The sequence below is a fragment of the Pseudoxanthobacter soli DSM 19599 genome (assembly GCF_900148505.1).
Lineage (GTDB): Bacteria > Pseudomonadota > Alphaproteobacteria > Rhizobiales > Segnochrobactraceae > Pseudoxanthobacter > Pseudoxanthobacter soli.
Genome location: NZ_FRXO01000003.1, coordinates 284,249 through 341,040, shown reverse-complemented (window position 1 = coordinate 341,040; position 56,792 = coordinate 284,249). Strand labels below are relative to the sequence as shown.

General features: G+C 69.1%; 49 protein-coding genes and 1 other RNA gene (1 of these 50 cut by a window edge). 27 read left to right on the top strand and 23 right to left on the bottom strand.

The features are described from left to right. The first annotated feature begins 246 nt into the window (after window positions 1-246). The 5 genes from ssrS (at window position 247) to BUF17_RS09130 (ending at window position 5,359) form a co-directional block, all read left to right on the top strand. Window positions 247-405, top strand: a non-coding RNA gene (gene ssrS / locus BUF17_RS09150) — 6S RNA. A 194-nt stretch (window positions 406-599) separates the two neighbouring features. After that, entirely contained in the window at window positions 600-1,280 is a 681-nt protein-coding gene (locus tag BUF17_RS09145; protein WP_084564420.1) for a 5-formyltetrahydrofolate cyclo-ligase, read from the top strand. 228 nt (window positions 1,281-1,508) lie between these two features. Beyond that, on the top strand, window positions 1,509-2,330 hold the full coding sequence (locus BUF17_RS09140) for a TIGR00282 family metallophosphoesterase (protein ID WP_073627812.1): 822 nt from the start codon (window positions 1,509-1,511) through the stop codon (window positions 2,328-2,330). A 141-nt stretch (window positions 2,331-2,471) separates the two neighbouring features. Continuing rightward, complete coding sequence (locus tag BUF17_RS09135; RefSeq protein ID WP_073627810.1) at window positions 2,472-3,221, top strand: YebC/PmpR family DNA-binding transcriptional regulator; 750 nt, start codon at window positions 2,472-2,474, stop codon at window positions 3,219-3,221. Between the two features lie 614 nt (window positions 3,222-3,835). Continuing rightward, a complete protein-coding gene (locus tag BUF17_RS09130; RefSeq protein WP_073627808.1) occupies window positions 3,836-5,359 on the top strand; it encodes a GGDEF domain-containing protein in 1,524 nt (507 codons plus the stop codon). A gap of 46 nt (window positions 5,360-5,405) precedes the next feature. On the opposite strand, the gene BUF17_RS09125 is transcribed toward BUF17_RS09130, so the two are convergent. Further along, window positions 5,406-5,663 (bottom strand): sulfurtransferase TusA family protein, encoded by a 258-nt coding sequence (locus BUF17_RS09125; protein ID WP_073627806.1) that lies wholly within the window; start codon window positions 5,661-5,663, stop codon window positions 5,406-5,408. Window positions 5,664-6,144: 481 nt separating this feature from the next. Between BUF17_RS09125 and apaG the strand changes: the two genes are divergently transcribed. Next, window positions 6,145-6,537, top strand: coding sequence for a Co2+/Mg2+ efflux protein ApaG (gene apaG / locus BUF17_RS09120; RefSeq protein WP_073627804.1), 393 nt, complete (start codon window positions 6,145-6,147; stop codon window positions 6,535-6,537). A gap of 169 nt (window positions 6,538-6,706) precedes the next feature. On the opposite strand, the gene BUF17_RS09115 is transcribed toward apaG, so the two are convergent. Further along, the gene (locus BUF17_RS09115) at window positions 6,707-8,647 is read right to left on the bottom strand and encodes an AMP-binding protein (protein ID WP_073627802.1); all 1,941 of its coding nucleotides are present in this window, start codon (window positions 8,645-8,647) and stop codon (window positions 6,707-6,709) included. Between the two features lie 470 nt (window positions 8,648-9,117). Here BUF17_RS09115 and BUF17_RS09110 point away from each other — a divergent pair, with 470 nt between their 5' ends. After that, on the top strand, window positions 9,118-10,278 hold the full coding sequence (locus BUF17_RS09110) for an OpgC family protein (RefSeq protein ID WP_175563661.1): 1,161 nt from the start codon (window positions 9,118-9,120) through the stop codon (window positions 10,276-10,278). Between the two features lie 145 nt (window positions 10,279-10,423). Here the strand turns inward: BUF17_RS09110 and BUF17_RS09105 are convergent, their stop codons facing one another. Further along, complete coding sequence (locus BUF17_RS09105) at window positions 10,424-10,606, bottom strand: YdcH family protein (protein ID WP_073627798.1); 183 nt, start codon at window positions 10,604-10,606, stop codon at window positions 10,424-10,426. Window positions 10,607-11,032: 426 nt separating this feature from the next. Between BUF17_RS09105 and BUF17_RS09100 the strand changes: the two genes are divergently transcribed. The 3 genes from BUF17_RS09100 to BUF17_RS09090 all read left to right on the top strand — a co-directional run bounded on the left by BUF17_RS09100 (window position 11,033) and on the right by BUF17_RS09090 (window position 13,034). After that, window positions 11,033-11,239: a YdcH family protein gene (locus BUF17_RS09100; protein WP_073627796.1), complete on the top strand. Its 207-nt coding sequence runs from the start codon at window positions 11,033-11,035 to the stop codon at window positions 11,237-11,239. Between the two features lie 117 nt (window positions 11,240-11,356). Then, window positions 11,357-11,857 (top strand): 5-(carboxyamino)imidazole ribonucleotide mutase, encoded by a 501-nt coding sequence (gene purE / locus BUF17_RS09095; RefSeq protein WP_073627794.1) that lies wholly within the window; start codon window positions 11,357-11,359, stop codon window positions 11,855-11,857. A gap of 55 nt (window positions 11,858-11,912) precedes the next feature. Further along, entirely contained in the window at window positions 11,913-13,034 is a 1,122-nt protein-coding gene (locus BUF17_RS09090) for a 5-(carboxyamino)imidazole ribonucleotide synthase (protein ID WP_084564316.1), read from the top strand. A 30-nt stretch (window positions 13,035-13,064) separates the two neighbouring features. On the opposite strand, the gene BUF17_RS09085 is transcribed toward BUF17_RS09090, so the two are convergent. The 7 genes from BUF17_RS09085 to BUF17_RS09055 form a co-directional block, all read right to left on the bottom strand. Then, on the bottom strand, window positions 13,065-13,856 hold the full coding sequence (locus BUF17_RS09085) for a sulfite exporter TauE/SafE family protein (protein WP_073627792.1): 792 nt from the start codon (window positions 13,854-13,856) through the stop codon (window positions 13,065-13,067). Window positions 13,857-14,083: 227 nt separating this feature from the next. Then, window positions 14,084-15,310 carry a glycoside hydrolase 5 family protein gene (locus BUF17_RS09080; protein WP_139282475.1) on the bottom strand — a complete coding sequence of 409 codons (1,227 nt, stop codon included), beginning with the start codon at window positions 15,308-15,310 and terminating at the stop codon, window positions 14,084-14,086. 107 nt (window positions 15,311-15,417) lie between these two features. Then, window positions 15,418-15,777 (bottom strand): tRNA-binding protein, encoded by a 360-nt coding sequence (locus tag BUF17_RS09075; protein WP_073627788.1) that lies wholly within the window; start codon window positions 15,775-15,777, stop codon window positions 15,418-15,420. Between the two features lie 33 nt (window positions 15,778-15,810). Then, window positions 15,811-16,959, bottom strand: coding sequence for an alpha-D-ribose 1-methylphosphonate 5-triphosphate diphosphatase (locus BUF17_RS09070; RefSeq protein ID WP_073627786.1), 1,149 nt, complete (start codon window positions 16,957-16,959; stop codon window positions 15,811-15,813). Then, window positions 16,959-17,711 (bottom strand): DUF1045 domain-containing protein, encoded by a 753-nt coding sequence (locus BUF17_RS09065; RefSeq protein WP_073627784.1) that lies wholly within the window; start codon window positions 17,709-17,711, stop codon window positions 16,959-16,961. The genes BUF17_RS09070 and BUF17_RS09065 overlap by 1 nt, the downstream gene beginning before the upstream one ends. Before the next feature lie 88 nt (window positions 17,712-17,799). After that, complete coding sequence (locus tag BUF17_RS09060; RefSeq protein ID WP_084564416.1) at window positions 17,800-19,230, bottom strand: M48 family metalloprotease; 1,431 nt, start codon at window positions 19,228-19,230, stop codon at window positions 17,800-17,802. Between the two features lie 358 nt (window positions 19,231-19,588). After that, the gene (locus BUF17_RS09055; RefSeq protein ID WP_073627783.1) at window positions 19,589-20,512 is read right to left on the bottom strand and encodes a hypothetical protein; all 924 of its coding nucleotides are present in this window, start codon (window positions 20,510-20,512) and stop codon (window positions 19,589-19,591) included. Window positions 20,513-20,947: 435 nt separating this feature from the next. Here BUF17_RS09055 and BUF17_RS09050 point away from each other — a divergent pair, with 435 nt between their 5' ends. Together BUF17_RS09050 and BUF17_RS09045 are read left to right on the top strand one after the other, a co-directional pair. After that, window positions 20,948-22,411, top strand: a complete 1,464-nt coding sequence (locus BUF17_RS09050; protein ID WP_073627781.1) for an efflux RND transporter periplasmic adaptor subunit — start codon at window positions 20,948-20,950, stop codon at window positions 22,409-22,411. Between the two features lie 3 nt (window positions 22,412-22,414). Next, complete coding sequence (locus BUF17_RS09045) at window positions 22,415-25,609, top strand: efflux RND transporter permease subunit (RefSeq protein WP_073627779.1); 3,195 nt, start codon at window positions 22,415-22,417, stop codon at window positions 25,607-25,609. 170 nt (window positions 25,610-25,779) lie between these two features. On the opposite strand, the gene BUF17_RS09040 is transcribed toward BUF17_RS09045, so the two are convergent. The 6 genes from BUF17_RS09040 to BUF17_RS09015 all read right to left on the bottom strand — a co-directional run bounded on the left by BUF17_RS09040 (window position 25,780) and on the right by BUF17_RS09015 (window position 33,736). Then, window positions 25,780-26,418 carry a hypothetical protein gene (locus tag BUF17_RS09040; protein ID WP_073627777.1) on the bottom strand — a complete coding sequence of 213 codons (639 nt, stop codon included), beginning with the start codon at window positions 26,416-26,418 and terminating at the stop codon, window positions 25,780-25,782. Window positions 26,419-26,902: 484 nt separating this feature from the next. Further along, window positions 26,903-27,226, bottom strand: coding sequence for an RNA-binding S4 domain-containing protein (locus BUF17_RS09035; RefSeq protein ID WP_073627775.1), 324 nt, complete (start codon window positions 27,224-27,226; stop codon window positions 26,903-26,905). Window positions 27,227-27,274: 48 nt separating this feature from the next. Further along, window positions 27,275-30,760, bottom strand: coding sequence for a helicase-related protein (locus BUF17_RS09030; RefSeq protein ID WP_244530823.1), 3,486 nt, complete (start codon window positions 30,758-30,760; stop codon window positions 27,275-27,277). An 888-nt stretch (window positions 30,761-31,648) separates the two neighbouring features. After that, on the bottom strand, window positions 31,649-32,020 hold the full coding sequence (locus tag BUF17_RS09025; protein WP_073627773.1) for a cell division protein ZapA: 372 nt from the start codon (window positions 32,018-32,020) through the stop codon (window positions 31,649-31,651). Between the two features lie 24 nt (window positions 32,021-32,044). Continuing rightward, entirely contained in the window at window positions 32,045-32,326 is a 282-nt protein-coding gene (locus BUF17_RS09020; RefSeq protein WP_073627771.1) for a DUF4164 domain-containing protein, read from the bottom strand. A gap of 192 nt (window positions 32,327-32,518) precedes the next feature. Next, the gene (locus BUF17_RS09015; RefSeq protein ID WP_073627769.1) at window positions 32,519-33,736 is read right to left on the bottom strand and encodes a polyhydroxyalkanoate depolymerase; all 1,218 of its coding nucleotides are present in this window, start codon (window positions 33,734-33,736) and stop codon (window positions 32,519-32,521) included. A 183-nt stretch (window positions 33,737-33,919) separates the two neighbouring features. Here BUF17_RS09015 and BUF17_RS09010 point away from each other — a divergent pair, with 183 nt between their 5' ends. Then, window positions 33,920-34,576, top strand: a complete 657-nt coding sequence (locus BUF17_RS09010; RefSeq protein ID WP_073627767.1) for a glutathione S-transferase — start codon at window positions 33,920-33,922, stop codon at window positions 34,574-34,576. Between the two features lie 168 nt (window positions 34,577-34,744). Here BUF17_RS09010 and BUF17_RS09005 read toward each other — a convergent pair whose 3' ends face one another. Then, on the bottom strand, window positions 34,745-34,939 hold the full coding sequence (locus BUF17_RS09005; protein ID WP_073627765.1) for a hypothetical protein: 195 nt from the start codon (window positions 34,937-34,939) through the stop codon (window positions 34,745-34,747). A 186-nt stretch (window positions 34,940-35,125) separates the two neighbouring features. Here BUF17_RS09005 and pheS point away from each other — a divergent pair, with 186 nt between their 5' ends. The 6 genes from pheS (at window position 35,126) to BUF17_RS08975 (ending at window position 41,898) form a co-directional block, all read left to right on the top strand. Further along, complete coding sequence (gene pheS, locus BUF17_RS09000) at window positions 35,126-36,226, top strand: phenylalanine--tRNA ligase subunit alpha (protein WP_073627763.1); 1,101 nt, start codon at window positions 35,126-35,128, stop codon at window positions 36,224-36,226. 103 nt (window positions 36,227-36,329) lie between these two features. Continuing rightward, on the top strand, window positions 36,330-38,744 hold the full coding sequence (gene pheT / locus BUF17_RS08995; RefSeq protein WP_073627761.1) for a phenylalanine--tRNA ligase subunit beta: 2,415 nt from the start codon (window positions 36,330-36,332) through the stop codon (window positions 38,742-38,744). Window positions 38,745-39,013: 269 nt separating this feature from the next. Continuing rightward, on the top strand, window positions 39,014-39,304 hold the full coding sequence (locus tag BUF17_RS08990; RefSeq protein ID WP_073627759.1) for a YggT family protein: 291 nt from the start codon (window positions 39,014-39,016) through the stop codon (window positions 39,302-39,304). Between the two features lie 11 nt (window positions 39,305-39,315). Next, window positions 39,316-39,648, top strand: coding sequence for a DUF167 family protein (locus BUF17_RS08985; RefSeq protein ID WP_073627757.1), 333 nt, complete (start codon window positions 39,316-39,318; stop codon window positions 39,646-39,648). Between the two features lie 154 nt (window positions 39,649-39,802). Next, window positions 39,803-41,089, top strand: a complete 1,287-nt coding sequence (locus BUF17_RS08980; protein ID WP_073628253.1) for an NAD(P)/FAD-dependent oxidoreductase — start codon at window positions 39,803-39,805, stop codon at window positions 41,087-41,089. A gap of 245 nt (window positions 41,090-41,334) precedes the next feature. Continuing rightward, on the top strand, window positions 41,335-41,898 hold the full coding sequence (locus BUF17_RS08975; RefSeq protein ID WP_073627755.1) for an HPF/RaiA family ribosome-associated protein: 564 nt from the start codon (window positions 41,335-41,337) through the stop codon (window positions 41,896-41,898). Between the two features lie 127 nt (window positions 41,899-42,025). On the opposite strand, the gene BUF17_RS08970 is transcribed toward BUF17_RS08975, so the two are convergent. Beyond that, complete coding sequence (locus BUF17_RS08970; protein WP_073627753.1) at window positions 42,026-43,636, bottom strand: phosphoenolpyruvate carboxykinase; 1,611 nt, start codon at window positions 43,634-43,636, stop codon at window positions 42,026-42,028. An 856-nt stretch (window positions 43,637-44,492) separates the two neighbouring features. Between BUF17_RS08970 and BUF17_RS08965 the strand changes: the two genes are divergently transcribed. From BUF17_RS08965 to BUF17_RS08935, 7 genes are all read left to right on the top strand, one after another. Further along, window positions 44,493-45,194: a response regulator transcription factor gene (locus BUF17_RS08965; RefSeq protein ID WP_073627751.1), complete on the top strand. Its 702-nt coding sequence runs from the start codon at window positions 44,493-44,495 to the stop codon at window positions 45,192-45,194. A gap of 55 nt (window positions 45,195-45,249) precedes the next feature. Then, a complete protein-coding gene (locus BUF17_RS08960; protein ID WP_428977636.1) occupies window positions 45,250-47,118 on the top strand; it encodes a sensor histidine kinase in 1,869 nt (622 codons plus the stop codon). Beyond that, window positions 47,115-47,612 carry an HPr kinase/phosphorylase gene (locus BUF17_RS08955; RefSeq protein WP_073627749.1) on the top strand — a complete coding sequence of 166 codons (498 nt, stop codon included), beginning with the start codon at window positions 47,115-47,117 and terminating at the stop codon, window positions 47,610-47,612. The genes BUF17_RS08960 and BUF17_RS08955 overlap by 4 nt, the downstream gene beginning before the upstream one ends. Before the next feature lie 163 nt (window positions 47,613-47,775). Beyond that, a complete protein-coding gene (locus BUF17_RS08950) occupies window positions 47,776-48,180 on the top strand; it encodes a PTS sugar transporter subunit IIA (protein ID WP_073627747.1) in 405 nt (134 codons plus the stop codon). Window positions 48,181-48,221: 41 nt separating this feature from the next. Beyond that, the gene (locus tag BUF17_RS08945) at window positions 48,222-48,533 is read left to right on the top strand and encodes an HPr family phosphocarrier protein (protein ID WP_244530822.1); all 312 of its coding nucleotides are present in this window, start codon (window positions 48,222-48,224) and stop codon (window positions 48,531-48,533) included. A gap of 261 nt (window positions 48,534-48,794) precedes the next feature. Next, window positions 48,795-49,748, top strand: coding sequence for an NAD(+) diphosphatase (nudC, locus tag BUF17_RS08940; protein ID WP_073627745.1), 954 nt, complete (start codon window positions 48,795-48,797; stop codon window positions 49,746-49,748). Between the two features lie 308 nt (window positions 49,749-50,056). Further along, complete coding sequence (locus BUF17_RS08935) at window positions 50,057-51,634, top strand: inorganic phosphate transporter (protein WP_073628247.1); 1,578 nt, start codon at window positions 50,057-50,059, stop codon at window positions 51,632-51,634. An 84-nt stretch (window positions 51,635-51,718) separates the two neighbouring features. Here the strand turns inward: BUF17_RS08935 and BUF17_RS08930 are convergent, their stop codons facing one another. Continuing rightward, window positions 51,719-52,216 (bottom strand): universal stress protein, encoded by a 498-nt coding sequence (locus tag BUF17_RS08930; RefSeq protein WP_073627743.1) that lies wholly within the window; start codon window positions 52,214-52,216, stop codon window positions 51,719-51,721. A gap of 131 nt (window positions 52,217-52,347) precedes the next feature. Continuing rightward, a complete protein-coding gene (ychF, locus tag BUF17_RS08925) occupies window positions 52,348-53,442 on the bottom strand; it encodes a redox-regulated ATPase YchF (RefSeq protein WP_073627741.1) in 1,095 nt (364 codons plus the stop codon). Between the two features lie 363 nt (window positions 53,443-53,805). On the opposite strand from ychF, the gene BUF17_RS08920 reads away from it, so the two are divergent. After that, a complete protein-coding gene (locus BUF17_RS08920; RefSeq protein WP_073627739.1) occupies window positions 53,806-54,408 on the top strand; it encodes a PRC-barrel domain-containing protein in 603 nt (200 codons plus the stop codon). A gap of 124 nt (window positions 54,409-54,532) precedes the next feature. On the opposite strand, the gene pth is transcribed toward BUF17_RS08920, so the two are convergent. The 3 genes from pth to BUF17_RS08905 all read right to left on the bottom strand — a co-directional run. Further along, window positions 54,533-55,291, bottom strand: coding sequence for an aminoacyl-tRNA hydrolase (gene pth, locus BUF17_RS08915; RefSeq protein WP_073627737.1), 759 nt, complete (start codon window positions 55,289-55,291; stop codon window positions 54,533-54,535). A gap of 124 nt (window positions 55,292-55,415) precedes the next feature. Then, window positions 55,416-56,027 carry a 50S ribosomal protein L25/general stress protein Ctc gene (locus tag BUF17_RS08910; RefSeq protein WP_073627735.1) on the bottom strand — a complete coding sequence of 204 codons (612 nt, stop codon included), beginning with the start codon at window positions 56,025-56,027 and terminating at the stop codon, window positions 55,416-55,418. A 177-nt stretch (window positions 56,028-56,204) separates the two neighbouring features. Beyond that, window positions 56,205-56,792: the 3' portion of a ribose-phosphate pyrophosphokinase gene (locus BUF17_RS08905; protein WP_073627733.1), read on the bottom strand. Its footprint extends 345 nt past the window's final position; only the last 588 of its 933 coding nucleotides appear in the window; its start codon lies beyond the right edge, outside the window; its stop codon occupies window positions 56,205-56,207.

The window sequence follows — 56,792 nt, the reverse complement described above, 5'->3', positions numbered from 1 at the left end:
CGTGCGCGCGCCATTCATGGGGCGGCAACGCAAGATGGCAATGATGGAAAACACAACACGTCGACATTAGATGGAAACCAAAGAAACCGCAATGGTATTTTTGGTTTCCAGAATCGCCCGAGGTGCCACAGGCGCGGCCGGATGGGACCCGTGCCGGCGGCAACGGAAACGCGGCGGCTGCGCCGACGCGATTGATCAGCCGGCTCCTCTGGCGAGAGTGACCGGCGCGCGCTATATTCCGCTCGGGCGACACTGCACGGTGCGACGGAGACTTCTAAATTCCCCGGGGCCTTATCGATCCTCAAGGGAGCTGTACCTGACCAGGCCCGTGGGCCTGGACAAACGGCGCCCACCTACGTTGTAGGTTCCCGGGATCGAAAACTCTGACGGCCGAGGCGGTTCGCCCACCTTGATTTCCGCCCCCTGCCGGCTGTTCCGCAGGGGTCGGCAGACATCCCCCAGGCCGCGACCTCGGGGCGTCTCTCCCGCGGCGATCGCAGTCGCGGATACTGCGGAGGGCATGCCTCTCCCGGTTCGAAGCGCTGCATCATGCGAAGCGCTTTCTTGCGCGCAGCGACGCCTCGATGGACAAGGCCGACATGCCAGACATTTCCCCCAATCCGACGCCGGCGACGGCTGCCTTCCAGACGGCCGCTCCCGCCGCTGCGCATTCCGGCCCCCTCGACCAGACGACCGTGCGCCGCCTCAAGGCGGCGTTGCGCGCCGAGGCGCTGGCCCGTCGTGCGGCGCTGACGCCGGAGGCCCGGCGCGAAGCGGCCGCCGCGCTCGTCGCGGGGATCGATGCGCTCGATCTTCGTCCGGGCGCGCGGATCGCGACCTTCCACCCGATCCGCGACGAGATCGACCCGAGGCCGATGGCGATGGTGCTGCACGATCGCGGCTTCCGCCTCGCGCTGCCGGCGCTCGTCGACAGCGAGACCATGGTGTTCCGCGCCTGGGCCCCGGGCGAGGCGCTGCTTCCCGGCACCTTCGGGCTCAGCGAGCCGTCCTTCGCGGCCGATGCGGTGGCGCCGGACGTGGTGCTGGTGCCGCTCGCCGCGTTCGACGGCCGCGGAAACAGGCTCGGCTACGGCAAGGGTTATTACGATCGCGCGCTGGCCCGTCTCGATCAGGCCGCGCCGCCCGGGCCGCGGGCCATCGGCCTCGCCTTCTCGGTGCAGGAAGCGGTGGAAATTCCCGCCGAAAGCCACGATCGCCCGCTCGACGCCGTCCTCACCGAGGCCGGCCTGCGCCGCCTCGACGGCGCCCTGCCGGCCTGAAGCTCCCCGCCGGGACTGCAGAATGTGACGACGGGATTTCCTTCGCCGGCGCTGGGGCGTAGGAAGGCAAGAAATCCGGTCGATCCCGCTGCCCTGGCGCGGGCGGCCCGGCGGACACGGTCCGGCGGATTCTGCCGGTCGCGGCGGCCCCCAAGGCCGCGCCACCCCGTCCAGCCGGCGACGTCCGTCCGGACGGGTGTGTCCGCGTCAGGAGCGTGAGGAAAGTCGATGCGTCTGTTGTTTCTCGGTGATGTCGTCGGCCGGGCCGGCCGGGCGGCGGTGGTGGGGCAGTTGCCCGGACTCGTATCGCGATGGGCGCTCGATTTCGTCGTCGTCAACGGCGAGAACGCGGCGGGCGGCTTCGGCATCACCGAGGACATCGCCCAGGACCTGCTCGATGCCGGCGCCGACGTCGTCACGACCGGAAACCACGTCTGGGACCAGCGCGAGGCGCTGGTGTTCATCGAGCGCCAGCCGCGTCTGCTCCGCCCGCTGAACTACCCGGCGGGAACGCCGGGCCGGGGCGCCAACCTGTTCGTGGCCCGCAACGGCGCCCGCGTCCTCGTGATCAACGCCATGGGCCGCGTGTTCATGGAGCCGCTGGACGATCCGTTTGCCGCCATCGAGGCGGCGCTTTCGGCCTGTCCGCTCGGCGAACAGGCCGATGCTGTGGTGATCGATTTCCATGCCGAGACCACAAGCGAGAAGCAGGCCGTCGGGTTCTTCGTCGACGGCCGCGCCAGCCTCGTCGTCGGCACCCACACCCATGTGCCGACCGCCGACCACCGCATCCTGCCGGACGGCACGGCCTTCATGACCGATGTCGGCATGTGCGGCGACTACGAGTCCGTGATCGGTATGGATCGCGACGAGCCGCTGAACCGCTTCCTGCGCCGCATTCCCGCCGGCCGTTTCCAGCCGGCGAACGGCGAGGCGACACTTTCGGGCGTCGCCGTCGAGATCGACGAGACGACGGGCCTCGCGCGCGCGGTACACCCGGTGCGCATCGGCGGAAGACTCTCGCAGATCGAGCCCCCCTTCTGGGCCTGAGGCGGGCGGCGGGCGGGCGCCCTGCCGCGCGCGCCGCGCAGTACCTTACCGCCGCTTTCGGGCCGCCCGGGCTTCCTTTTGCGAGCATGACGGCTTATAACCCGCGCAAATTTTCACGATCCCTTAAGACGGTGGCAGAGCATGGCCGGCCATTCCCAATTCAAGAACATCATGCACAAGAAGGGCGCCGCGGACGCCCGGCGCTCAAAGGCGTTCTCCAAGCTGGCGCGCGAGATCACTGTCGCGGCGAAGCTCGGGATCCCCGACCCGAAGATGAATTCGCGCCTCCGGCTCGCGGTGCAGAACGCCCGCGCCGAGAACATGCCCAAGGACAATATCGACCGCGCCATCAAGAAAGCGCAGGCGGCCGACGGCGACAATTTCGAAGAGGTTCGCTACGAGGGCTACGGCCCCGGCGGCGTCGCCGTCATCGTCGAGACCCTCACCGACAACCGCAACCGCACCGCGAGCGCGGTTCGGGCGGCGTTCACCAAGAACGGCGGGGCGCTCGGTGAAACCGGCTCGGTGTCGTTCATGTTCGACCGGGTCGGCGAGATCAGCTTCAAGCGGGAGGTCGGCTCCGACGATGCGGTGATGGACGCAGCCATCGAGGCCGGTGCCGACGACGTCACCTCGTCCGAAGATGGCCACGTGGTGGTTTGCGCGTTCGAATCGATCGGCGAGGTTTCCGAGGCGATCGCCGAGACGCTCGGCGAGCCGGAGAGCGTCAAGGTGGTGTGGAAGCCGCAGAACCTCGTGCCGGTCGACGAGGACAAGGGCGAGACGCTCCTGAAGCTCGTCGCCCAGCTCGAGGACGACGACGACGTGCAGAATGTTTTCGCGAACTTCGAGCTGCCCGACGAGATGCTGGCGAAGCTCGCGGCCGCCTGAGACGCGCGGTCTGGGGCGCCTTCCGATCGGACGAAATCGTCCGATCGGCAAGAGATCGCTCCGGGTAAGTGGCTTGAATGACTTGCTTTTGAACGGCTTGCTTTGAATGGCCTGCGTTCAAAGGCTTGGGACTGTCCCTGTCGTTCTGATCGGTTCGATCCGAACGGGATCGGCTCCAGCGCCCGGGGCATGAGACCGGATTGGGCGGGCTGATTTTGCCCGGCTCGCCGCGCCCGTTTGCCGCGCCGCGGTGTTTCACAATCGCGGGCGTATCGCCTTAAGTTGTGCGTAATTTAACCTTAACGCCTTGTGAGGGGCGTTGTTCGGAGATCCGCTTTCCGTGCGGATTTCCAGGCTAGGCCGTGCATATCCAGCCTGGCCCGTGGAAGTCGAACGGGCCGTCTTCCCAGTCGGGACATTCGTCCCCGACCTCCGAATCACAGCGAGCGAGCGATGCCCGCCTTTCGCCGGAGCGAAATCGTCGGCCTGAATCTCGCCGGTTCCGTCGCAGGCTCGCGGCCGGCCGCTTGTGATTCTCCCCGAGCGAACGTCCGCGGCCGGCCTGCTCGCATGCGATCCGTGGCGGGTCTCTGCCGTTCGGGAGGGGGCGGGGCATGAACTCGGCCGCGTCCTGGCGCCCGTCCGATTTTCAACGCCGGGGTGGCCGCTCGTGGTGGCGCGACACGTTCTGGTTCGCTCGGTCGACCCAGCCAACCCACGATGCCCTGTCCGCGCGCCGGTTCACCCGCGTCACCATGCCGGTGATCGGGCTGCTCGTCGGCCTCGTCTTCCTTGCGATGCTGCTTCTCGTGATCGACGTCGCGATGCGGCAGAACGAGGCGGCGCGCGAGCAGTCCAGCGACTATGTCGCCTCCGTCCTCGCCGATCTTGAGGAGCAATACGGACAAGCCGTTGTCGACGGTGCGCGCCAGCAGGAAATCCGCCCCGCAGCGGATGCCGCCGCCACCGGCTGGAAACTCGACCGTGACCTGGAGGAGACGCTGGCGGCGCAGTCGGGCATCGCCTACGCATTTGTGCTCGGCAGCGACGAGCGCACCATTCACGCCCTCGTCGACGGCAAGCCGACCAACGACGATGCCGTCTCGCTGTTCGGTCCGGGCATCGGTGCCCTGATCAGGCGGGCTCAGGCCGTCGGACCCGGCCATGCGGTCTCCGGGTTCGGCATGGCCGACGACCGGACGGTCTTCCTCACTGCCTCGCTCATCGTCCCGCCCGGTCCGTTCGACGGCCATGCCGTTCCGCCTCCGGCCAGCGGCGCGGTGCTGCTGTTCGGCATCGACATCGGACAGGGCTGGGTGGCGCGGGTTGGCGAGCGCTTCCGGATCGGCGATCTCCATGTGGCGGCGCCCGGCGAGCCCGTGGCGGCGATGACGACCAGCCTTCCCCAGATCGGCGACGAGCCGATCAGGCTGCAATGGACCCCGCCGGAACCGGGGACCATGCTGCTCAAGACCATGCTGCCGGCGCTTTTCGTGGTCGCGGTTCTCGTGGCCGCAACGACTTGGCTGGTGTTGCGCGGCGCTTCGGCCGCCGCCCGCCGGCTCGAACGCACGGCGCGTGCTCTGGAGGTCGCGAACGCCGAACTCTCGGCGGTCGCATCCACCGACGGCCTCACCAATCTCTCGAACCGGCGCTATTTCGACGTCGCCCTGCGGCACGAATGGCTGCGCAGCCTGCGCGACGGCTCGACGATGGCGCTCCTCATGATCGACGTCGATCATTTCAAGGCGTTCAACGACCGTTTCGGCCACGTCGCCGGCGACGAGCGGCTGCGGGCGATCGCCGCGCAGATCGGCGCCAACGTGCGCCGGCCGGCCGACGTGGCCGCGCGCTACGGCGGGGAGGAGTTCGCCGTGCTGCTGCCGGGAACCCGCGGCGAAGGCGCGATGATCGTCGCCGAGAAGATCCGCCTGTCGGTGGCGCGCGCCGCCGAGCACAGCGACATGCCGCCGTGCTCCGTCAGCATCGGCGTCGCCGTGCTGCGCCCGGCCGACGTCGATCCCGGCCCGCTGCTCCAGGCGGCGGATGTCGCGCTCTACGCCGCCAAGCGAGACGGCCGCAACCGCACGCGCCTCTATACCGCCGGCGGGCCGATCTCGCCCAACCGCCGATCCTGACGCACGTCCTTCCCCAGGCGGGGCCGCCATCGGCCAGGTTCTGCCGTCAGTCGGGATCAACCCCCTTCTCTATCGCGAACACGAGAACGCGTCCGTCCTCCCGCATCGACAACAGCCGGTGGCCCGCCTCCGTGCAGAAATGCGGAATGTCGATCGCGGCGAGGGGATCGCTGGCGCGCACGACCAGCCGGGCGCCCCGGGGCAGGTCCGAGAGCGCGCGCCGCGTTCGCATCACCGGCAGCGGGCAGTTGAGGCCGATGACGTCGAGTTCGATGGGGTCGTTCGCGTTTCCTGCCCCGTCCATCTTCACCCTACCGTCTGACGCGCGTCCGCCATCTGAACGGGACATGCTCCCGGTGCCGGATCCGGAATGATGTTTGTCGATCGGATGCCTCCATCAGACCGGCAAATGCCTGGGAAAGCCGACAGACGCTCCTGGAAAACCGGAAAGCGCTTCTGGAGAAAAGCCGCGCCGCAACAAGGAGATGTGATCGTGGCGCCGATCGTTTCGTTGCATCATGGCGCAAAGTTCGGTTCGTTCAAGCCGTGCCGGCCGGATCGGCTGGGATCGCCGCGGCGTTTCCTGGCAGGAGGGGCGAAAGGTCCGCAATGCCAGCGCCGTCTCCGGCGCGTCAGTCGGTGGCCCGAGGGGCGATTGACAGGACGGCCGGCATGCCGCGTTTCTGATGCTCCGCGGACCCGCGCTCCGGCACTGCCGTCGCAGGTCGGCCGCCGCGCCGGTCCGCCCGGTCCGGAGAGCCTGGGGCAGGCAAGGTGAAGCAGCCATGTACCGCACGATTACCCGCAACATCCAGGTCACCGTCGAGCCGCGCTATGTGCCCGAGCACTCCACGCCCGAGGACGGCCGCTGGTACTGGTCCTATGCAGTGGAAATCGTCAATCTCGGCGAAGAAACGGTGCAGCTGAGGTCACGGCACTGGATCATCACCGACGGGCTCGGCCGCGTGCAGGAAGTCCGCGGGCCGGGCGTGGTCGGCGAGGAACCCGTGATCGGCCCCGGCGACAGCTACAGCTATGTCTCCGGCTGCCCGTTGACGACGCCGTCCGGCATCATGGTCGGCAGCTACCGGATGCAGGGGAGCGGCGGCGACGCGTTCGATGCCGCCATTCCGGCCTTCTCTCTCGACCTGCCGGAACCCCGCCGCACCCTCAACTGACCGTGCGGCGGGAGGCGAGGGCCTTTCCCGCAATGTGTGGCGTCCGGGGCGGATACTAGGGCGCTTTCCGATCTGATGGACTCATCAGATCGACAAGAAATCGCCCCAGATTCAAAAGCTTGAGCATATCCTTGTCGTTCAGATCGGTTCGAACTGAACGGGATTTGCTTTAGCCGCCGACCTGTTCCGCCAGCCGGTCGAGCACGCCGCGGGCCTGGAGCACGTCCTCGATCTCGCCGAGCACGGACGCGTCGTCGATGGTCGCCGGCACCCGGACCGGCTCGCCGTCGGCGAGCTGGCGGATGGCGGCCCGCAGGATCTTGCCCGAACGGGTCTTGGGAAGCCGGTCGACCACGATGGCGAGGCGGAACGAGGCCACAGGGCCGATGATCTGGCGCACGCGGGCGACGAGTTCGGCCTCGATCTCGGCTGGCGCCTGGCCGACGCCGCTCTTCAGCACCACGAACCCGCACGGGGTCTGGCCCTTGAGTGCGTCGGAAATGCCGACCACGGCGCATTCGGCCACCGCCGGGTGTCCGGCCAGCACCTCTTCCATTCCGCCCGTCGACAGCCGGTGGCCGGCGACGTTGATGATGTCGTCGGTGCGGCCCATCACGAACACGCAGCCTTCGCCGTCGATATAGCCGGCATCCGACGTCTTGTAGTATCCGGGGAAGTCCGACAGGTAGTCGGCGCGGAAGCGGCCGTCTCGGTTCCACAGCGTCGGCAGGCAGCCCGGAGGCAGCGGCAGCCGGATGACGAGATTGCCGAGCACGCCGTGGGGCAGGGGATGACCATCGTCGTCCACCACCTCGAGCCCGTGGCCCGGCATCGGCACAGCCGCCGAGCCGTAGCGGGCATGGACGAGGCCGAGCCCGAGCGGGTTGGCGGCGATCGGCCATCCGGTTTCGGTCTGCCACCAGTTGTCGATCACGGGCACCTTGAGGAGGTGCGAGGCCCACTCCGCGGTGTCGGGATCGGCGCGCTCGCCGGCGAGGAACAGCGCCCGCAGACTGGGCAGCGTTCGGCCGGAGAGGAAGCGGCCCTCCGGGTCTTCCTTCTTGATGGCGCGCAGCGCCGTCGGTGCCGTGAACAGCGCCACCACGTTGTTCTGTTCGATCACCCGCCAGAACTGCCCCGCGTCCGGCGTCCCCACCGGCTTGCCCTCATAGAGCACCGTCGTGCAGCCATGCAGCAGCGGCCCGTAGACGATGTAGGAGTGGCCGACGACCCAGCCGATGTCGGAGGCGGTGAAGAACGCCTCCCCCGGGCTGAGGCCGTAGATCGCGTGCATGGTCCACTTGAGCGCCACCATGCCGGCGGTGTCGCGGACCACGCCCTTGGGCACGCCCGTGGTGCCGGAGGTGTAGAGGATATAATGCGGGTCCGTCGCCTCCACCGGCACGCAGGCGACGCGCCGGCCGGCGGCCAGCGCTGCGGCGAACAGCGCGCCCGCGTCGACGTCCTCGGCCCGGCTCAGCGCCGCCGCGGATTGCGGGCGCTGGAACACCAGGTTGAACGCCGGTTTGTGGCTCGAAAGCACGATCGCCTCGTCCACCAGCGGCTTGTAGGCGACGACCCGGCCGGGCTCAATGCCGCAGGAGGCGCTGACGATGACCTTGGGTTCCGCATCCTCGATGCGGGTCGCGAGTTCGCGCGCCGCGAAGCCGCCGAACACCACCGAATGCACCGCCCCGAGCCGCGCGGCCGCCAGCATGGTGATCACCGCTTCCGGGATCATCGGCATGTAGACGACGACACGGTCACCCTTGCCGACGCCGTGGTCGGCGAGCACGGCGGCGAACGCCTCCACCCGTGCGGTCAGATCGGCATAGGTGAAGACCGTGCGGGTGCCGGTGACCGGGGATTCGTGCACCAGAGCGGGCTGATCGCCCCGGCCGGCGGCGACGTGCCGGTCGAGGCAGTTGTGGGCGACGTTCGTGGTGGCGCCGGGAAACCAGCGGCCGTAGACCCCGAGGGCCGCGTCGAACGGCGTGTCCCAGGACGAGAACCAGTCGATGGCGGTGGCCGCCTCGGCCCAGAAGCCCGATGGATCGTTCTGCCACGCCCCGTAGACCGCGTGATAGCGGCTGGCCTCGCTCCGTTTCATTCCGTTTCTCCCTCCCTGAACGTCTGCTCGGCCGGCTCCGCTGCCGGGCGCGATGGCGGCCCGGCGGCATGCGGCTCCGGCGCGAAGGTCGCGCACAAGCGGCAGGGCCGGGCGGCGCCCGCGAAACGGGCGCGCGTCTTTGTGGTGCAAATCCGACGTCGAGCGGCTCGTGGCGACGGGCCGCGCCTCCCTTGTGCCGCATTGCGATGCGGTCTTCGCCTTCCCGCAGGCGGCGGCGTCGGGAACCAACATCCTCCCGGCGGCGTCATGTGCCTGCAGCGTCTTGTAGCGCTTGCACGAAAACGGCGAAATTAGCCCATCGGCGTAGAGGCTTGCGGGGAACTCGGCCCCGCCGGCCTGTGGCCGGGCAATGGCTGCCGTTCACACGGCGTCGTCCGGCGTGTCCTACCGTTCATGTACCGTTCAGCGGTCCGCCGGTATCACGCCCCAAACGGGCCCGGAGGATGACGATGAACGCAGCGACCCGCTTCAGGGACCACCGCATCGATTTCTGGCGCGGCGTCGCTCTCGTGATGATCTTTGCCGATCATATCCCCGGCAACATGTTCGAGGCCTTGACCATCCGCAACTTCGGCGTTTCGGACAGCGCCGAGATCTTCGTGTTCCTGTCGGGGTTCTCGGCGGCGCTCGCCTACTTCACCCGTTACCTCTCCGGAGAGCCGGTCTATGCCACGGTGCGCGTCTACCAGCGCGTCGGCAAACTCTACATGGCCCACGTCGTCACCATCGCGATGGCGGTGGCGCTGTTCTTCGGCGCGGCGATCTGGTTCTCCGATGCGCACTGGACCCGGGTGCACGGCCTCGACTACCTGATCCGCGATCCCGTGCACGCCATGGTCGGGATGGCGACGCTCGCCTACCAGATCGGCTATTTCAACATCCTGCCGCTCTATGTGGTGCTGCTCGCCGCGCTGCCCGTTTTGATGGCGGTCGCGGCCCGCAATCTCCTGTTCGCGCTCGCGGGCTCCTTCGGCCTCTATGTCGTGGCCCATCTGGCGGGCTGGTCGCTGCCGAACCTGCCGTCGGACGGGCGCTGGTTCTTCGACCCGCTGTCGTGGCAGCTCCTGTTCACCATCGGCTTCGCCGCCGGCGCGCTCTATCGCGGCGGCCAGCCGGTCGGCTTCCATCCCGTCGCCTATGGCCTTGCCCTGGCGGCTCTCGTCGCCGGCGCCGTCATCAAGTTCGGCAATCTCTGGCCGGCCGATGGCGCGCTGCCGATCCCCAACTTCATGTACACCTTCGACAAGGGCTCCCTCGCCCTGCCGCGGATGCTGCATGCGCTGGCGCTGATCTATGTCGTCGCCCATCTGCCCTATCGGTGGATCGACGAGCGGGTCATGCGCGCCGGCGAGCGCAATCCGTTCTCGCGCATCGGCCGGCATTCGCTGGCGATCTTCTGCACCGGTTCGCTGCTCGCGGTCGCCGGTCAGGTGATCGAGCGCGCAACCGGCGGCGGCTTCGCGGTGGATGTCGTGGTGGTGTTCGTCGGCCTTGCCATCCAGCTCGGTCTGGCACTCTGGCTCGATCTCTGGAAGGCGATCACCGCGCCGCGTCCGGCGGCCCGCACCGAGCCCGAGGCGCTGCGCGCGCGGGCAAGATCCACGGCCTGAGGAAAAATCCACGGCCTGAGGAAAAGCCCCGCCCCGGCGGAAGGCCTGCCTCATACGAATCGGGCCGACCGGCGAATGCCGGCGGCCCGACGAGGTCTTCAACGCTGTGCCGCCTGCCCGGGACGGGAACCGGCGGCGCCTTGCGTCAGTGGAGGGAGGGGGATGCCGCCGAAATGCGGTCGATCTGCTCCTTGACCTGAAGCTTGCGGCGCTTCAGCGCGGTCAAGAGGATGGTGTCGATGCTCGGATGGCTCTGTGCGTCCTGAAGTTCGCGCTCCAAGGCTGCGTGACGTCGGTTCAGCTCGGCCAAATGGGACTCGATCGACATGGATTGTATCTCCCTGTTTCGTTTCGGCCATTGTCGGAGGCTGCCTCTCGGCGGGCCGCTCTCCCGACAACGGGAGTGTCGCACTTTTAGCGCCCGTTGCGAAGCCGCCGGTGCCGTCTCCAATGTTCGAATTGGGCATGTCCGCGGCCGGTTCAAGGGGTAAGCCGCGAATGTTTTCCGGCTCAGGACGGAGCGTGCCCTCGCCGCCGGCCGCTTCCCTCATCTGCAAGTGCCCCTCCATCTGCAAGTGCCTTGGGTTCCATGCTATGGTGACGGCGGTCCGGGCGGCGAGCCGCCGTGCCGGACCAAAAGCGAGGGGTGGCCGGCTCACGCGTTCGTGTGCGGGCTCGACGGGGAAGATGAGCGGCTGATGGCGACCGGATTGTTTCGTTCCGAAGTCTTCGATCGGTGCGGGGTGGCCGCTGCATGACCGAGGAAGAGGAAACCGCCGTCCGCATGGAACTCGCCCGCCTGCGGCAGGAGCATCGCGATCTCGATGCGGCGATCGCGGCGCTCGCGCAGTCCACCCACGCGGATTTCATCCAGGTGCAGCGGCTGAAGAAGCGCAAGCTTCTGCTGAAGGACCGCATCACCTTTCTGGAAGACCAGATGCTGCCCGATATCATCGCCTGAACACGGCCGCCGCCGGGCGATTTCCCGGCGAACGTCCTTGCTTCGGGCAGGGCTTTCCATTAATGGCCCGGCTTTCCCCGCGCATCCGCCGCGGTGCGAGCGAAAGGCTTGAGGGGCATGGCTGAAAAGACGCCGCCGATTGCGATCATCATGGGGTCCACGTCCGACTGGGCGACGATGCGCCATGCCTCCGAAACCCTCATCGAGCTCGGTGTCGAGCACGACATCCAGGTCGTGTCGGCCCACCGCACACCCGAGCGGATGTTCGCGTTCGCCAAGTCCGCCCGCGACGAGGGCTTCAAGATCATCATCGCCGGCGCCGGCGGCGCCGCGCACCTGCCGGGCATGGTCGCGGCGCTGACGCCGCTGCCGGTGTTCGGCGTGCCGGTGGAATCGAAGGCGCTGTCGGGCGAGGACAGCCTGCTGTCGATCGTGCAGATGCCCGCCGGCGTGCCGGTCGGCACGCTCGCCATCGGCCGGGCGGGCGCGGTGAACGCCGCGCTGCTCGCCGTCGCCGTGCTCGCCATCTCCGATCCCGAACTCGCCAACAGGCTCGACGCCTGGCGCGCGGCCCGCACCGCCGCGGTGGAAGCCCGCCCGGATTTCGGCGCCCTTTGACCGCATCTCCCTGACGCCCGCCGGCCTTTCCGATGCCAGCCGAGGAGCCTTCCCCGTGAGCCCGTCCGCGTCCGTTCCGTCTCCGCAGGCCGCCCCCGGCATCGCGCTCGCACCCGGCGGCACCATCGGCATCCTCGGCGGTGGGCAGCTCGGGCGCATGATCGCCGTCGCCGCCGCGCGGCTCGGCCTCCACGTCCACGTCTATTGCCCGGATCCGGCGAGCCCGGCCTTCGAGGTGTCGGCCTCGCGCACCGTCGCGGCCTACGAGGACGAGGCCGCGCTCGCCGCATTCGCCGGCGCGGTGGATGTCGTGACCTACGAGTTCGAGAACGTGCCGGAGCGCACCGCCGCGGTGCTCGCCGGCCTCGTTCCGGTGCGGCCGGGGCCGCGCTCGCTCGCCATCTGCCAGGACCGGCTTGCCGAAAAGACCTTCCTCAGCGAACTCGGCATTCCCGTCGCCGCCTTCAAAGCCGTCGACAATGCGGCCGATCTCGAAGCCGCCGCGCGGGAGATCGGCTTGCCGGCCGTCTTGAAGACCCGCCGCCTCGGCTACGACGGCAAAGGCCAGACCATCATCCGCGAGGGCTTCGATGCGGAAGAGGCGTTCGCCGTCATCGGGCGGGCGCCGGCCATTCTGGAGGCATTCGTGCCGTTCGCGCTCGAATGCTCCATCGTGCTCGCCCGCGGCCTCGACGGCGCCGTGGAGACTTTCGACGTCGCCGAAAACCGCCACGAGCATCACATCCTGAAGCGCACGCGTGTGCCGGCGGCGATAGCCCCGGAAACGGAGATGGCGGCGCGCGCGCTCGGGGCGAAGGTGGCGCACGCGCTCGACCATGTCGGCACGCTGGCGGTGGAGCTGTTCCTTGTGCGCGATGCCGACGGCGAGCGCCTCGTCGCCAACGAGATCGCGCCGCGCGTCCACAATTCCGGTCACTGGACCCAGGATGCCGCCACCGTCTGCCAGTTCGAGCAGCATGTGCGCGCCGTTGCCGGCTGGCCGCTCGGCCGTCCGCGGCTGATCGCGCCGGTGGAGATGGAGAACCTGATCGGCGACGATGTCGACCGCTGGCGGGACATCCTTGCCGAGCCGGGCGCGCGGCTTCATCTCTACGGCAAGGCCGAGGCGCGCCCGGGCCGCAAGATGGGCCACGTCAACCGCCCGCTGCCGCGCTGAGCGGCCGCTCGCGGCAACAGGCGAAGCCCCTCAGAACAGGCGCAGCCCGAGCCCGTCCAGCATCAGCTTCAGGCCGATGATGAACACCAAGATCCAGGAAATCCGGTAGAACAGCTCCACCGGAATCGCCTTCACCGTCCAGAAGCCGATCTTCATGCCGATGGGCGCCAGCGGCGCCAGAACCAGCGACGTCAGCAGCGTGGAGCGGTCGAGCGTGCCCAGCATCAGGTAGGGCGGCACCTTGATCGCGTTGGTGAAGAAGAAGAACACCACGGTCGTCGCCACATAGGTGCGTGTCGGCAGCCGCTGCGGCAGCAGGTGCACCTGCACCGGCGGCGCCCCGGCATGGGCGAGAAAGCTGGTGTAGCCGGCGATCGCCCCCCAGAACAGCCCGCCTCCGAGGCCGGTGCGCAGGCCGTCCTGCTCCCGGGCTTTGTCCTGCCGCGTCCTCACGAACCGCCCGACGATGGAAAACCAGGCGTTCAGCGTGAACACCACCGAGATCAGGCCGACCATCAGCTTCACCTGATCGTCGGTGACGATATGGGCGGTGGCCGCGGCGATCACCGTGCCGACCACGGCGCCCGGCACCATCTGCAGGATGTTCCGGCGGTCGAAATCGCGGCGATATTCCCAGACGCCGTGGATATCCATCACGATCAGCAGCGGCAGCAGCACCGCGGCCGCCTCGAGCGGCGGAATGCGCAACGAGAGCAGCGGCACGCCGAGCATCCCCAGCCCGCCGGCGACGCCGCCCTTCGAGATGCCGATCAGGATCACCGTCGGCACGGCGATGGCGTAGAACCAGGGATCGTCGAGCATCGCGTATCGGGACTGGCGGGCCGGAGGGGAGGGCGGAACCGGCGGCCGATCAGGCAGCGCCGGGGATGAAGAACGCCCGATCGGGGTAAAGATCAAGCTGCGCCATGCCGCAGCCGTTCGCCGGCAGCGGTGACGGCACCGTGGGAGCGACCCGCGCCCCCACGTCCAGACGGGACGATATCGGCGGCCTCCGGCCAAGCCGCAGTCCGACAGGCAGGCCGACGGGGCTACTGCACCGCGAACGGCAGGTTTCCGGTCGCGGCGGCGCCGCGGCCGTCGCGGACGGTCACGAACAGGCGGTAGTGTCCGGGGGCGAGCCCCGTCACGGTGGCGCCGTCCTGGCCGGCCACCTTGAGCGCCACGGCATGGCTGGGCGGCACGCTCTCGGCATCGCCTCCGGTTTTCAGGTCGCGGCTTTCCTCCATCACCGTCCATTCGACGGTGAGGGGATCGCCGTCCGGATCGGAGGTTTCGAGCACGGCCACGCCTTCGCCGGAGGCGGGCCAGTGATCACCATCACGCCAGGCGAGGCGGGCGATGCGCGGTGCCCGGTCGCCGCCCGGCGTGGTACCGCCCCAGGCGGTGGCCATCGCCTCGGCCGTCCCGGTCCACTCCCCGGTCGGCGTGATCAGGCCGTGCCAGGTGGGCGTCACCTCCTGCTTCTGGCCCCAGAAGAACACGAACTCGCCGGCCCCGCCGGCTTCCAGCGCGCCGAGATAGCGGGCAAGCAGGTCCGCCTTCGCGGTGCTGGTCGGCTCGACGGCGGCGCCCCACGCCGTCTTCGGCGCGTCCCACTGGCCGATCACGCCGAGTTCGGTCACCATGATCGGTCCCGTCCAGCCCTGCGCGCGCGCCCGCCCGATCACGCTCGGCAGCGCCTCGCCGTAGGAATTCAGTCCGAGCACGTCGATATCGGGCGCGAACTTCATCAGCCGGCTCACCTTGTCCTCGCCGGTCTCGGCCAGCACTGCCATCGTCGGGTGGTCGGGATCGATGGCCTTGGTGCGCCGCGCTGCCTCGCCGATGGCGGCATAGACGAGATCGGGGTCGGGCGCCTCGGCCTCCACCTCGTTGCCGATGCCCCACATCAGCAGGGCGGGATGGTCCTTGTGGGCGCGGACGAAGGCTTCGAGCCGTGCAAGCTGCTCCTCCACCGCCGCGCGGTTGGCGTAGTCGAAGCCGCGGCGCGGCGGCTCCAGCCAGAAGCCGAGGGCGACCTTCAGGCCGAGCTTTTCCGCCGGATCGAGGATCTCGTTGCCCAGGTCGCCATAGGTGCGGACGGCGTTGGCGCCCAACCCCTTCAACACGTCGAGCCGTTCCCATCCGGCCGCGCCGTGGACCACGAACGGCTTGCCGTCGACCAGGATCCGATCCCCGGAGACCGCGACCTCGCCGGCGAACGACGGGGTGGCGGCAAAGGTCGCGGCAAGGGTCGCGGCAAGGGCCGCGGCCAAGGCTGCAACGGTCCCGATCGTGCGCGGGGCGTCACGGCACAACGGCAGCTGCGGCCGGCGGCGGCGTGGAAAGCGGGGCAATGGCTTCTCCCGGAAGGAACGGGTCGTCAGAAAAGGCGGCTGCCGTCCGGTGCGTCGAGATCAGGACGGACGAGCACCACAGCGCCATCGTCGTCGGGGACGCCGAGGGTCAGAACCTCGGAGAGGAACTTGCCGATCTGGCGCGGCGGAAAGTTGACGACGCAGAGCACCTTGCGGCCGATCAGGCTCTCCGGGGTGTAGTGCACGGTGATTTGAGCGGACGAGCGCTTGATGCCGATCTCCGGCCCGAGATCGATCTCGAGCTTGATGGCGGGCTTGCGCGCTTCCGGATAGGGCAGCGCGGCAACGACGGTGCCGACCCGGATGTCGACCTTAAGGAAATCGTCGAAGCCAATGGTAGCGAGCGGCACTGCGGCCTCGGTCATGGGTATGCTCCGGTGGATGGATGGGGCTCAGATTCAGGCGACGCGGCGGCCTTCCCGCCAGACCGCGCGCACGATGGGAACGTGGCCGGGGCGGTGGGAGACGCGCACCAGGTCCGCACGCAGGCCGGGGGCGAGGGCACCACGGTCGTGGAGGCCGACGGCGGCGGCGGGATTGCGGGTAACGAAGGCGACCGCTGCAGGCAGATCGAGGCCGCTCACGCGCTCCGGCAGCACGAAGGCGGCGTGGATCAGGCTCAGCGGCACATAATCGGACGACAGCACGTCCAAGAGGCCACGTTCGGCAAGATCGGAGGCCGCCGCATTGCCGGAATGCGAGCCGCCACGCACCACGTTCGGCGCCCCCATCAGCACTTTCAGGCCGGCGGCGCGGGCGGCAGAGGCCGCCTCCACCGTGGTCGGGAACTCGGCGATCGAAACGCCCTCGGCCACGGCCTCCGCGACGTGCGCGGCGGTCGCATCGTCGTGGCTCGCCAGGATCGCGCCGGCGGCATGGGCGAGTGCGACCAGCTTCGGCCGGTTGATCGACGCCCGCTCGATGCCGACGCCCTGCCGATAGGCGACATAGGCGTCCATCTCCGCCTCGCCGAACCCGGCCTTGGCCTGGTAGTAGCGGCGGTATTGCGCGAGGTCGACGAACTGGCGCTGGCCGGGCGTGTGGTCCATCAGCGAGGCCAGCCGCACCGCTCCGAGCGCGAACAGCGGCTCGGCCTCCTGCACCACCACCGCGGCGGGGACCTCGCAGCGCAGGTGCAGGAAATGATCGGCCCTCAGCCGGTCCTCGGCCCGCGCCTCGTTCAGGGCATCGACCAGCACCCGGGTTTCCCGGCCGGCATCCTCCGCGTCCGGGTCCGAACCGACGCGCAGCGCGTCGAACACCGTGGTGATACCGGAGCCCGCGATCTGGGCATCGTGCGCCTGCACGGCGGCGATCGGGTTCCAGCGCACCCCGGGCCTCGGGGCGAAATGGCTTTCCAGATGGTCGGTGTGAAGCTCGACGAGGCCCGGCAGCAGGAAATCGCCTTCCAGATCCTCGATGCCTCCGCCCGTGCTGAGGCCGTCGTCGACGGCGGCGATCCGCCCGTCCCGCACGGCGAGCGATCCCGTCACCACGCGGTCAGCCAGCACCAGACGGGCATTGGCGAGAACGAGATCGCGGCCCATCAGCGCTCATCTCCGAAACGGCCCGGCTCCGTGCCCTGGCGACGGGCGGCCAGAGGGCCGCCGAGCGGCACGAACCGGCGCACCAGGAACGGCCCGCCGCCCTCCGGCTCGACGAAATGGGCGATGGCGTCGACCGTCACCGGGCGGCCGAGCACCGGGGCGAAGAAGGTGCGGGCGGCGTTCTCGGCGGCATCGAGCGTGTCCGCGTCGAGGGCGTCGGTCAGCGTCATGTGGAAGCGGAACTGTTCCAGGACGTAGGGATAGCCGAAGGCGGCGAGCAGTTCTTCCTGTCGCGGCGAAAGCCCGGCCCTGCGGCGGCGGCCGAGCTCGGCTTCGTCCGGCGGCCTGCGGAAATGGTCGAACGCGCGCACGAGATCGGCGGCGAGGCGCTCGAGTTCGGGCGATGGTGCATCGGGCACGAGCGCGAGGAAGGCGCCGAGCCGGCCGAGGCGCAGGCCGGCGATCACCGCCGGCGCGCGCGTGGCGGCGAACGCGTCGAGGGCGGAATCGAGCGCGGCCTCGTCGGTGCCGTCGGCGAGCGCGATCGGCGCCTTCAGCGTGCCGTGGAAGCCGTAGCGCCGCGCGCCTCGTGTCAGGGCGGCGAAATCCTCAGGGCCGATTCCCCCGACCGCCGGCTGTTCCGTCTCGGCCCCCGTCACCGCATCGCGGCCGAGCCACCGCGCGCCGAGCCGTGCCAGCAGGCTTGCCGGGCGCGGGGCATAATAAAGGGCGTGACGGAAGGCGGTCGGCATCGGCGGGCTCGTCGGAGGGGCGCTCTCGCGCCGGCAGAAGGTCGGGGGTCGCGGTGCGGCGAGCCGCTCCGGTCGCGGGGGACCCCGCTCAGTCGCCGACGATCTTGACAAGCGTTCCGGGCGGAATCTGGACGGCGGGATCGATCTGGTTCAGCACCGTGAACAGATCGCGGGCATAGGCGCCGGTCGAGCCCTTCATGCGCATGGCCAGCGTGTCGATGGTGTCGGTGGGACCGGTGCGGATGACGCGGATGCGCAGCGGCTTCAGCGTGGCCCTCTCCTCGGCCGTCAGCTCGTGGAAGCTTGCCAGCGTGTCGGAGAACGCCCGCTCGAAGTCGGGCGACGGGCTGGCGGTGGCGAAGATGAAGCGATAGGTGCGGGTTGGCGTGCGCACGAGCGCGATGCGGAACGACCAGCCGTCGGAGATCGCGGCCGCGGTCGCGGTCGGCAGGCCGTTCATGTTGGTGGTGCGGATGCTGTCCTCGATCAGCCCCTTGACCCAGCCCGAGCGCAGATAATCCGGCAGCGACATCGAGCCCGACACGTCGATGCCGTCGAAACGCATCGCGATGCGGCCGCCGTCGCTCGCCAGCACCGCACGCGGCGTGTTGTCGAGGGTGAAGCCCTGCGGCACCGTGAAGGCGATGCCGAGCACGCTGTGCTGGAACGAGGTGCCGCGCACGAAGCCCTCGCGGGGATCGTCGCCATAGAGCATGCCGTCGAGATCGCGCAGGTAGGCGTCGCGGTCCTGCTCGCCCACATCGGTGCCGGCGAACTGGCGCGCCTCGCGGGTGGCAAGCTCGATGCGCTCCGGCGTCGCCGGGTGGGACGACAGGAAGTCCGGCCGGTTGCTGCCCGCCGACTGGCGGGAGGCGTTGAGCGCGGAGAACTTGCCCATCGCGGTCAGGAAGCGCGCGGCGGCGAAGGGATCGTAGCCGGCGCGTGCCAGCGTCCTGACGCCGATGGAATCGGCCTCCAGTTCCTGGGCCTGGCTGAACCGCGCCAGCGAAAGCTGGGCGGTCGCGACCGCCGACTTCGCCGCGGTGGAATCGCGCACCGCATCCGCGACGCGGCTGACGACCGCCGCGGCTTCGGCGCGCTGCTGGCGCGCGAAGGCGTGCTGGGCGGTGATGTGGCCCATCTCGTGGGCCAGCACGGCGGCGACCTCGGACGAATCCTCGGCGAGCGCCAGAAGACCGCGCGTGACATAGACATAGCCGCCCGGCAGCGCGAAGGCGTTGACGGTCGGTGAATTGAGGATGGTGACCCGATAAGTCCGGGTCGGATCGTCCGAGGCCGCCACGAGGCGCCCGACAACCCGCGCGACCGCCGCCTCGACCTTGGGGTCGGAATAGACGCCGCCATAGGCTGCCAGGATGCGCGGATGCTCGCGCGCGCCGACCGAACTCTCCGGAGAAACGATGGTGCGCGATGCCGCGGGCGCCGCGACGCTGATGGTCGGCGGCTCCGGCGCGGTGAGTGTGCAGCCCGCAAGCAGTAGCAGGACGAGCGGAAGCATCGACGCGGCCGCAGGCACGCGCCGGTTCGCGCGCGGCTGTTCCTCCGTCGCCGACCGCTCGCGATCGGCGACCCGGCACGCCGCATTCAGCCTCGCCATACCCCGGCCCGTCATAATTCGGTTCGCCAAGCTCCGGCCACCCTAACGCGCCAACCCGCGCAGAGGTTCAACCCGTTTCATCACGTCGGGCCTCGGACCACCACGTCCGGGCCGTCATAGTTCCGGCCCGCCGTGTCACCCCGGTCCGATGCGCCTGCATCGGCTTGCGCCGTCGCTTCGATTCGCTTCCGTCCAACTCTAGACCGCCCTTGCGCCTCGGGCCACAAGCGATTGAACCGAAAGCGGAACCCATGCGTGTTCAGGGGGATGGGACATCCGCCGCCGCCTCCGCGCGTTCGATCGTGCCCGGCGACGCGCGCGCGATCAGGGCGCCGCCGTCATCCTCGATCCAGCCGCGCACCCGGACCCGCGTGCCGGCGAGACCGGCGACATCGATGCCTTCCGCGCGGTGGCCCTCAAGATCGCTTTCGGTGATCGTCACGGTGAAATCAAGGCTCCATCGTGCGCCGAAATTGAGGAAATAGGTCCGGCCCGCGTGTCCGACCGACTGAACCAGCCCCTCGACAAGGGTGAGGCGGCCCGCCGCCGAAGGCAGGGTCGGATCGCCGGCGTCGCGCACCATCCGCGCCGCCGGGCTCCAGATGCCGCGGCGGGCCTCGCGCGCCGGGCCTTCGGCGGAGGCAATGCGGTGTCCCGTGCCCCCATCGCATGGCACCGTCGCCGCTTCCGGAAAGGCGATCAGGATGCCATCGGAAACAAGGGCGGATGCGAGGTCGTGTCCTCCCGGCTCGCCGGCGGCACCGGGAATTCCGCCGCGATCCGCCGCGCCGTCGAGAGAGATGTGGGCAGCGATGCGGCCCCAGCGATCCGCACTCGCCACCGGCGTGATGCGGGCGGCGCGGCCGGCGGCAGCGGCGTCCAGCGCCTGCCGCGCCCTTTCCGTGGCCGCGGGCGGGAGAGAGGGCAGGGCGACGCCGGCAAGACGCAGCGTGCGCCCGTCCTCGAGCATGAGTTCGGTCGGCGAAACCGCGGAGGACACCTTCGCCGCAAACGCCGCTGGGGCGCATGGCGCGGGCTCGGCGGCGCGGGCGGAAATCGGAACGGCCAGGACCGCGACCGGCAACACCAGCAAGGCCCAGCCGGCCGGGAGGATGGTCCTACCCACCGAAACCCCGTCCGTCGAACGCCCGGCGAAGGTGGATTTGGTGGAGAATACGGTCATCGGTCCGGCCTTCCTGGAGCAATCCCCTTGAATGACCGTAGGGCGGAGACCGCGGCCTGCGTTCCCCGCGACGGAACGGCTTGCTGCGGGCGAAGGGGGGCGCGCAATGGGCTGGCTTGGCTGTGCCGCATCGGCAGGGACCGAAATCGAAGCCGCGTGACGAGGCGTGGCCCCGCTCGAATGATTGTCTTCAGACTGTGCCGAAGGTTTGCGACGCTTTCAATGCGGGCTCCCACACGCGTCGCCGCCGCCACGGCGCCGGAATTCGCCGGGCTGGCGAAATTTGGTCGCGATGTGGCGAGTTGACGGCAGCGCGGTTCCAATCAATGGTCGTTGGCTCTATCAAGGCGGACGCTGCCGGCGGTGGACCGCTCCGGGTTTTTGGGGGAGCTTCCGGCTATGAGTTTCGTGTTCTGTTCCCGTTTGGAGGGGTCAATGGCGCAATCGACCGCGCGTGACGAGATTTTCCGTTTCCTCTCGTCGGCGTGGGAGGCCGGGCGGAACCGTCCGGCGGCCGGCGCTATTCGGCGGAGCAGCAGGGCGCTTGGCCTGCCGAAGCCGATCGGCCGCCTTCTCAAGGCCGCTGCGGTGGTCGGCGCCTTCGCGGGTCCCACCGCCGCCCCTGCACTGGCGCAGACGGCGGCCGCTCCCTCGGCCCCGTCGGTGATCGTCGCCCCCATCGTCGATCAGGACGTTTCCACCCGCTTCCCGTTTGTCGGCAATGTCGAAGCGATCCAGCAGGTCGATCTCAAGGCCCGCGTCCAGGGCTTCCTCGACCAGGTGGCGTTCACCGAAGGCGCCTTCGTCAAGACCGGCCAGCTCCTCTACCAGATCGAACAGGCGCCGTTCCAGGCGCAGCTCGCCCAGGCACAGGGCCAGCTCGCCGCCGGCAAGGCCCAGCTCGCCTCCGCCCAGGCGAACCTCCAGGAAAAGCAGCTCACCCTCGACCGGCAGACCGCGCTCGTGAAGAGCGGCACCGTCTCCCAGGCCGTCGTCGACACCGCGACCGCGGACCGCGACGTGGCCGCGGCGAGCGTGCAGCAGGCACAGGCGGCCATCGCCCAGGCCGAGGCGCAGGTTCAGACCGCTCAGCTCAACCTGTCCTACACCACGATCTCCGCTCCGATCGCCGGCCGCATCGGCGTCACGAACTACACCGTCGGCAATCTCGTCAACGAGTCCTCGGGCACCCTGTCCACCCTGGTGCAGGTGAACCCGATCCGCGTCGCCTTCGCGATCCCGGAAAAAGACTACGTCACCGTGATGCGTAACGCCTCGAAGGGTGCGAAGACCCCTCAACAGGCCGAGACCGTGACGGACGAGACCGCCATCGGTGCCGGACCCGATCCCGACTCGTTCAAGCTCAGCCTCGTGCTGCCGGATGGTTCGTCCTACAAGAACGGCGGCAAGGTCGAGTTCATCAACAATCAGGTTAACGCCAACACCGGCACCGTCACCGTGCGCGCGATGTTCGACAACCCGGACAACCTGCTGCTGCCGGGCGAATACGTGATGGTGACGATCCAGGTCGGCGATACCACGAAGATGCCGGTGGTGCCGCAGAGCGCGGTGCTTCAGACGGCCGATTCCACCTACGTGTTCGTGCTCGACACCGACAACAAGGCGGTGAGCCGGACGATCACCTACAACCCCCAGATCAAGGTCAACGGCGGCTACGCCGTGACGTCGGGCCTGATCGCCGGCGAGACCGTGATCGTGGACGGCGTGCAGAAGGTCAAGCCCGGCATGGTGGTGGCGCCGACCTATGCCACCGCCGCCAGCAATCCCGGCATTCCGGTGACGGAAGAGCAGCAGCAGGGAACGGAGAAGCCGTCGGCGACGACGGACAAGACCGCTCCCGCTGCGACGGCTCCCGCAGCTCCTGCCGCCGGGAAATAACCGATGTTCTCAGCGATCTTCATCGCCCGCCCCCGACTCGCCTTCGTCATATCCATCGTCCTGACCATCGCCGGTGCGCTCAGCATCTACTCGATGGCCGTGGCGCAGTACCCCAACATCACGCCGCCCGTCGTGCAGGTCACGGCGAGCTACCCGGGCGCGGATGCGGCGACGATCGCCGCCACCGTCGCCCAGCCGATCGAGCAGCAGGTCAACGGCGTCGCCGGCATGATGTACATGTCGTCGGTGTCCTCGTCCGCCGGCAGCTACACGCTGCAGGTCACGTTCGCGGTCGGCACGGATCCTGACATCGCGCAGGTTGACGTCCAGAACCGCGTCGCCCTCGCCCAGGCCCAGCTGCCGACGCTCGTCAACAATCTCGGCGTCAACACACAGCAGCAATCGACCAGCCTGCTCGCCGCCATCAGCATCTATCCGACGAAGAAGGGCATCGACCCGATCTTCCTGTCGAACTATGCGGCGATCAACATCCAGACGCCGATGCAGCGCATCAACGGCGTCGCGTCCACGACCCTGTTCGGCGCGCTCAACTATTCGATGCGCCTCTGGCTCAACCCGGACAAGATGACCGCGCTCAAGATGTCGCCCAACGACATCATCAACGCGGTGAACAGTCAGAATATCCAGGCCGCGCTCGGCCAGATCGGCGGTCCGCCGACGCCGAACACCCAGGTTCTCCAGTTCCAGATCACCACGACCGGCCGTCTGACGACCGCGGAGGAGTTCGGGGACATCATCCTGCGGACCGGTGAGGACGGTGCCGTCGTGCGTGTGCGCGACGTCGGCCGCGTCGAACTCGGCGCCCAGTCCTATGCCCAGATTTCGCGCCTGAACGGCGAGGAAGCCACCACCCTCGGCCTCTATCAGCTGCCGACCGCCAACGCGCTCTCCGTGGTCGAGCAGGCCCGCCAGCTGCTGGCGACCCTGAAGACCCGCTTCCCGCCGGGCGTCGACGCCCAGGTGATCTACGATTCCACCCTGTTCGTGTCGGCCTCCATCGACGAGATCATCAAGACGCTCATCGAGGCCGGCATCATCGTTCTGATCGTCGTCTATGTGTTCCTGCAGGATCTCAAGGCGACCATCGTGCCCGCGGTCACGATTCCGGTTTCGCTGATCGGCGTGTTCGTCGTGCTGGCGGCGCTCGGCTTTTCCGCCAATACCATCGACCTCTTCGCCGTGGTGCTTGCCGTCGGCCTTGTCGTCGACGACGCCATCGTGGTGGTGGAGAACGTCCAGCGCCTGATGGAGGAAGAGGGGCTCGACCGCCGGTCCGCCGCCGTGAAGGCGATGACCCAGGTCACCGGCCCGATCATCTCCACCACGCTGGTGCTGTTCGCGGTGTTCGGCCCGGTGGCGTTCCTGCCGGGCATCACCGGCGAACTCTACCGCCAGTTCGCGGTCACCATCTGCGCGGCCGTCGGCATCTCGGCCATCAACGCGCTGACGCTGTCGCCCGCGCTCTGCTCTCTGGTGCTCAGCGTGCCGAAGGCGCCGAAGCGGGGACCGTTCTACTGGTTCAACGCCGGCCTCGACAAGACGCGTAACGGCTATCTCGGCATCGTCGGCATGATCGCGCGGCGGTCCGTCGTCGCCGGCCTGATCGCGGTCGCTGCCGGTGCCGGTGCTGGCTACCTGTTCGGCAAGCTGCCGACCTCGTTCATCCCGAACGAGGACCAAGGCGTGCTCTATGCCGACATCCAGACGCCGGCGGGCTCGGCGCTGCCGCGCACCGACGCCGTGCTGAAGCAGGTCGAGGAGATCGCGAGCAAGACGCCGGGCGTCGCCCACGTCATCACCATCGCGGGCTATTCGATCCTGACCCAGTCGGCGATCTCCAACGCGGGTACGGCGATCATCGCGCTGAAGCCCTGGGATGAGCGCACCACGCCCGAAACCGGCCTGATGGGCATCTACACCCACCTCAAGGAGGCCTTCAACGCCATCCCGCAGGCCAACATCCTGCCGTTCCCGCCGCCGGCCATTCCCGGCCTCGGCCAGGCGAGCGGCTTCGACTTCCGTCTGGAAGCGGTCGGCGGGCAGTCCTACCAGGAGATGGCGCAGGCGGCGACGTCGGTGATCGTCGAGGCGAACCAGGATCCGCGCATCGAATACGCCCAGACATCGTTCTCGGCCGCGATGCCGCGCATCTATCTCAATCTCGACCGTACCAAGGCCGAGAGCCTCAAGGTCGCCGTGTCCGACGTCTTCAACGTGCTGCAGGCGTTCCTCGGCTCCTACTACATCAACCAGTTCAACTATCTGAGCCGCACCTTCCAAGTGAACATCCAGGCCGAGACCGGCTTCCGCACCAAGGTCGACGACATCAACCGGCTCTATGTCCGCAACGCGGACGGCAACATGGTGCCGATCTCGACCCTCGCCTCGCTGGAGACGCACTACGGCTCCGACCTCGTCTACCAGTACAACATGAACCCGGCGGTGCAGATCACGGGTACGGCGAAGGCAGGTCACTCCTCCGGCGACGCCATGGCGGCGATGGTCGATGCTTTCAACAAGACGCTGCCGACCGGCTACACCTTCGAATGGTCGGGGCTGTCCTACCAGGAGGCGAGCCAGACGGCGATGACCGTCATCCTCATCTTCGGCCTCGCGATCACCTTCGGCTATCTGTTCCTCGTCGGACTTTACGAAAGCTGGATGATCCCGTTCGCCGTGATGATGTCGGTGACGATCGCCGTGCTCGGATCGGCGATCACGTTGACGATCGTGGGGATAGACAACAACGTCTACACGCAGATCGGTCTCGTGCTCCTTGTCGGCCTCGCCGCCAAGAACGCCATCCTGATCGTGGAGTTCGCGAAGGAACAGCGCGAGGAGTTCGGCAAGACCCGCTTTGAGGCGGCGCTGGCCGGCGCCCGCATGCGCTTCCGCGCCGTGCTCATGACGGCGTTCGCCTTCATCATCGGCCTCGCGCCGCTGGTGGTGGCGACCGGCGCCGGCGCCCACAGCCGCATCGTGCTCGGCTTCACGGTGATCGGCGGCCTGCTGTTCGCCACCGTGTTCGGCATCCTCGTGATCCCGGGCCTCTATGTGATGGTGCAGTGGTTCGGCGATAGGGTGATCGGCCGGAAGCCGGATCGCCTGCCCGTCAAGCACGGCAACCCGCCGCACGACGGCGGCGGAGAGGGCGGCACGCCGGCTGCGGCGCACTGAGCGAGGACGGGCGGGGCGCCTTCGCCCCGCTCCCACTGCCCGGAGGAAATCCCCGGGCAGACCGAAAAGAAAAAGGCCCCGGCGGGAAACCCGCCGGGGCCTTTTTCGTCAGCGGTCAGGCTCGTCGGAGCCTGTCCCAGCCAGATGATGGGCTCTGACCGGAAGCGCCCTCAGGCGGCCGGAATGAACGCCATCGCCTCGATCCAGGTGATCTGGCAGAGGTCGCCCGGCGAGATGCCGGCAAGATCATCCGCGACCTGCGGGTTGGCGGCCGGGATGGTGCGAAGAAGCTTGTCGTGACCTTCGAAGGTCACGGTCTGGGCGGTCTTGTTCACGTCGACCAGCACGGCGTTGATGGTCTTCTGCGAACCCCAGAAGTTCTCCGGCAGCGGACCGGTCGCGTCGACATCGACCTGCAGGTCGGAGAGGAGGCCGGCGACGCCGCTGTCGGCCTTCTGCAGCGCGGTCACGGCGCCCGGGGCGATATAGACCGTCACCTTCTCGTCCGGTTTGATCTGCGACAGGTCACCGACGATCGGGGCGATGTGATAGGCGTACTGGTCGCCGTTATCCTGCTTCACGACCACGTTGCGGTTGGGAACGTCGACCGAGACGATGGTGAGGACGCGGCTCTGCACCTTCACCTCGCCGATGCCCTTCAGCGTCAGCGTCTGGGGGGCGGTGAACTGGGCGAACGCCACGGCCGGCAGGGCGGCGACGATGGCGGCGCCGCCGGCGAGGACGAGGAAGCCGCGGCGCGTCAGGTGGTTCGCGAGCGGGGTGAAGGCGTTAACGTCCTGCAAAGACATGGGATCTCCTGCGAGAGTGAGCGAGAATGCGAGCGTGACGCCGTCCGCGACTGGTGCGGCCGGCGCATTGCGAGTGCGGAGCCGATCGCGCCGACGGGAACGCGACCTCGCCCCGATGGAAGTGCGCCGGTGAAGCGCGGCCTCAGAGTTCCCGGTCTGGCTTCCGGCCGGACGGGCTCGCCCGGCCATGACGGAATCCAGGCGAGATGAAGTTACCCGACGGCATCCCGGTGCTTTCCGAAGCATCGGTTCTTGCCGGTCGTCGCCCGACTCATGTCATATCAAGCGCACGGAACGGATGCATGACCCGTCGCGGCGCGCAGCCGGCTTTTTTTGTGCGCTTGCGGAAAAGCATGCGGGGAACGCGCGTGGGCGAGCGCGCCATGCACGGTCGATGCGCGGTCCATACGCGGTCGGTAAGCGGGTGAAGGGCGAAAAAGCGCGCGCATGATCGGCTTCGGCCGCGCGCATCGCGCGCAGGCGGTCAGGCCTCGCCGTCGTCGCTCTCCACCTCGCTCTCCGGACCCGAAGGCCGGGCGAGGTCGTCGTAGAGCCGGCGGGCCTCCGGTGCGCCGCCGCGCCGCTCGGCGAAGCCGGTGATGCGCACGACGCGAACCTCGCGGCCGATGGCGACGGTGATAACGTCGCCGGCCCGAACGAGGTGGCTCGAACTCTTGGTGCGCTCGCGGTTGATCCGCACCTTGCCGGTGGTGATCAGTTCCTGGGCGAGGGTGCGGGTCCGCGCGAAGCGCGCGAACCACAGCCACTTGTCGAGGCGCTGGCGGTCGGGGCTTTCACCGTCCGCCATATCGCCGGCCTCCCGACCGGCGTGCCGTGCGTTCGGCCGGCCGGACCGTCACCGGCCCCGCCGCTCGAGATCGGCCTTGAGGGCGGCGAGGGCGGCGAACGGCGAGTTGGGGTCGATCGTCTGCTGACGGCGCTCGCCACGGTCGCCCTGGGGCCGGTTGCTATCGCGACCCCGGCGGTCGTCGCGACGGTCGTCGCGCTTGTCGGCCTGACGCTCGCTACCGCGTTCGCCGCGGTTGTCGTCCCGGCGGCCCTTGCCGGGCTCGCCGCCGCGATTGCCGCGGTCCTCGAAGCGGTTGCGGCCGCCTTCGCGGGGCTGGCCATCCCGATTCTGGCCATCGCGGCCCTGGCCGCCACGGCCTCCGCGCGACTGGGCATCGCGGGACGGGGCGTCACGGGACGGAGCGTCCTGCCGGCCCGCCTCGGCGGCCACGGCCTCACCGGCGGCGGGCGCGGAAGAACCGCCACGCTCGCCGCGATTGCCGCCGCGTCCGCGCTCACGGTTGTCGCGCTGGCCGGGACGGCCGCCGTTGCGGCGCTGCTGATTGCCATGACGCTCGCCGCGCCCGGCGGGACGCCAGACCTCGACCATCGCAGGCTCGGCTTCGTCAGCCACGACCGGAGCCTCCGGCGTCGCGGGCTCGCCCAGCGCCTCGGCTTCGGCAGGCTGCAGGGGCTCGGCCATCGGGCCGGTCTGCAGCGCCTCGGTCTCGGCGTGGGTCTCGACCTCCGCCTCGATGGCGGCTTCGGCGTCGGCTGCCTCTCCCAGCGCCGCGATTACGGCAGCCTGCCGGGCTTCGGCATCGTCCGCGGCGTCGGCGGCCGGCGTCTCCGTCGCGGGGGTGTCCTCGACAACGACGGATTCGGCGGCAGCGGATTCGGCAACAGCGGCTTCGGCGGCGACGCCTTCAGGCGCGGCGTCCTCGGCGGTGGTGCCGGCGACGAGTTCCGCCTCGGCTTCCGCGGCGGTGATGTCCTCGCCCGCCGCGGCCTCGATCGGCTCGACGGCGGCCGGGGCTTCCGTCTCGGGCGCGACGGCGGCGGCATCGACCGGCGCGGGCGCCGGCGGCGCCGGACGGCGGTCCATGCGGTAGCCGAGGCCCTTGAGGATCGAGGCGAAATCCTCGCCGGAGCAGCCGACGAGGGAGGTCATCCGCACGGTGGCCATGAAGCCGCCCTGCGGATGGGCGCCTTCGGGCGCCGGGCCGGCATCGGGACCGGGCCGCCACGCCAGGATCGGGCGGATGATGTCGGCGAGGCGCTCCAGAATGTCGATGCGCACCGCGCGCACGCCGCAGACCTTGAAGCCGCACACGCGGTAGAGATCGGGCGGCACCGTCGGGTCGACGGTGATCGAGGTGCGGCCGGACGCCGAAAGCTGCGGCACGTCGAGCAGGCCCGGCACGCCGAGATCGGCGTGCTTCAGGGCCCACAGCACCGCGAGGAGACGGCTCGGGGCCGGCTTCAGCAGCGCGGGCACGAAAAGATGATAGGCGCCGAACCGCACGCCGAGCTGGCGCAGCGCGCCACGGCCGGGCTGGTCGAGGCTCTTGATCTCGTCGCTGATCGCCGGCCGTTCCACCACGCCGAGACCCTCGGCGATGCGGAAGGCGATGCCGCGGGCGAGACCGCCGAGTTCGGTCGCCGCCGTCAGGTCGAACAGCGGCTTCAGGAGCGTGCCGATATGGGTCGACAGCCACGTCGCGACGCGGGCGTGAACCTGATCGCGCGCCGGGCCGCTCAGATGCTCGTCGGCCAGCAGCACGAAGCCCGGCTTCAGGGCCTCGTCGCCCGGCACCAGCTTGGCGACGACCTCGCCGAGCCAGCGGATGGCGCCGTCGGCGGCGAGCACGAAGTCGCCGTCCTGCGCGCGGGAGAGCCGTTCCGCGCGCGCGTCGATCTCGCCGGCGAGCGCCTTGGCCGCCGCCGCACGCAGCGCCTTGCCGTCCACGCCGTCCCCGCCTGCGGCGGGCACGAAGCGGAAGCCCTGGAGGTGGCCGACGTGCTGGCCTTCCACCGTCACGTCGCCCGTGGGCGTGATCTCAGCGTCGAGCATCGCATTCTCTCTCAAACGTCTCATCAGCACGCTGGTCCGACGGTCCACGAAGCGCTGGGTCAGCCGTTCGTGCAACGCGTCCGACAGCCGGTCTTCGACATCGCGTGTGACGCCGCGCCAGTGGTTCGGATCGGAAAGCCAATCTCCACGGTTTGCGACATAAGTCCAAGTCCGTATGTGGGCGATCCGGTTGGCCAGCGTGTCGATATCACCATCCACGCGGTCGGCAAAGGCCACCTGCCGGCCAAACCAGTCATCATCGACGGTGCCGCGGCGCGCAAGGAAGCCATAGAGGGCCAGGATCAGGTCGGCGTGGTTCGCGGGCGCGATCTTGCGATAGTCCGGGACCTGGCAGACATCCCAGAGCAGCGCCACCGAAGAACGGTCGCGGGCGAGCCCGCGGATCTCGGGATCGCGGAGCGCGAAATCGAGCGAGACCACGTCGTCGCCCGGCGGGGCTCGGGTCAGGCCTTCCTCGCGCGGGGTCTCGTCCAGCGAGGCGCGCAACGCGGTGAGGGAGGAGAAATCGAGCACCGAATTGCGCCACTGGAACATGCGCAGCGGCGCGAAATGGTGGGTTTCGAGCGCCTGAACCAGCTCGTCGTCGAACGGATCGGCGCGGCCGGTGACGCCGAAGGTGCCGTCGCGGGTGTGGCGGCCGGCGCGTCCGGCGATCTGGCCGAGTTCGGCCGGCGACAGCAGCCGGTGCTGGTAGCCGTCGAACTTGCGGTTGGCGGCGAAGGCGACGTGCTCGACATCGAGATTGAGCCCCATGCCGATGGCATCGGTCGCGACCAGGAAATCGACGTCGCCGTTCTGGAACAGCTCGACCTGGGCATTGCGCGTGCGCGGGCTGAGGGAGCCGAGCACCACGGCGGCGCCGCCGCGCTGGCGGCGAATCAGTTCCGCGATCGCGTAGACTTCGTCGGCGGAGAACGCCACCACGGCCGAACGGGTCGGCAGCCGCGTGATCTTCTTCTGCCCGGCATAGGTGAGCACCGACATGCGCGGCCGCACGACCACGTTGATGCCCGGCACCAGCTTCTCGAGCAGCGGACGGGCGGTCGGCGCGCCGAGCAGCAATGTCTCGTCACGCCCGCGCAGGGACAGGATACGGTCGGTGAACACCCGGCCGCGAGCCAGATCGCCCGCGAGCTGCACCTCGTCGATGGCGACGAAGGAAAGGTCCGTCGTCTCCGGCATCGCCTCGACGGTGCAGACGAAATAGCGCGGCTTCGCCGGCTCGATGCGCTCCTCGCCGGTCACGAGGGCGACGGCATCGACGCCGGCGCGCTCGACGAGCCGGCCGTAGACCTCGCGGGCGAGCAGCCTGAGCGGCAGGCCGATCAGGCCGCCGCCGTGGCCGAGCATGCGCTCGATGGCGAGGTGGGTCTTGCCGGTATTGGTCGGGCCGAGCACCGCCGTCACGGTTCGGGCACGGGCAGACGGCGGCAACGGCATTTTCATCGCTACGGTCATGATGGTGCAGTGCTCAAATCCGGGAGGCGGAGGCCTGGATCCGCAAGAAGGGGACCTGGACCCGGCAGCCGCGATGCGACGCGGCGGGACCGGCGCAGACGCGCGCAGGCCATGCCCGGACGGACGGCGCTTGCCGTTCCGGATCTGCACGGCCTGAGAAGGGGCGGATCGTTCCGGTGATCTCCGGCATCGCGCCGGCGGCTCCCTCGGTGTGGTCGATGTCCCGGTGTGGTCCACGCCGCAGGCCGGAGGGCGGCTCCGATCGCGCGCGGAACGGCCCTTTTCGCCCGGCCGCTCAGGCAACGCACGGTCGGATTTTCGTCCCGGATCGGCCCGAGCCAATCCGGCGGGCCGTCATGATCTAGCACATGCAACCGGACTTCACAGCCCGAACGACACCCCGGACATGAGATTCTCGGCGCGCCCGTCCGTCATGGACAGAACGGGGCGCGAACGAATCGCGGTCGAATCGCGGACTGCTTGTGGTTCCGCTTTTGTTCCGTCGATATCTTGCGGTTTGACTCTCTCCGCAGGCGATATGTTGTGATCGGGTGGCCTGATCCCAAGGGCGGTCAGCGTGAAGACGCGAGTCACGTCAATGGCTTGGCGTCAAGGCGCTGAAACGGGTGGATCGGTGCGTGGAAAGAAGAGCGAACGAATCAGGCGCGAATCGGCAATAGAGCCATGTTCATCTTTTGATCTGACTACATCATGTGTTCGTGATAGCGTTGAACACAAGAAATACACAGTATTTCGCGTGCAATTTAACAATTACGTTAACGATTTGTTAACCAGGTGCGCGAGCGAGCGGCCCCCATTGGGGCACGATGGCGCGATTCCGGTCGCGAAAGCTCGCGCGAACGGCGGGCGGCACGGCGCCGGCAGGTTTCAGGTGTCGCGATTGCCGCGTTCGAGGGTGTCCGTCAGCGCGGAGATCCGTTCTGCGGCGGCGTCGAGCCGGGTGGCGATGTCGGCTTCGAGCGCGCTCTCGCTGGCCGCGAGCCGGGCGTTCTCCGCCTTGAGCGCCGCAAGTTCGGCGGAAAGGGCCTGGGCCTTGCGCTCCAGTTCGGAAAGCTGGTCGATCACCATCACGCCGGCCATGACGGTCAGGCGCTGGTCGCCGATCTCGCCGAAGCTCGACCGCAGCTGGTTGATGCAGGAATCGAAGCGCTTGCCGAGGCCGATCAGCCGCTCTTCCTCGCCGTCGTCGCAGGCCATCCTGTAGGTGCGACCGTTTATGGTGACCGCGACTTGCGCCATCGTGTCCTCGAAATCCTTGAAGGGTCAGCCGCCGTGGCGTTCCAGCACGGTGCGGATCGATTCCATCGCGGCGACCAGCCGGCGCGAAACCTCCTTGTTGGTGTCCTCGATGCGGGCCGAGCGAGCCTCGGCCTGGTCGAGATCCTGGGCGAGCCGCGAGCGGTCCTCGTCGAGGCGCTGCAACTGCTCTTCGAGAAGGCCCTTGCCGCCGTCGATTTCCGCCCGGTGTTCCAGCGCCGCTTCCAGCCGTCCGAGCGCCGCCCCGAGGCGGGCGAAGCTCTCCTCGATGCCCGGTCGTTCGCTCATGCCGTCGCTCCCCGCCACTTCGATCCCGTGTTCCGCCCCGGCACACGGCATCATTTCAAACCGCCACCGGCAAAGGATTCGTCAACGGCGTTGATGCCGTTGCGAGAAACCCATGCTCATGAGGCAAATTTAGGATGCGCCGGGGCCGCGGTCGAGCCCGGATAGATCCCACGTCGGCGGGCAGGGGCGCCGTCAGGTGGTGGAGAGGGTGAGATTGCGCACCAGCGGGTAGATCTGACCCTCCCACTTGCGGCCGTTGAAGACGCCGTAGTGGCCGACGCCCGGTTGCATGTGGTGGCGCTTCAGATAGGGGCGCAGGCCCGCGCAGAGTTCGTGCGCCGCCGCGGTCTGGCCGAGGGCGCAGATGTCGTCGCGCTCGCCTTCCACGGTCAGGAGCGCGGTCTTGCGGATCGCCTTCGGCTCCACCTTCTCGCCGCGATAGGTCAGCTCGCCCCTCGGCAGCAGCGCGCGCTGGAACACCCGGTCGATGGTCTCGAGATAGAACTCGGCGGTGAGATCGAGCACGGCGAAATATTCGTCGTAGAAGGTCTTGATCGCCTGCGCCTTCTCCGTCTCGCCGCGGGCGAGATGGCGGTAGAGATCGCGGTGGGCGGTCTCGTGGCGGCCGAGATTCATCGCCATGAACGACAAGAGCTGCACGAAGCCGGGATAGACCTTGCGACCGGCGCCGGCATAGCGGCCGGGAACGGTGGAGATCAGGTTCGATTCGAACCAGGCCAGCGATTTCGAGGTGGCGAGCCCGTTCACCGTGGTCGGGCTGATCCGGGTATCGACCGGCCCCGCCATCAGCGTCATCGAGCGGGGCACGGCCGGATTCTTGCGCGCCGACATCACCGCGACGGCGACGAGCGCCTGAACGCAGGGCTGGCAGACGGCGAGGACGTGACTGCCGGACCCCATGATCTCCAGGAAGCGGATGACGTGGTCGACATAGTCGTCGAAGCCGAACGCGCCCGCTTCGACCGGAATGTCGCGGGCGTTGTGCCAGTCGGTCACGTAGACGTCGTGGTCGCGCAACAGCGTGCGGATGGTGCCGCGCAGCAAGGTGGCGAAATGGCCCGAAAGCGGTGCAACCACCAGGATGCGCGGCTGGACGGCGTCGATATCCTTGCGGAAATGCAGGAGCGTGCCGAACGGCGTTTGCGCGGCGGCTTCCTCGGTCACCGCGACCTCGGCATTGCCGACGGTCACCGTGTCGATGCCGAAGGGGGGCCGGGTGTGGCTGAGACCGGCGCGGGCGACGAGTTCCCAGGCGGCGGCGAGGCGCGGGCGGAAGGGAAGAACGGCGGCGCCCATGCCGAGCGGTAGGGGGGCGCGGGTGGCGGCCTTTGCGACGGTCCGCAGCGGCGCCATGAGGTCGTCCTGCAGCTGATACGCGGAATACAACATACCGTCCGCAGCCTCCCCGGTCCGGTTCAGGCCGCCCCCTGCCCTGCGTCGTCGAGACGCCGGGCCTTCGGCCATGCAGGAAACGCTAGTGCATTTTTTTCCGCACTGCGAGATGATTATATCGGTTGTAGACAGCGGCGGCGAACCGATGAGCGCCCGGCCGCGACCAGGGGGGAAACAGCCGTGGCGGCCGCCGTTCTTACGATCTCCAGCAAGAACTATTCGTCATGGTCTCTGCGGGGGTGGCTGCTCTGCAAGATGGCCGGCATCGACTTCACGGAGAAGGCGATGCCGATCGACGATCCCTCGACGCGGGCGGAACTGCTGCTTCTCTCGCCGTCGGTGCTGGTGCCGCGCCTGGAGGACGGCGAGGCCAAGGTGTGGGATACGCTCGCGATCGCGGAATATCTCGCGGAGATCCGGCCCGATTCCGGCATCCTGCCCGGCGACCGGGTGGCGCGCGCCCATTGCCGCTCGGTCTCGGGGGAGATGCATTCCGGCTTCGCCAACCTGCGCTCCGCGCTGCCGATGAACCTGAAGGCGCGCTACGACAGATATCCCATCTTCGCCGGTGCGCTGCCCGACATCGAGCGCGTCACCGCGATCTGGCGGGAATGCCTGGCGCTCTATGGCGGACCGTTCCTGTTCGGGAAGACGCCGTGCATGGCGGACGCGATGTATGCGCCGGTCTGCGCGCGGTTCGAGACCTACGCCGTGCCGCTCGACGAGACCTGCCGGGGCTATTGCCGCACCGTGCTGGCCTGGGAGCCTATGGCCGAGTGGACCGCGGCGGCGCGCACCGAGCCCGAGGAACTGGAAGAGCTGGAAGTCGAATTCTGAGCCGCAGCCGGGCGCCGGGAACACCGGCCGGAAAGACAAACGGCACGGCCGTTGCGAGCGGTCGTGCCGTCACCGGGATGTTGCGTAGCGTCCTTTGCCGGAACCCTGGTTCCGGCAGGCTGGCCCCGATGTCAGGCAGGCTGGCCCCGATGTCAGAGAGTCCCGTTGTCAGAAATTGTAGACGGGGCGCAGGCGAAGGCCGAGCTGCGCGGCCTTGGCGGTGACCTCGATCACCGGCTTGTGGAGCTTCAGGCTGACCACTTCCGCCGAGACTTCCTGGCGGGTGAGGTCGATTAGTTCGCGAACCGCCTCGACCGGCCAGTTCGGATCGTTCGACACGACGGGCGGGAATTGTGACGCCATGGCGGTTACCTCCCTTTTCTTGTCTAAGGGTTAACGAAACACGAACCGCCACCTGTGTCGACTCAAACCGCTTCACGAGATGGCGATCCGCTTGGGGCGCTTCCTCCCAGCCGGAATTCTGGTAAAACGCCGCGCATCGCCGCGGGTTCCGCGCCTGCGGCCGTTCATTTTCGAGAAGCTGAGCAGATGACCGACAACCAGACCCTCGATCTCGCCGATCTCGAACAGGAGCTCGTCGCCCGCATCGAGGCCGCCGCCGACGAGCCCGGGCTGGAGGAGGCGCGCGTCGCCGCCCTCGGCAAGAAGGGGGCTCTGACCGAGCGGCTGAAGGGCCTCGGCGCCATGTCCGACGCGGAGCGCCGCGTCGCCGGGCCGGCGCTGAACGGCCTCAAGGTGCGCGTCACCGAGGCGATCGAAGGCCGCCGGGCGGTGCTGCGCGAGGCGGCGCTGGCCGAGCGGCTGGCGCGCGAGAGCGTCGACATCACCCTGCCGGTGCGGCCGGGGCCGCTGTCGGAGGGGCGCATCCATCCGGTGTCGCAGGTGATCGACGAACTGACGGCGATCTTCGCCGATCTCGGCTTCGCCATCGCCGAGGGGCCGGACATCGAGACCGACGACAACAACTTCACCGCGCTCAACTTCCCCGTCGGCCATCCGGCGCGCGAGATGCACGACACCTTCTTCTTCGATCCGAAGGAGGACGGCTCGCGCCTCGTGCTGCGCACTCACACCTCGCCGGTCCAGGTCCGCACCATGCGGCAGGGCAAGCTGCCGATCCGCGTGATCTGTCCGGGGCGGACCTATCGCTGCGATTCCGACCAGACCCACACGCCGATGTTCCATCAGGTCGAGGGCCTCGTGGTCGACGAGACCGCGACCATCGGCGAGCTGAAGTGGGTGCTGGAGGAGTTCTGCAAGGCGTTCTTCGAGGTGCCGCGCGTCGACATGCGCTTCCGGCCGTCGTTCTTCCCGTTCACCGAGCCGTCGATGGAAGTCGACATCCGCTGCCGGCGGATGGGCAACGAGGTGCGGTTCGGCGAGGGCGACGACTGGCTGGAGATCCTCGGCTGCGGCATGGTGCATCCGAACGTGCTGCGCAATTGCGGGCTCGATCCCGACAAGGTGCAGGGCTATGCCTGGGGCATGGGCATCGACCGCATCGCCATGCTGAAATACGGCATGCCGGACCTGCGCGCGTTCTTCGATGCCGACCTGCGCTGGCTGTCGCATTACGGCTTCCGCCCGCTCGACGTGCCGAGCCTGCTCGGCGGCCTTTCCGCCGCCTGAGCGGTTGCGCGCCTTTTCTTCCGCGCGTCCGTTTTCCAATTAACCCGAACCGGGTCGGCCGGCGCCATGGCGCCGGGACCCGCGGGACGGTGGAGACCCCAAGATGAAGTTCACGCTTTCCTGGCTCAAGGATCATCTCGAGACCACCGCCGGGCTCGACGAGATCGCGGCCCGCCTGACGACGATCGGCCTCGAGGTCGAGGGCATCGAGAACAAGGGCGCGGGGCTCGAGCCGTTCGTGATCGCCGAGGTGCTGACCGCCGAGAAGCATCCGAACGCCGACAAGCTCCGGGTGCTGACGGTCGATACCGGCGCCGGCGAGCCGGTGCAGGTGGTGTGCGGCGCGCCGAACGCCCGGGCCGGCATCAAGGCGGTGTTCGCCGCCCCCGGCACGCGGATGCCCGACAGCGGCGCGGAGCTGAAGATCGGCGCGATCCGCGGCGTGGAAAGCCGCGGCATGATGGTGTCCGAGCGCGAACTGAAGCTCTCCGACGAGCACAACGGCATCATCGAGCTCTCCCCCGGCGCGCCGGTCGGCACGCCGTTCGCGGCCTTCGCCGGGCTCGACGATCCGGTGATCGAGATCGCCGTCACGCCGAACCGCGCCGATGCGCTCGGCGTCGCCGGCATCGCCCGCGACCTCGCCGCCTCCGGCATCGGCACGCTGAAGACCCCGCCCGTGGTCGCGGTGCCCGGCACGGGGCCGAGCCCGACCGGCGTTCGGCTCGAATTCGGCGATACGCCGGCGCTCTGCCGCTCGTTCGCGCTGCGGCTGGTCCGCGGCGTGAAGAACGGCCCGTCGCCGGAATGGATGCAGCGCCGGCTCAAGGCGATCGGGCTGCGCCCGATCAACGCCCTCGTCGACATCACCAACTATCTCACCTTCGACCGCGGCCGGCCGCTCCATGTGTTCGACGCCGCCAAGGTGAAGGGCGACCTCGTGGTCCGGCGCGGCGTGGAGGGCGAGGAAATCGAGGCCCTCGACGGGCGCACCTACAAGGTCGATGCCGCGATGTGCGTCATCGCCGACGACAACGGCCTGGAATCCATCGCCGGCATCATGGGCGGCGAGGCCTCCGGCTGCTCGGAGGCGACCACGGACGTGCTGATCGAATCGGCACTGTGGGACGAACTCGCCATCGCCCAGACCGGCCGCCGGCTCGGCCTCAATTCCGATGCCCGCTTCCGGTTCGAGCGCGGCGTCGATCCCGCCTTCAACCTGCCTGGGCTGGAGCTTGCGACGCGGCTGGTGCTGGACCTCTGCGGCGGCACGCCGAGCGACGTCGTCGTGACGGGCGCGACCGAATTTCCGCCGCGCGTGCTCGACTTCCCGTTCTCGGAGGTCAAGCGCATCTCCGGCCTCGATCTCGATGCCTCGGTGATCGCCTCCCATCTCGAACGCCTCGGCTTCAGGGTGACCGGCGAGGGGCCGGTGGCCTCGGTGACGGTGCCGACGTGGCGGGCGGACGTCGAAGGCAAGGCCGACCTCGTCGAGGAGGTCGTGCGCATGGTCGGCGTCGACAACATTCCGCTGAAGCCGCTGGCGCGGCTGAAGCCCGTCGCCGCGCGGGTGCTGACCCAGGGGCAGCTTCGCGCCCGCAACGCCCGCCGCACGCTGGCGGCACGGGGTCTCGTCGAGGCGCTGACCTGGTCGTTCATCTCCAGGGCGGCCGCGACCGCGTTCGGCGGCGGCAAGCCGGAGCTGGCGCTGTCGAACCCCATCGCCTCCGACCTCTCGGACATGCGGCCGAGCCTGATCCCCGGCCTCGTCGCCGCCGCCAAGCGCAATGCCGACCGCGGCCTCGGCGACGTCGCGCTGTTCGAGATCGGCCAGATCTTCCTCGGCGACCAGCCGGACGACCAGAAGCGCGTCGCCGCCGGCGTGCGCACCGGCACGGCGGCGCTTTCCGGCGCCGGACGCCACTGGGCCGGCGCGGGCGCGCCGGTCGGCGTGTTCGACGCCAAGGCGGATGCCCTCGCGGTGCTGGAATCGGCCGGTGCCCCGGTCGAACGCCTGCAGGTCACCCGCGACGCGCCGGCCTGGTTCCACCCGGGCCGGTCGGGCACGCTGCGGCTCGGCCCGCTGGTGCTCGGCCATTTCGGCGAGCTTCACCCCCGCGTCGCCGTGCTCCTCGACATTTCCGGCCCGCTCGCGGCGTTCGAGGTGATGTTCGAGGCGGTGCCGGCGCCCAAGGCGAAGGCGACGAAGGCCAAGCCGCCGCTCGCGGTGTCCGACCTGATGCCGGTGAAGCGCGATTTCGCGTTCGTGGTCGACCGCGCCGTTCAGGCCGCCGACATCGTCAAGGCGGCTGCCGGGGCCGAGAAGGCGCTGGTGGAGCGGGTGTCGGTGTTCGACGTCTACGAAGGCACCGGCATCGCGCCGGGCTCGAAGTCTGTCGCGATCGAGGTGGTGCTGGCGCCGAAGGAGCGCACGCTCACCGACGCCGAGATCGAGGCGGTCGGCGCGCGGATCGTCGCCGGCGTCGAGAAGGCGACCGGTGGCGTGCTGCGGCGCTGAGCGGAGGCGCGCCGGGAACGGCGCGCCCCAACGTGCATAGCGGGCTTGGGGCTCGCGGGCGGGTGCCGCCGATGCGGCGCGAACCGGCCGTCACGGATGCGCGAACGCGGCACGCATCAGCCGCAGGCCGGTGCGTTGCCTCTTGTGGTGGAGGCGGTCGGGGCGCTATCCCTCGGACATAAGCCGGTGGACCCAAGACCGCCGGCGCCGGATGGCCGCGGGTTCGCCGGTCCCGGCGGAGACGAAGGCCCAATCAGAGCGGAAGCCCCATGCGCGCGATTCTCGACGTCATCCTCCTGATCCTCGACCTCTATCAGTGGGTCGTGATCGCCGCGGCGCTGTTCTCGTGGCTCTATGCCTTCAATGTCGTCAATCCGCGCAATGCCGTGGTGATGACCATCGCCAACACGCTCTACCGGCTGACGGAGCCGGTGCTGAAGCCGATCCGTTCGGTGCTGCCGAGCGTCGGCGGGCTCGATCTGTCGCCGGTGGTGCTGCTGATCCTGATCTTCCTGATCCAGAACGTCATCATCCGCTACGTCTATCCCTACGTGTTCTGAGGCCGGAAACGGTGTCCGCCGCCGATTGCCGGCCGTGGACGGTCTCGGGCGCGGGGCTTTCCGTTCGCGTGCGGCTGACGCCGCGCGGCGGCCGCGACGCGCTCGACGGCATTCAGGTGCTCTCGGACGGCACCGCCGTGCTCGCCGCGCGTGTGCGGGCGGTGCCGGAGAAGGGGGCCGCGAACGCCGCGCTGGAGGCGCTGATCGCGGGTGTCGCCGGCGTGCCGCGCTCCAGTGTGAAGGTCGCCGCCGGTTCGACCGCGCGGATCAAGACGGTGGTGGTCGCGGGCGATGGGGACCGCGCGGCGGCGGCGCTGGAACGCGCGGTCGTGGCCCGGCCATAGAGCATATCCCGTTCGGATCGAACCGATCTGAACGGCAAGAAAGCGCTCCAGGATTTTATTCCGTCCGGATCGCCGCGATCCGGCGCGTGTTCGATGGGCCGACCGCACGGAGGGGCGAGGGATGACCGTCTCAAGGCCGGACTCGCGCTTCGGGATGCAGACCCGCCCGCTGCCGCCGAGCCTCTATGCCGAAACCGCGGCGCCGGCGCCGGACATGCCGCCGCTCGACGGCAGCCGGCGCGCGTCGGTCGCCATCGTCGGCGGCGGCTTCACGGGGCTTTCGGCGGCGCTGCATCTCGCCGAGGCGGGCGTGGAGGCCGTGGTGCTGGAAGCGTCCACCGCCGGCTGGGGTGCCTCCGGACGCAATGGCGGCCAGGTCAATCCCGGGCTGATCCACGATCCCGACACGGTCGAGCGCGATTTCGGCCCCGACCTCGGCGGCCGGATGATCGCGCGGTCCTATGGCGCGCCCGATGTGGTGTTCGCACTGATCGAGCGTCACGGCATCGCCTGCGAGGCGCGCCGGGGCGGCACCCACCGCGTCGCCTTCGACCGGCGCTCGGCCGCCGGCATCGCCGCGCTCGTTTCGCAATATCGCCGGCGGGCCATGCCGGTCGAGCATCTCGGTCCGGAGGCGCTGGCCGCGCGCACAGGCACCGACCGCTACCGCGCCGGGCTGGTCGACCCGCGCGGCGGCACGGTGAACCCACTCGGCTATGCCCGCGGACTGGCCCGCGCAGCGCAGAAGGCCGGTGCGGCCGTTCACGGCGGGACGCCGGTGACGGCGGCGCGCAGGGACGGCGGCCTGTGGCGCGTCGAGACGGAGCGCGGCACCGTGACGGCCGAACGGCTGGTGCTGGCCACCAACGCCTACAGCGACGGCCTGTGGCCAAAGCTGCGGCGGACGGTGGTTCCGGTCTACAGTGCCGTCGCCGCGAGCGAGCCGCTGCCCGCCGACCTCGTCGCCCGCATCCTGCCCACGGGCGGGGGTCTCTACGAGATGGGGCACGACACGGTCTATTACCGCGTCGACAGCGCCGGCCGTCTGCTGATGGGCGGACGCGGGCCGCAGCGCGACACCTCCGACCCGGCGGACTATCGCCATCTCGTGGCTTATGCCGAGCGGCTTTGGCCGGCGCTCAGCGGTGTGCGCTGGACCCACTTCTGGAACGGCCAGCTCGCCATCACCCCCGATCACTATCCCCATTTCCACGAGCCGGCCGAGGGCGTGTTCGCCGCGCTCGGCTACAACGGCCGCGGCATCGCGATGGCGACCGTCGCGGGATACCTGCTGGCGCGGCGCGTCCTCGGCGATCCGGCGGAGGCGATCGACCTGCCGGTCACGCGCGCGCTGAAGCCGATTCCCTTCCACGGGCTCTGGCGTCCCGCGGTCGAGGCGCGCATGCTGTACGGGCGGCTGCGCGACGTTCTCGGGCTGTAGGATTTCGGTCCTGATTTCGTGATCCTGGTGTCGTGATCCTGGTTTCGTGATCTTGGTTTCGTGATTTTGGCTTGAGGTGGCGCAACGCGGTTTGCCGCGAAGGGGCCATGGTTGGCCGGCAAACAGGACGGACTGCCTCGCGCGAGCGGGACAGGGCCCACACGGCGGACGCACAACGATCCGCCGGCGGGCAAGGGGCGCGGCCGAAGCCGGCCGTAACGGGGAAACACGCAAGGAGGACAATGATGGATGTGCCGCTGAAGCTCACCTTCCGCAATCTCGAGTCGTCCGAATCCGTCGAGACCCGCGTCCGCGAACGCGCCGCGCGGCTCGACCGCTTCCATCCCCGCATCATCGCCCTCCGTGTTTCGATCGAGGTGCCGCACCGTTCGCCGGGAAGCGGCAAGACCGCGCTCGCCATCACCGTCGAGGCTGAGGTGCCCGGCCGCACGCTGGTCGCCAAGGCCAGCGAGGACATGCGCGAGACCCGCGGCGACCGGCTGGCGCTGATCGGCCGGGCGTTCGATGCGATCCAGCGCCGGCTGGAGGAAGACTGGAAGATGAAGCGCGGCGCGGTGAAGGTTCACGAGGCCGCCATCGAGACCGGGCGCGTGGTCCGGCTGTTCCCGCAGGAAAGCTACGGCTTCGTCGAGATCGGCGGCGGCGGCGATCTCTATTTCAGCCGCGGTTCGGTGGCCAACGATGCGTTCGACGACCTCGCCGAGGGCATGATGGTCGCCGTCACCCGCGCCATGGGCGAGGGGCCGATGGGGCCGCAGGCGAGTTCCGTGCGCCGGCTGGGCGCCTAGAGCGCTTTCCGATCCGGTTCCGACCGGTCTTCAAAAAGAAAAACCGCCCGGGGGCCACCCGGGCGGAAAAGTCGAAGAGCGGGTGGGCCGGCGGCTTGCCGCCGGCAGCCTGTTCACGCGGTGGGGGTCACGCGGCGATGCGGACCTGAGGGGCGGCGTTGCGCACCTCCTCGCCGACATGATCCTCGAACTTCGAGAAGTTCTTGGCGAACATCGCGACGAGCCTGCGCGCCGTCTGGTCGAAGGCCGCCTTGTCGGCCCACGTCTTGATCGGATAGAGCACGTGGGGCTCGACGCCCGGCACGGCGGTCGGCACCTGGAAGCCGAAATAGGGATCGGTGCGGAAACCGGCCGATTTCAGCGAGCCATCGAGGGCGGCCGACAGCAGGGTGCGCGTCACGCGGATCGGCATGCGCCGGCCGACGCCATAGCTGCCGCCGGTCCATCCGGTGTTCACCAGCCAGCAATCGACATTGTGCTCGGCGATGAGATCGCGCAGCAGGTTGCCGTATTCCGACGGATGGCGCGGCATGAACGGGGCGCCGAAGCAGGTCGAGAACGTCGCCTGCGGCTCGGTCACGCCCTTTTCCGTGCCGGCGACCTTGGCAGTGTAGCCGGACAGGAAGTGATACATCGCCTCCGCCGGGCTCAGCTTGGCGATCGGCGGCATCACGCCGAAGGCGTCGGCGGTGAGCATCACGATGTTCCTCGGACGCGGCGCACGGCCGGTCAGGGACGCATTCGGGATGAAGTGGATCGGATAGGCGCAGCGGGTGTTCTCGGTCAGCCGGCCGTCGTCGAAATCGGGCACGCGGGTGACCGGATCGAGGATGACGTTCTCCAGCACCGTGCCGAAGCGCTCGGTGGTGGCGAAGATTTCCGGCTCCGCCTCGCGCGACAGGCGGATGGTCTTGGCGTAGCAGCCGCCTTCGAAATTGAAGATGCCGCCCGGACCCCAGCCGTGCTCGTCGTCACCGATCAGGGTGCGCGAGGGATCGGCCGACAGCGTGGTCTTGCCGGTTCCCGACAGGCCGAAGAACAGGGCGGAATCGCCCTTGTCGCCGACGTTCGCCGAGCAGTGCATCGGCATCACGCCCTTCGGCGGCAGCAGGAAGTTCAGGAAGGTGAAGACCGACTTCTTCATCTCGCCGGCATAGGAGGTGCCGCCGATCAGCACGATGCCGCGGGTGAAGTCGCAGGCGATCACGGTCTCGGTGCGGCAGCCGTGGCGGGCCGGGTCGGCCTTGAAGCTCGGCAGGTCGATGATGGTGAGCTTCGGCGCGAACGTCGCGAGGTCTTCCGCGGGCGGCCGGATCAGGAGATCGCGGATGAACAGCGAGTGCCAGGCATATTCGGTGTAGACGCGGGTCGGCAGGCGGTGGTCCGGATCGGCGCCGCCATAGAGGTCCTGCGCGAACAGCTCGCGGCCCTCGGCATGGGCGAGCATGTCGGCCATCAGCACGTCGAAATGCGCGATCGAGAGCGGCTTGTTGTTGTCCCACCACACGGTGCCGTCGGTGGTGTCGTCGCGGACGACGAACTTGTCCTGGGCGGAGCGGCCGGTATGGACGCCGGTTTCCACCGCCAGCGCGCCGCCGGCGGCGATGGTGCCTTCGCCGCGGCGAATGGCTTCCTCGTAGAGCGCGGGCTCCAGCAGGTTCCAGTGGACGGCGGAAAGATTCCTGAAGCCGATGGCGTCGGCGCCGATCGCGGAATTGCGCACACCGTTTTCCTTCACGATGACCCTCTCGTTTCCTGCCCTGCGACGTCGCTCGGACACTCGCGGCACGGGTTTGCAGGCGGTCGGCGCCGGCAACCCGGCGGCCATCGGCCTCGCAACGCCCGCCAGCCCATGATCCCGGCGCCGTGGAAGACGCTTCCGGATCGTTTGCCGGCGGTTGTTCGGCGGGAAAATAGGGAAACGCGCAGCCGAGAGCAAGTTTCCAGAGAAGTCGAAACGATGATTCTGAAAGAAAGATCAGAACTTTATCGATGGCGTACAATGGCAACGCTGCCAAGTCGGAAAGACTACGTCAGCTCGCCTTGCTGCAGTGCGAATTTGCTTGTTTGCATATGCGAACGCCGCGGTCTTGGCAGCGCTATCATTTGATCCGGCGGTTAAAATCTATCGCGTGAGGCAGGACGCCGGCCGGCCGGAAGCGGGGGCGCGGGCGGCGTCCGGCATCCCAATGCCGCCCGGCGCCGGGCAGGTCGCCGTGGCGCGCCCCGGCGGGCGGTTCGCGGGCCCGGCCCTGCCGGCGCGGAAATTGCGGCGCCGGGGCGGCGCATTCATGCGGAAAGCTTTTCGTTCGGACGAATCTGCCTTATTTCTGCTCAGGTAAGCCGTCAGTTCGCAGATCGGGTCTCAACGGCACCGCGCGTCATCGTCCACCGAAGTCGCTCCGTGCCGCCCTGTCGCCCTCTTGGGGCATATCCCGTTCAGATCGAACCGATCTGAACGGGATGTGCCCAGGCTATCGAGTCGGGAGCGATTCCTTGTCGACCGGATGATCACATCCGGTCGGGAAGCGCTCCGGCCGCCGGGCATGTGCCGCGGTGGCGTGGATGCAACGAGAGAGAGAAGGATCGCCCCCATGCCGACCATCGCGCTCGTCGACGACGACCGCAACATCCTCGCATCGGTGTCGATCGCGCTGGAGTCGGAAGGCTATCGGGTCGAGACCTATACCGATGGCGCCTCCGCCCTCGACGGGCTCGCCCAGAGCACGCCCGACCTCGCCATCCTCGACATCAAGATGCCGCGCATGGACGGCATGGAGCTGCTGCGCCGCCTGCGCCAGCGCACCGACATGCCGGTGATCTTCCTGACCTCCAAGGACGACGAGATCGACGAGTTGTTCGGCCTCAAGATGGGCGCCGACGACTTCATCCGGAAGCCGTTCTCCCAGCGCCTGCTGGTCGAGCGGGTGAAGGCGGTGCTGCGCCGGGCCCAGCCGCGCGAACCGGGCGCCGTCAAGGTGCCGGATGCCGCGCGCACGCTGGAGCGCGGCCAGCTCGTCATGGACCAGGAGCGCCACACCTGCACCTGGAAGGGCGAGCCGGTCACGCTCACCGTCACCGAATTCCTGATCCTCTACGCGCTCGCCCAGCGGCCCGGCGTGGTCAAGAGCCGCAACGCGCTGATGGATGCGGCCTATGACGATCAGGTCTATGTCGACGACCGCACCATCGACAGCCACATCAAGCGGCTGCGCAAGAAGTTCAAGATGGTAGACGACGATTTCGACATGATCGAAACCCTCTACGGCGTCGGCTACCGCTTCAAGGAAGCCTGAGCCGCGCGTTCGCCCCAGGCGGCGGACGGGCGGACGGCAGGGACGTTCCGCAACCGTGACGATCGACAACAGCGATCCGCTGAACCCCGCCGACGCGGCAAGGCCCGCCGCCCGCGACGAAGCCGAGACGGAAGGCCGCCAGCCCCGCCGCGACGGCGCCCGGCGGCGGCGCCTCGTGGTTCGTCGGCGGTTTCTCAACTGGGCGCGCCGCAGCCTCGGCGCGCACCTGTTCTCCAGCCTGACGCGGCGCATCGTCATCCTCAACGTCGCCGCGCTCGTCGCGCTGGTATCGGGCATCCTCTATCTCAACCAGTTCCGCGCCGGCCTGATCGACGCCCGGGTCGAAAGCCTTCTGACCCAGGGCGAGATCATCGCCGCCGCCATCGCCGGCTCGGCCTCCGTCGACACCAACGTCATCACCGTCGACCCCGACCGGCTGCTGCAGATGCAGGCGGGCGAGGATTCCTCGCCGAGCGACGACAGCCTGCAGTCGCTCGACTTTCCCATCAATCCCGAGCGGGTCGCGCCGATCCTGCAGCGCCTGATCTCGCCCACCAAGACGCGGGCGCGCATCTACGACCGCGAAGGCGTGCTGCTGCTCGATTCCCGCTATCTCTATTCCCGCGGCCAGATCCTGCGCTCCGAGCTGCCGGCGCCGGACGTCTCGCCCCCCAACGCGATCGAGCGGGTGTGGGAGCGGCTCAAGGGCTGGTTCCTGCGCGGAGAACTGCCGACCTACCGCGAACTCAGCGGCACCGACGGGCGCGGCTATCCGGAAGTCGCCCGCGCGCTCGGCGGCGCGCCGGCAAGCGTGGTGCGCGTCACCACCTCCGGCGAGATCATCGTCTCGGTCGCGGTGCCGATCCAGCGCTCCCGCGCCGTGCTCGGGGTGCTGCTGCTCTCCACCCAGGGCGGCGACATCGAGGCGATCCTTCGCGCCGAGCGCTTCGCCATCGTCCGGGTGTTCCTGGTGGCGGCGACCATCAGCATCATCTCGTCCATCCTGCTCGCCGGCACCATCGCCGGCCCGATGCGCCGGCTCGCCACCGCGGCCGACCGGGTGCGCCGGGGCGTCAAGGCCCGCGAGCCGATCCCGGATTTCTCGGGCCGCCACGACGAGATCGGCCACCTCGCCCGGGCGCTGCGCGACATGACGGATGCGCTCTACAAGCGCATGGACGCCATCGAGGCGTTCGCGGCGGACGTGTCGCACGAGCTGAAGAACCCGCTCACCTCGCTGAAGAGCGCGGTGGAGACGCTGCCGCTCGCCCGCACCGAGGAGTCGCGCCAGCGCCTGCTCGGCATCATCCAGCACGACGTGCGCCGCCTGAACCGGCTGATCTCCGACATCTCCGACGCCTCGCGGCTCGACGCCGAGCTGTCGCGGCAGGACTCCGCGGCGGTCGACGTCGCCGCCGTGCTCGAAGCGGTGGTCGCGATCCAGCGCGGGCTCAGCGACGAGGGACCGGCGATCGTGCTCGAGATCGAACCGGTCAAGGGCATGGCGAAGCCCTACGAGGTCGTCGGCCACGACAGCCGCCTCGGGCAGGTGTTCACCAACCTCATCGACAATGCCCGTTCGTTCTCGCCGCCGGACGGCACCGTCCGGGTGTGCCTCAGCCGGCTGCAGGACGAGGTGGAGATCGTGGTCGAGGACGACGGGCCGGGCATCCGCGCCGAGCAGATCGACCGCATCTTCGAGCGCTTCTATACCGACCGCCCGGAACGCGAGGGTTTCGGCAACAATTCCGGCCTCGGCCTCTCGATCTCCAAGCAGATCGTCGAGGCCCACCAGGGCCGCATCTGGGTGGAGAACCGCACCGAGGACGAGCCGGACGCCGTCGATCCCGAGGGCGACACCGGGCCGCGCGCCGTGCTCGGCGCCCGCTTCGTGGTGCGGATCCCCGCCGGGCCGCTGCCGTGAGCGAACTCGTCCATGCCACGGCGCTCGCGGTCGGCGAGACCGGCATCCTGATCCGCGGGCCATCGGGCAGCGGCAAGACGACACTGGCGCTCGCCGTGATCGAGGCCGCCCGGCTCGCCGGCCGCTTCGCGATCCTCGTCGGCGACGACTATGTCTCGCTCGAAGCCTGCGGCGGCCGCCTCGTCGCGACGGTTCCGCCGCGGATCGCGGGCCTCGTCGAGCGGCGCTGGCTCGGCATCGTGCCCGTCGCCCACGAAGCCGCGGCGGTCGCGGCCCTCGTCGCCGATCTCCTGCCGCCGGCAGAGTGCGAGCGCGTGCCCGGCGAGGCTGACCGAGAGGCGACCGTCCTCGGGGTCGCGATCCGGCGCATCGCCGTGCCCATCGGGGTGGTCTCGGCCGCCGCCCTCGTGCTCGCGGCGGTCGACCAGATGGAATGCCGGTCCACAGGACAGGGCGGCAACCGGCAATTTTACTTGCACTCCACGACGGCCTGACCAAATGTTGGCCGGGTCGGAACCGGGCCACTTGGCCGCTCCGATCCATCGGTGCGGGGCGTTTCCCGGACGGAGTGTTCCGTCGGTCCGGAAAGCGCGTCGTGTCGGCCAATGCCGTCCATCGTCGCTCGCCGATGACCGACGATGCCAGCGCGGAGACACTATGATCGGTCTTGTCCTCGTCACCCACGGCCGCCTTGCGGTGGAGTTCAAGGCGGCTCTGGAGCATGTGGTCGGACCGCAGCCCCTGGTCGAGACGATCTCGATCGGTCCCGAGGACGATGTGGAACTGCGTCGCCAGGACATCGTCGAGGCGGTCAAGCGGGTCTCCCAGGGACAGGGCGTCGTGCTGCTCACGGACATGTTCGGCGGCACGCCTTCCAACCTCGCCATCTCGGTGATGGACATGGGCCAGGTCGAGGTGATCGCCGGCATCAACCTGCCGATGCTGGTGAAGCTCGCCTCGGTGCGCGGCGACGTCGACCTCGTGACGGCGGTCGACGAGGCCCGCAAGGCCGGGCAGAAATATATCAGCGTGGCGAGCCAGGTCCTGACCGGCCAGCGTTGAAGCGAGATGGCGGCGCGCGGCGCGGATGCGGAGGTGACAGCGTGGACGGCGAAGCCGTGAGGGCAGGCGGCGGGCTGGACTGCCTCCGGGAGCGCAACCTTCTCATCCAGAACCGGCGTGGGCTCCACGCCCGGGCCTCCGCCAAGTTCGCGCGGCTGTCCGAGGCGTTCGAGGCGGCGATCACCGTCGGTCGCGACGGCCAGACGGTCGGCGGCACCTCGATCATGGGCCTGCTGATGCTCGGCGCGGCCAAGGGCAGCACCATCCGCGTGACCGCTGAGGGACCGGATGCCGACATGGCCATCGCCGCGATCGCCGCGCTGGTGGAGGGCCGGTTCGGCGAGGAAGACTGACGCCGGCCCAGGCCGCGGCCGACCCCGCGCGCACCGTGCGTCGCGCGCCATCCGTCGCGCGGACGTCGCCCACGGGACGGCACCCCGGCTTTCAACTCGCGTCCGTTGGGCGTTCCTGCTATCCCTCTCGGGCTTTTCGCGACCTCGAACGCCGTTGAGGCGCCTGTCGTCCGGATCACACCGATCCGGCGGTGAGGTGCTCCAGCCCCGGCCGCACGGCCGGCACAGACCCTTTCGCCACGACATTCAAGACGGTTCCGCATGGCTCCGATCGACTTCCCGCCCATCGACCTCTCCAGGCTCACGGGATATGGCCGCACGCGCACCGAGCGCGCCGCCGAGCACCGCAAGGACGACGCCTATCTGGCGGAGCTCGCGGCGCGGCCGGATACCGGCTTCGTGCTCGTCGCCGACGACCGGGTCGTGGTCGGCGACACGCCGCTGACCATCGTGCGCTCCGCCGCCACGGCCAGCCGCTTCGCCATCGACCCGGCAGAGGCCGTTTTTCTCGGGATCGAGGAAGGCCACGGCCGCTTCGCCCTCGCCATCGACGGCGCGGCCGCGGAGGCAGCGGGCGAAACGGTGGCCGATATCCGCGGGCTCGCCTCGGAAGGGCGCCTCGCGCCCGACGAGCAGGGCCTCGTCGCGCAGGCGCGCAGCCTCGTCCACTGGCACCGCCATCACGGCTTCTGCTCGGTGTGCGGCGGCAGGACGCGGATCGCCGAAGGCGGCTACCGCCGCGACTGCACGAGCTGCGACGCGGTGCATTTCCCACGCACGGACCCGGTCGCGATCATGCTGGTGGTCGACGGCGAGCGCTGCGTGCTCGGCCGTCAGGCCCGGTTCGCGCCGGGCATGTATTCCTGCCTCGCCGGCTTCATTGAGCCCGGCGAGACCATCGAGGACGCCGTGCGCCGCGAGGTGCGCGAGGAATCCCACATCCGCGTCGGCCGGGTGCGCTACATGGCGAGCCAGCCGTGGCCGTTCCCGGCCTCGCTGATGATCGGCTGCCTCGCCGAGGCACTGACGGAAGAAATCCGCCGCGACGACGCGGAGCTGGAGGATTGCCGCTGGTTCCCCCGCGAGGAGGTGCGGCAGATGCTGGAAGGAACCCATCCGGACGGGCTGAAGGCGCCGGCGGGGTTCGCCATCGCGCACCATCTGCTGCGGGCCTGGGCGTTCTCCGACGTCGCCTCCGACGTTCCGGCCGGTTAGGCGGCGTCGCAGCGGCCGCCGGGCTGTGTCGGCTGGCCGCAGGCGGGGCGAAACGGGACGTCATCCAACTGTCATGTCGCGGTGATCAGGATCGCCCCGCGACGTCAGGGCAGGCATCGGGCCTGACCGGCGAGCGATCCGAGTGCGGCGGCAGCCGTGCCGTCCCAGAGGGACACATGGTACAGAAGAAAGACAGGCGCGACGCGCATCACGGTGCTGGAACCGGTGCCGCGACGCGTGCATCCACCCACGGCCGCAAGGCCGCGACGGGCGGGTCCGCTCACAGCGCCGCGCGGCCGGCGCCCGCGATGCACGGCGGCAAGCCGTCGCTGGACCGCAAGGCCACGCCGGCCGGAACCGCGATCTTCTTCACGCTGCTTGTCGGCGGCCTTTTGTTCTCCGCCTACTCGATCTATTCCGACATGGCCGCCACCGGCACCCAGCCGATCGAGGCCATGCCCTATATCCTGCTCGGCCTCGCGCTTCTGGTGGCGCTCGGCTTCGAGTTCGTCAACGGTTTCCACGACACCGCCAACGCGGTCGCCACCGTGATCTACACCCACTCGCTGCCGCCGCATTTCGCGGTGGTGTGGTCGGGCGTGTGGAACTTCATCGGCGTGCTGGTCTCCAGCGGCGCCGTCGCCTACGGCATCATCACGCTGCTGCCGGTGGAACTGATCCTCCAGGTCGGTTCGAGCGCGGGCATGTCCATGGTGTTCTCGCTGCTGATCGCCGCGATCCTGTGGAATCTGGGCACCTGGTATCTCGGCCTGCCGGCCTCGAGCTCTCACACGCTGATCGGCTCGATCATCGGCGTCGGCCTCGCCCACCAGCTGATGCAGGGCCCGGGCGCCACCTCCGGCGTGGACTGGTCGCAGGCCGCCAAGGTCGGCTGGTCGCTGCTGCTGTCGCCTGTCATCGGCTTCGTCGCCGCCGGCGCGCTGCTGCTGGCGATGAAGGCGACCATCCGCAATCAGGCGCTCTACAAGGAGCCGGACGGCGTCAATCCGCCGCCGTGGTGGATCCGCGGCCTTTTAGTCGTCACCTGCACCGGCGTGTCGTTCGCCCACGGCTCCAACGACGGCCAGAAGGGCATGGGGCTGATCATGCTGATCCTGATCGGCATCGTGCCCACCGCCTATGCGCTGAACCGCACCGTCGCACCGGAAGAGATCGCGCAGTTCCGCGCGCTCTCGGTGGTGACGCAGCAATCGCTGGCGCCCTATTCCACGGCGCCCACGCCGGTCGATCCGCGCGTCACGCTGTCGAACTACATCTCGAGCCGCACCTACACGTCCGCTGTGGTTCCGGCGCTCGTCGCGGTGATCGACGACATCAGCAAGACCGCGAACGACGTCAACGCGTTCGACAAGCTGCCGGCGACCGCGGCGAAGAACATGCGCAACGACATGTATCTCGCCTCGCAGTCGATCTCGGTGATGCGGCACTCCGGCAAGCCCGCCTTCGATGCCGACACCAAGGCCAATCTCGACGCCCTCGCGCGGGACTTCGATCAGGCGACGAAATATATCCCGCTGTGGGTCAAGGTCGCGGTCGCCATCGCGCTCGGGCTCGGCACCATGGTCGGCTGGAAGCGCATCGTGGTGACCGTCGGCGAGAAGATCGGCAAGACGCACCTGTCCTACGCCCAGGGCGGCGCGGCGGAGCTGGTGGCGATGACGACCATCGCCGCGGCCGACATGTACGGCCTGCCGGTGTCGACCACCCATGTGCTGTCCTCGGGCGTGGCCGGCACCATGGCGGCGAACCGCTCGGGGCTGCAGATGCGGACCCTGCGCAATCTCGCGCTCGCCTGGGTGCTGACGCTGCCGGCCGCGATCATGATGTCCGGCCTGATCTATTACGCCCTGCGCAACGTGTTCTGATCCCGGGGCGCCGTCTCCCTGCCGCCAAAAAGGAAAAGCCCCGCGTCCGGCCGGACGCGGGGCTTTTTCGTGAACGGGGAACGCTCAGGCGCCGGCGGCGATCTCGGCGTCGCTGAGGGTGCCCGGAACGATGGTGATGGGGATCGGGAAGGTGCCGGCGGCCCGTCCGGCGATGGCGGTGACCAGCGGGCCGGGGCCTTCGGTGTCGCTGCCGGCGGCGAGCACCAGAATGGCGATGTCGGTATCCTCGCCGATGAGCTTCATGATCTCCTCGGCGCGGCCGCCCTCGCGGATCACGATCTCCGGCTCGACGTGGGCGATGGCGCGGGCGCGCTCGGCGGCGCGCGCCATCAGCGTCTCCGCCTCGCCGAGGGCTTCGGCGCGCATCACCTCCTCGACCCCGAGCCACTGCGGCGCATCGGTTTGCGGCACGATGATGTGGAGGAGCACGACGCCGCCGGCGGTGCGCTCGGCGCGCTTGGCGGCATAGACCAGCGCCCGGTCGCATTCCGGGGTGTCGTCGATCACGACGAGGAACTTGCGGCGGTGGCCTTCGAGGAACGAACTGCGCGGTGCGGTCATGGCGGCGAGTGTGCCACCACCGCAGCGGGCGGACAAGCGAGCCGGCGGCACCGCCCGCCCTGAGAGCGGCCGCCCTGGGAGAGGCCGCCCCGAGAGAGGCCGCCCCACCTGCGGGCGGCCGGGACGGGCCGTCAGCCGCTGAAGCGGAACAGCATCACGTCGCCGTCCTGCACCACGTATTCCTTGCCTTCGTCGCGCGCCTTGCCGGCCTCCTTGGCCGCGGCCTCGCCGCCGAGGGCGACGTAGTCGTCATAGGCGATGGTCTGGGCGCGGATGAAGCCGCGCTCGAAATCGCTGTGGATCACGCCCGCGGCCTGGGGCGCGCGGAAGCCGCGGTGGATGGTCCAGGCCCGGGTTTCCTTCGGCCCCACGGTGAAATAGGTCGCAAGGCCGAGCAGGTCGTAGCCGGCGCGGATCACGCGGTCGAGGCCGGGCTCGGTGAGGCCGATGGTTTCGAGGAACTCCTTCTGCTCCTCCGGCGGCAGCTGGGCGATCTCGGCCTCGATGGCCGCGGAGATCACCACGCAGCCGGCGCCCTCGGCGCGGGCCTTCTCGACGACGCGGTCGGAGAAGGCGTTGCCGGTGGCGGCGGAGCCCTCGTCGACATTGCAGACATAGAGCACGGGCTTGGCCGTCAGCAGGTTGAGCATCTCGAACGCCTTGGCGTCGTCGGCGTCGACCTTCAGCAGCCGCGCGGGCTTGCCCTCGCGCAAGAGCTCCAGCACCGCGTCCATCAGCACGACCTGCGCCTTGGCGTCCTTGTCGTTGGCGGCGCGCTTCCGGAGCGGCACCACGCGCCGCTCCAGGCTCTCGAGATCCGAGAGCATCAGCTCGGTCTCCACCGTCTCGGCATCGGCGACCGGGTCGATCTTGCCCTCGACGTGGGTGATGTCGCCGTCCTCGAAGCAGCGCAGCACGTGGGCGATGGCATCGACCTCGCGGATGTTGGCGAGGAACTGATTGCCGAGGCCCTCGCCCTTGGAGGCGCCGCGCACCAGGCCAGCGATATCCACGAACGTCATGCGCGCCGGCACGATCTGGGCGGACTTGCCGATCGCCGCGATGCGGGCGAGGCGCGGGTCCGGCACGGCGACTTCGCCGGTGTTCGGCTCGATGGTGCAGAACGGATAGTTCGCCGCCTGGGCCGCGGCCGTCTTGGTCAGCGCGTTGAACAGGGTCGACTTGCCGACATTCGGCAGGCCGACGATTCCACATTTGAAGCCCATGGCGGTCCGTCTCTCGGTCGCGGATGCGCGGCGGGCGGAAGGCCGGCCCGTGCGCTCGAATGCTTGCTGGTTCCCGTCGCGGCGGGCCGCGTGGAAGGCCTTGGCCCGAACGCCGCGCGGGCACGCCTTTTCCCCGCTTCCACGCGGATGACGGCTGCCCCGGCGCGGCAGGTGTCCGGGCGCCCGTTCTTGGCCGCGCGCCGGGCGTTCCGTCAAGAGCCGTTTTGGAAAGCAGACAAATTGGGAACCAAGCCACAGGCGGCACGTTTTGTCCGCGGGATCACCGTTCTGAGATGTGAACGGTTCAGGTCTGTCAGGTGTCCTTAATTGAGACGCTAGAAACCAAGCACAGGAGAGTAAACGATGACGAACAAGTGGATGAACGCTGCGTCCGCCGCCGTTCTCAGCTTCGGCTTGATTGGCGCCCCCGTGGCCTTTGCGCAGGATGCCACCCAGAACGACACGCAGGTCGCGCCGACTGCGCCGATGAACAATCAGACCACGCCGATGGATCCGACGACGACCACGCCGCCGGCGGAAGTCAATCCGACCACGCCGGGCGCGCCGACCACGCCGTCGGTTCCCGCTCCCAACGACACGGCGTCGCTGATGCCGTCGATCCCGCTGAGCGACATCACCGGGTCGAACATCAAGAACTCCAACGGCGAGGACGTCGCCACCCTCGACACCGTGCTGATCCAGCCGAACGGCCAGATCACCGACGGCGTCGTGGCCGTCGGCGGCTTCATGGGCCTCGGCACCAAGAAGGTGAAGGTGGCCTGGAACGAGTTCCAGTTCAGCCCGACCGACCACACCCTGGTGCTGGCGAAGTCGAACGAGGAAATCGAGGCGATGCCGGAATATGTGGCGCCGGAGAAGCCCGCCGAGCGGACCAACTCCACCACCACCGATTCCACCGTGCCGGCCGCTCCGGCCCAGCCCGGAACGGGTGGCGTGACCAACTAAGGTCGCTATGCACGCTGCCGGCCGCTGGGCCGGCGGACGAGACCGGCCGGGGGCAATCGTCCCCGGCCTTTCTTTTTGTCGGGGGCGGGGACCTGACGCACGGCAGGCGTGTTCCTTACGCGATCTACTTGCGGCCGCCGAACAGCCTGGCGAGCCCTTCCGCGAGTGCGCCGCCGGCCTTCGAGGTCTTTGCAGCGGTATCGTCCTTGCCGGCAGCGGCGCCGGCGCCGGGGGCAGTCTCCCCCGCGCCGGGTTCGCCCGGAGCCGCCGTCCGAGGCCTGGCGTCGCGCGGGACCTGATCGCGCGGGGCTTGGCCTGGCTGGAGCGCGAGGTGAACGCGGTTGGCGAAGGTCGCGTCCTTGCCCTCCGCGAGCAGCGGGGCTTCCGCGGCCATGGCGTCGAGCAGGGGCGTAAGCCACGCCTCGTCCGCCTTGGCGAAGTCGTGCAGCACGTAGCCGTGGACGAGTTCCTTGGCGCCGGGATGGCCGATGCCGATGCGCACGCGGCGATAGCCGTCGCCGAGCTGCTGGGTCAGCGAGCGCAGGCCGTTGTGGCCGCCGTGGCCGCCGCCGGTCTTCGCGCGGAACTTGCCGGGCGGCAGGTCGAGCTCGTCGTGGAAGACGACGACGTCCTTGGCATCGACCTTGTAGAACCGCGCGGCCTCGCCGGCGGCGCGGCCGGATTCGTTCATGTAGGTCAGCGGCTTCATCAGAAGCACGCGCTCGTCGTCGAGGGTGCCTTCCGCGATCTCCGCCTGGAACTTCTGCCGCCACGGCCCGAAGCGATGGCGCTGATGGATGCGGTCGACCGCCATGAAGCCGACATTGTGGCGGTTGGCGGCATAGCGCGAACCCGGATTGCCGAGGCCGACCATGATCAGCATCGCGTGCCCTTCCCGGAAGATGGCGATCAGAGCCGTCGGCCCGATCGGAAAGCGCTCCAGAAACGAAAACGGCGCCCGACCGAGAACCGGGCAGGCGCCGCACTCATTTCGATGTCGGGTGCCGTCAGGCGGACGGGGTCTCTTCCGCCGCCGGCTCCTCGTCGGCCAGCACGGCCGGGGCGACGATCGTCGCGATCGTCAGGTCCTCGCCGTGGGTCTCGGCATGGGCGCCGGCCGGCAGCGTGAGCTGCGACAGGTGGACCGAGTCGCCGATGTCGAGGCCGCTGACGTCAACCGTGAGGGCTTCCGGAATGGCGTCCGCACCGACGTTGAGCGACACCGTGTGGGACACGATGTTCAGCACGCCGCCGCGCTTCAGGCCGGGCGAGCCCTCCTCGCCGGTGAAGTGCACGGGCACCTCGACGACGATGTGGGAATCGGCCGACACGCGCAGGAAGTCGACGTGGACCAGCGTGTCGCGGACCGGATCGAGCTGGTAGTCGCGCGGGATCACGCGGATCTTTTCCGAGCCCGTGTCGATCACGGCGATCGTGGTCAGGAAGCCGCCGGCATGCAGCTTCAGGAAGATTTCCTTGGACGGCAGCGCGATGGGAAGCGCGGGCTTGCCTGCGCCGTAGATCACGGCGGGAATCTTGTTTTCGCGGCGAAGTGCACGAGCGGCCCCCTTACCGACCCGATCGCGCACCGTGGCCACGAGCTCATAGGAACGAGCCATGGGACAACTCCAGATGCATTATGATCATGTCGCCGGCCGGCGAACCGTTCGCAAGCGGCCGGTGGTGATCGCCGGGCAAGGCGCCCGAACGATCGCGGCCACGCCTCCAGGGGTGCGTGACCGGGCGTTCTCATAGCGGCGAACGGGAGGAAAGTCCACCGAAAGTGGCGGCTTCTCTCAGTCGAACAGGCTCGACACCGACTTCTCGAGCGCCGTGCGGCTGATGGCTTCGCCCAAGAGCGGCGCCACGGAGATGTGGCGGATATTGTGGGCGGAGGCGACCGCCGGGGTGGCCTCGATGGAATCGGTGATGACCAGTTCCTTCAGCATCGAGGCCTCGACGCGGGTTACAGCGCCGCCCGACAGCACGCCGTGGGTGATGTAGGCCGTGACGCTCAGCGCGCCCTTGCGCATCAGCGCCTCGGCGGCGTTGCACAGCGTGCCGCCGGAATCGATGATGTCGTCCACCAGGATGCAGTCGCGGCCGGCGACGTCGCCGATGATGTTCATCACCTCGGATTCGCCCGGGCGCTCGCGGCGCTTGTCGACGATGGCGAGGGGGGCGTCGATGCGCTTGGCGAGCGCGCGGGCGCGCACCACGCCGCCGACGTCCGGCGACACCACCATGACGTTCTCGATGCCGTAGCGCTCCTTGATGTCGCGCATCATCACCGGCGCCGAATAGAGGTTGTCGACGGGGATGTCGAAGAAGCCCTGGATCTGGCCGGCGTGCAGATCGATGGTCAGGACGCGGTCGACGCCCGC

Coding starts and splice junctions, on each gene's coding strand:
- BUF17_RS09140 (WP_073627812.1), top strand. CDS start 1,509: ATGCGTCTGTTGTTTCTCGGTGATGTCGTCGGCCGGGCCGGCCGGGCG.
- BUF17_RS09115 (WP_073627802.1), bottom strand. CDS start 8,647: ATGAAACGGAGCGAGGCCAGCCGCTATCACGCGGTCTACGGGGCGTGG.
- BUF17_RS09135 (WP_073627810.1), top strand. CDS start 2,472: ATGGCCGGCCATTCCCAATTCAAGAACATCATGCACAAGAAGGGCGCC.
- BUF17_RS09045 (WP_073627779.1), top strand. CDS start 22,415: ATGTTCTCAGCGATCTTCATCGCCCGCCCCCGACTCGCCTTCGTCATA.
- BUF17_RS08980 (WP_073628253.1), top strand. CDS start 39,803: ATGCAGACCCGCCCGCTGCCGCCGAGCCTCTATGCCGAAACCGCGGCG.
- BUF17_RS09130 (WP_073627808.1), top strand. CDS start 3,836: ATGAACTCGGCCGCGTCCTGGCGCCCGTCCGATTTTCAACGCCGGGGT.
- BUF17_RS09085 (WP_073627792.1), bottom strand. CDS start 13,856: ATGCTCGACGATCCCTGGTTCTACGCCATCGCCGTGCCGACGGTGATC.
- BUF17_RS08935 (WP_073628247.1), top strand. CDS start 50,057: ATGCACGGCGGCAAGCCGTCGCTGGACCGCAAGGCCACGCCGGCCGGA.
- pth (WP_073627737.1), bottom strand. CDS start 55,291: ATGCTGATCATGGTCGGCCTCGGCAATCCGGGTTCGCGCTATGCCGCC.
- BUF17_RS08950 (WP_073627747.1), top strand. CDS start 47,776: ATGATCGGTCTTGTCCTCGTCACCCACGGCCGCCTTGCGGTGGAGTTC.
- pheT (WP_073627761.1), top strand. CDS start 36,330: ATGAAGTTCACGCTTTCCTGGCTCAAGGATCATCTCGAGACCACCGCC.
- BUF17_RS09145 (WP_084564420.1), top strand. CDS start 600: ATGCCAGACATTTCCCCCAATCCGACGCCGGCGACGGCTGCCTTCCAG.
- BUF17_RS09015 (WP_073627769.1), bottom strand. CDS start 33,736: ATGTTGTATTCCGCGTATCAGCTGCAGGACGACCTCATGGCGCCGCTG.
- ychF (WP_073627741.1), bottom strand. CDS start 53,442: ATGGGCTTCAAATGTGGAATCGTCGGCCTGCCGAATGTCGGCAAGTCG.
- BUF17_RS08920 (WP_073627739.1), top strand. CDS start 53,806: ATGACGAACAAGTGGATGAACGCTGCGTCCGCCGCCGTTCTCAGCTTC.
- apaG (WP_073627804.1), top strand. CDS start 6,145: ATGTACCGCACGATTACCCGCAACATCCAGGTCACCGTCGAGCCGCGC.
- BUF17_RS08975 (WP_073627755.1), top strand. CDS start 41,335: ATGGATGTGCCGCTGAAGCTCACCTTCCGCAATCTCGAGTCGTCCGAA.
- BUF17_RS09070 (WP_073627786.1), bottom strand. CDS start 16,959: ATGGGCCGCGATCTCGTTCTCGCCAATGCCCGTCTGGTGCTGGCTGAC.
- BUF17_RS08965 (WP_073627751.1), top strand. CDS start 44,493: ATGCCGACCATCGCGCTCGTCGACGACGACCGCAACATCCTCGCATCG.
- purE (WP_073627794.1), top strand. CDS start 11,357: ATGGCTGAAAAGACGCCGCCGATTGCGATCATCATGGGGTCCACGTCC.
- BUF17_RS08990 (WP_073627759.1), top strand. CDS start 39,014: ATGCGCGCGATTCTCGACGTCATCCTCCTGATCCTCGACCTCTATCAG.
- BUF17_RS09005 (WP_073627765.1), bottom strand. CDS start 34,939: ATGGCGTCACAATTCCCGCCCGTCGTGTCGAACGATCCGAACTGGCCG.
- BUF17_RS09075 (WP_073627788.1), bottom strand. CDS start 15,777: ATGACCGAGGCCGCAGTGCCGCTCGCTACCATTGGCTTCGACGATTTC.
- BUF17_RS09100 (WP_073627796.1), top strand. CDS start 11,033: ATGACCGAGGAAGAGGAAACCGCCGTCCGCATGGAACTCGCCCGCCTG.
- BUF17_RS08910 (WP_073627735.1), bottom strand. CDS start 56,027: ATGGCTCGTTCCTATGAGCTCGTGGCCACGGTGCGCGATCGGGTCGGT.
- BUF17_RS09025 (WP_073627773.1), bottom strand. CDS start 32,020: ATGGCGCAAGTCGCGGTCACCATAAACGGTCGCACCTACAGGATGGCC.
- BUF17_RS09125 (WP_073627806.1), bottom strand. CDS start 5,663: ATGGACGGGGCAGGAAACGCGAACGACCCCATCGAACTCGACGTCATC.
- pheS (WP_073627763.1), top strand. CDS start 35,126: ATGACCGACAACCAGACCCTCGATCTCGCCGATCTCGAACAGGAGCTC.
- BUF17_RS09050 (WP_073627781.1), top strand. CDS start 20,948: ATGGCGCAATCGACCGCGCGTGACGAGATTTTCCGTTTCCTCTCGTCG.
- BUF17_RS09020 (WP_073627771.1), bottom strand. CDS start 32,326: ATGAGCGAACGACCGGGCATCGAGGAGAGCTTCGCCCGCCTCGGGGCG.
- BUF17_RS09030 (WP_244530823.1), bottom strand. CDS start 30,760: ATGACCGTAGCGATGAAAATGCCGTTGCCGCCGTCTGCCCGTGCCCGA.
- BUF17_RS09105 (WP_073627798.1), bottom strand. CDS start 10,606: ATGTCGATCGAGTCCCATTTGGCCGAGCTGAACCGACGTCACGCAGCC.
- BUF17_RS08930 (WP_073627743.1), bottom strand. CDS start 52,216: ATGACCGCACCGCGCAGTTCGTTCCTCGAAGGCCACCGCCGCAAGTTC.
- BUF17_RS09055 (WP_073627783.1), bottom strand. CDS start 20,512: ATGACCGTATTCTCCACCAAATCCACCTTCGCCGGGCGTTCGACGGAC.
- BUF17_RS09110 (WP_175563661.1), top strand. CDS start 9,118: ATGAACGCAGCGACCCGCTTCAGGGACCACCGCATCGATTTCTGGCGC.
- BUF17_RS09065 (WP_073627784.1), bottom strand. CDS start 17,711: ATGCCGACCGCCTTCCGTCACGCCCTTTATTATGCCCCGCGCCCGGCA.
- BUF17_RS09040 (WP_073627777.1), bottom strand. CDS start 26,418: ATGTCTTTGCAGGACGTTAACGCCTTCACCCCGCTCGCGAACCACCTG.
- BUF17_RS09060 (WP_084564416.1), bottom strand. CDS start 19,230: ATGCTTCCGCTCGTCCTGCTACTGCTTGCGGGCTGCACACTCACCGCG.
- BUF17_RS09035 (WP_073627775.1), bottom strand. CDS start 27,226: ATGGCGGACGGTGAAAGCCCCGACCGCCAGCGCCTCGACAAGTGGCTG.
- nudC (WP_073627745.1), top strand. CDS start 48,795: ATGGCTCCGATCGACTTCCCGCCCATCGACCTCTCCAGGCTCACGGGA.